At 72.4% G+C, this 50,157-nt stretch carries 42 protein-coding genes and 1 tRNA gene (1 of these 43 running past the window's edge); 24 read left to right on the forward strand and 19 right to left on the reverse strand.

The features are described 5' to 3' along the window. Positions 1 to 1,290, reverse strand: partial view of a DNRLRE domain-containing protein gene (locus ACK8GG_RS11910; protein ID WP_440356302.1) — the 5' portion only. The gene continues 1,107 nt to the left of window position 1, outside the view; the window shows 1,290 of its 2,397 coding nt (coding positions 1-1,290); the start codon lies at positions 1,288 to 1,290; its stop codon lies beyond the left edge, outside the window. Positions 1,291 to 1,495: 205 nt separating this feature from the next. On the opposite strand from ACK8GG_RS11910, the gene ACK8GG_RS11915 reads away from it, so the two are divergent. Continuing rightward, positions 1,496 to 2,905: a class II fumarate hydratase gene (locus ACK8GG_RS11915; RefSeq protein WP_440352369.1), complete on the forward strand. Its 1,410-nt coding sequence runs from the start codon at positions 1,496 to 1,498 to the stop codon at positions 2,903 to 2,905. Positions 2,906 to 2,966: 61 nt separating this feature from the next. Here the strand turns inward: ACK8GG_RS11915 and ACK8GG_RS11920 are convergent, their stop codons facing one another. Next, on the reverse strand, positions 2,967 to 3,668 hold the full coding sequence (locus tag ACK8GG_RS11920; RefSeq protein ID WP_440352370.1) for an IclR family transcriptional regulator: 702 nt from the start codon (positions 3,666 to 3,668) through the stop codon (positions 2,967 to 2,969). A 269-nt stretch (positions 3,669 to 3,937) separates the two neighbouring features. Here ACK8GG_RS11920 and ACK8GG_RS11925 point away from each other — a divergent pair, with 269 nt between their 5' ends. The 5 genes from ACK8GG_RS11925 (at position 3,938) to ACK8GG_RS11945 (ending at position 10,922) form a co-directional block, all read left to right on the forward strand. Then, complete coding sequence (locus ACK8GG_RS11925) at positions 3,938 to 5,260, forward strand: bifunctional o-acetylhomoserine/o-acetylserine sulfhydrylase (protein ID WP_440352371.1); 1,323 nt, start codon at positions 3,938 to 3,940, stop codon at positions 5,258 to 5,260. Between the two features lie 6 nt (positions 5,261 to 5,266). Continuing rightward, positions 5,267 to 6,457 (forward strand): homoserine O-acetyltransferase MetX, encoded by a 1,191-nt coding sequence (metX, locus tag ACK8GG_RS11930; protein ID WP_440356303.1) that lies wholly within the window; start codon positions 5,267 to 5,269, stop codon positions 6,455 to 6,457. Positions 6,458 to 6,564: 107 nt separating this feature from the next. Next, positions 6,565 to 7,980, forward strand: a complete 1,416-nt coding sequence (gene cysS, locus ACK8GG_RS11935) for a cysteine--tRNA ligase (RefSeq protein WP_440356304.1) — start codon at positions 6,565 to 6,567, stop codon at positions 7,978 to 7,980. Then, positions 7,980 to 9,104, forward strand: coding sequence for a 23S rRNA (guanosine(2251)-2'-O)-methyltransferase RlmB (gene rlmB, locus ACK8GG_RS11940; protein WP_440356305.1), 1,125 nt, complete (start codon positions 7,980 to 7,982; stop codon positions 9,102 to 9,104). The genes cysS and rlmB overlap by 1 nt, the downstream gene beginning before the upstream one ends. A 126-nt stretch (positions 9,105 to 9,230) precedes the next feature. Then, a complete protein-coding gene (locus ACK8GG_RS11945) occupies positions 9,231 to 10,922 on the forward strand; it encodes an outer membrane protein assembly factor BamB family protein (RefSeq protein WP_440356306.1) in 1,692 nt (563 codons plus the stop codon). A 146-nt stretch (positions 10,923 to 11,068) separates the two neighbouring features. Here ACK8GG_RS11945 and ACK8GG_RS11950 read toward each other — a convergent pair whose 3' ends face one another. Further along, positions 11,069 to 12,160, reverse strand: a complete 1,092-nt coding sequence (locus ACK8GG_RS11950; protein WP_440349375.1) for an ABC transporter ATP-binding protein — start codon at positions 12,158 to 12,160, stop codon at positions 11,069 to 11,071. Between the two features lie 355 nt (positions 12,161 to 12,515). Between ACK8GG_RS11950 and ACK8GG_RS11955 the strand changes: the two genes are divergently transcribed. After that, positions 12,516 to 12,592 (forward strand) — tRNA-Thr (locus ACK8GG_RS11955). 91 nt (positions 12,593 to 12,683) lie between these two features. Here ACK8GG_RS11955 and ACK8GG_RS11960 read toward each other — a convergent pair. The 3 genes from ACK8GG_RS11960 to ACK8GG_RS11970 form a co-directional block, all read right to left on the reverse strand. Further along, entirely contained in the window at positions 12,684 to 13,085 is a 402-nt protein-coding gene (locus ACK8GG_RS11960; protein WP_440349376.1) for a VOC family protein, read from the reverse strand. A 141-nt stretch (positions 13,086 to 13,226) separates the two neighbouring features. After that, positions 13,227 to 13,721 carry an SMI1/KNR4 family protein gene (locus tag ACK8GG_RS11965; RefSeq protein WP_440356307.1) on the reverse strand — a complete coding sequence of 165 codons (495 nt, stop codon included), beginning with the start codon at positions 13,719 to 13,721 and terminating at the stop codon, positions 13,227 to 13,229. A gap of 49 nt (positions 13,722 to 13,770) precedes the next feature. Next, positions 13,771 to 14,319 carry a class I SAM-dependent methyltransferase gene (locus ACK8GG_RS11970; protein ID WP_440356424.1) on the reverse strand — a complete coding sequence of 183 codons (549 nt, stop codon included), beginning with the start codon at positions 14,317 to 14,319 and terminating at the stop codon, positions 13,771 to 13,773. 137 nt (positions 14,320 to 14,456) lie between these two features. On the opposite strand from ACK8GG_RS11970, the gene ACK8GG_RS11975 reads away from it, so the two are divergent. Further along, positions 14,457 to 14,942 carry an ASCH domain-containing protein gene (locus ACK8GG_RS11975; RefSeq protein WP_440349378.1) on the forward strand — a complete coding sequence of 162 codons (486 nt, stop codon included), beginning with the start codon at positions 14,457 to 14,459 and terminating at the stop codon, positions 14,940 to 14,942. Positions 14,943 to 15,024: 82 nt separating this feature from the next. Beyond that, complete coding sequence (locus tag ACK8GG_RS11980) at positions 15,025 to 15,675, forward strand: hypothetical protein (protein WP_440356308.1); 651 nt, start codon at positions 15,025 to 15,027, stop codon at positions 15,673 to 15,675. On the opposite strand, the gene ACK8GG_RS11985 is transcribed toward ACK8GG_RS11980, so the two are convergent. Beyond that, positions 15,657 to 16,625 (reverse strand): helix-turn-helix domain-containing protein, encoded by a 969-nt coding sequence (locus ACK8GG_RS11985; RefSeq protein ID WP_440356309.1) that lies wholly within the window; start codon positions 16,623 to 16,625, stop codon positions 15,657 to 15,659. The genes ACK8GG_RS11980 and ACK8GG_RS11985 overlap by 19 nt on opposite strands. 94 nt (positions 16,626 to 16,719) lie before the next feature. Here ACK8GG_RS11985 and ACK8GG_RS11990 point away from each other — a divergent pair, with 94 nt between their 5' ends. Together ACK8GG_RS11990 and ACK8GG_RS11995 are read left to right on the forward strand one after the other, a co-directional pair. Next, positions 16,720 to 17,766 carry a saccharopine dehydrogenase family protein gene (locus tag ACK8GG_RS11990; RefSeq protein WP_440356310.1) on the forward strand — a complete coding sequence of 349 codons (1,047 nt, stop codon included), beginning with the start codon at positions 16,720 to 16,722 and terminating at the stop codon, positions 17,764 to 17,766. A gap of 118 nt (positions 17,767 to 17,884) precedes the next feature. After that, positions 17,885 to 18,457 carry a hypothetical protein gene (locus tag ACK8GG_RS11995; RefSeq protein ID WP_440356311.1) on the forward strand — a complete coding sequence of 191 codons (573 nt, stop codon included), beginning with the start codon at positions 17,885 to 17,887 and terminating at the stop codon, positions 18,455 to 18,457. A 56-nt stretch (positions 18,458 to 18,513) separates the two neighbouring features. Here the strand turns inward: ACK8GG_RS11995 and ACK8GG_RS12000 are convergent, their stop codons facing one another. The 4 genes from ACK8GG_RS12000 to ACK8GG_RS12015 form a co-directional block, all read right to left on the reverse strand. After that, positions 18,514 to 20,133, reverse strand: coding sequence for a succinic semialdehyde dehydrogenase (locus tag ACK8GG_RS12000; protein ID WP_440356312.1), 1,620 nt, complete (start codon positions 20,131 to 20,133; stop codon positions 18,514 to 18,516). Between the two features lie 82 nt (positions 20,134 to 20,215). After that, a complete protein-coding gene (locus tag ACK8GG_RS12005; protein ID WP_440356313.1) occupies positions 20,216 to 21,238 on the reverse strand; it encodes an MsnO8 family LLM class oxidoreductase in 1,023 nt (340 codons plus the stop codon). Positions 21,239 to 21,336: 98 nt separating this feature from the next. After that, on the reverse strand, positions 21,337 to 22,251 hold the full coding sequence (locus ACK8GG_RS12010; protein WP_440356314.1) for an alpha/beta fold hydrolase: 915 nt from the start codon (positions 22,249 to 22,251) through the stop codon (positions 21,337 to 21,339). Between the two features lie 38 nt (positions 22,252 to 22,289). Beyond that, positions 22,290 to 22,811, reverse strand: a complete 522-nt coding sequence (locus tag ACK8GG_RS12015; RefSeq protein ID WP_440356315.1) for a hypothetical protein — start codon at positions 22,809 to 22,811, stop codon at positions 22,290 to 22,292. Between the two features lie 190 nt (positions 22,812 to 23,001). Here ACK8GG_RS12015 and ACK8GG_RS12020 point away from each other — a divergent pair, with 190 nt between their 5' ends. Together ACK8GG_RS12020 and ACK8GG_RS12025 are read left to right on the forward strand one after the other, a co-directional pair. Further along, positions 23,002 to 25,386 carry a M4 family metallopeptidase gene (locus ACK8GG_RS12020; RefSeq protein WP_440356316.1) on the forward strand — a complete coding sequence of 795 codons (2,385 nt, stop codon included), beginning with the start codon at positions 23,002 to 23,004 and terminating at the stop codon, positions 25,384 to 25,386. Between the two features lie 247 nt (positions 25,387 to 25,633). Then, complete coding sequence (locus ACK8GG_RS12025) at positions 25,634 to 26,440, forward strand: enoyl-CoA hydratase/isomerase family protein (protein ID WP_440356317.1); 807 nt, start codon at positions 25,634 to 25,636, stop codon at positions 26,438 to 26,440. A gap of 8 nt (positions 26,441 to 26,448) precedes the next feature. Here ACK8GG_RS12025 and ACK8GG_RS12030 read toward each other — a convergent pair whose 3' ends face one another. Continuing rightward, positions 26,449 to 27,633: a hypothetical protein gene (locus ACK8GG_RS12030; protein ID WP_440356318.1), complete on the reverse strand. Its 1,185-nt coding sequence runs from the start codon at positions 27,631 to 27,633 to the stop codon at positions 26,449 to 26,451. Positions 27,634 to 27,793: 160 nt separating this feature from the next. Between ACK8GG_RS12030 and ACK8GG_RS12035 the strand changes: the two genes are divergently transcribed. Further along, a complete protein-coding gene (locus ACK8GG_RS12035; protein WP_440356319.1) occupies positions 27,794 to 29,521 on the forward strand; it encodes a glycosyltransferase family protein in 1,728 nt (575 codons plus the stop codon). A 41-nt stretch (positions 29,522 to 29,562) separates the two neighbouring features. Here ACK8GG_RS12035 and ACK8GG_RS12040 read toward each other — a convergent pair whose 3' ends face one another. Beyond that, on the reverse strand, positions 29,563 to 31,110 hold the full coding sequence (locus ACK8GG_RS12040; RefSeq protein ID WP_440352388.1) for a hydroxysqualene dehydroxylase: 1,548 nt from the start codon (positions 31,108 to 31,110) through the stop codon (positions 29,563 to 29,565). A 58-nt stretch (positions 31,111 to 31,168) separates the two neighbouring features. Next, a complete protein-coding gene (locus ACK8GG_RS12045; protein ID WP_440349392.1) occupies positions 31,169 to 31,657 on the reverse strand; it encodes an MSMEG_6728 family protein in 489 nt (162 codons plus the stop codon). Positions 31,658 to 31,734: 77 nt separating this feature from the next. Here ACK8GG_RS12045 and ACK8GG_RS12050 point away from each other — a divergent pair, with 77 nt between their 5' ends. Further along, a complete protein-coding gene (locus tag ACK8GG_RS12050; RefSeq protein ID WP_440352390.1) occupies positions 31,735 to 33,543 on the forward strand; it encodes an NAD-binding protein in 1,809 nt (602 codons plus the stop codon). Between the two features lie 84 nt (positions 33,544 to 33,627). On the opposite strand, the gene ACK8GG_RS12055 is transcribed toward ACK8GG_RS12050, so the two are convergent. Beyond that, positions 33,628 to 34,392 (reverse strand): phosphatase PAP2 family protein, encoded by a 765-nt coding sequence (locus ACK8GG_RS12055; protein ID WP_440356320.1) that lies wholly within the window; start codon positions 34,390 to 34,392, stop codon positions 33,628 to 33,630. 189 nt (positions 34,393 to 34,581) lie between these two features. On the opposite strand from ACK8GG_RS12055, the gene ACK8GG_RS12060 reads away from it, so the two are divergent. Beyond that, positions 34,582 to 35,790, forward strand: a complete 1,209-nt coding sequence (locus ACK8GG_RS12060) for a DUF4032 domain-containing protein (protein WP_440356321.1) — start codon at positions 34,582 to 34,584, stop codon at positions 35,788 to 35,790. Between the two features lie 13 nt (positions 35,791 to 35,803). On the opposite strand, the gene nagA is transcribed toward ACK8GG_RS12060, so the two are convergent. Both nagA and ACK8GG_RS12070 read right to left on the reverse strand, forming a co-directional pair. Then, on the reverse strand, positions 35,804 to 36,910 hold the full coding sequence (gene nagA / locus ACK8GG_RS12065) for an N-acetylglucosamine-6-phosphate deacetylase (RefSeq protein ID WP_440356322.1): 1,107 nt from the start codon (positions 36,908 to 36,910) through the stop codon (positions 35,804 to 35,806). Then, entirely contained in the window at positions 36,907 to 37,890 is a 984-nt protein-coding gene (locus ACK8GG_RS12070) for an ROK family protein (RefSeq protein WP_440353323.1), read from the reverse strand. Before ACK8GG_RS12070 ends, nagA begins: the two co-directional genes overlap by 4 nt. Before the next feature lie 157 nt (positions 37,891 to 38,047). Between ACK8GG_RS12070 and ACK8GG_RS12075 the strand changes: the two genes are divergently transcribed. From ACK8GG_RS12075 to ACK8GG_RS12090, 4 genes are all read left to right on the forward strand, one after another. Next, positions 38,048 to 38,833, forward strand: a complete 786-nt coding sequence (locus tag ACK8GG_RS12075) for a DeoR/GlpR family DNA-binding transcription regulator (RefSeq protein WP_440349398.1) — start codon at positions 38,048 to 38,050, stop codon at positions 38,831 to 38,833. A 209-nt stretch (positions 38,834 to 39,042) separates the two neighbouring features. Next, positions 39,043 to 40,059 (forward strand): ABC transporter ATP-binding protein, encoded by a 1,017-nt coding sequence (locus ACK8GG_RS12080; protein ID WP_440356323.1) that lies wholly within the window; start codon positions 39,043 to 39,045, stop codon positions 40,057 to 40,059. Continuing rightward, positions 40,056 to 41,060 (forward strand): ABC transporter permease subunit, encoded by a 1,005-nt coding sequence (locus tag ACK8GG_RS12085; RefSeq protein ID WP_440356324.1) that lies wholly within the window; start codon positions 40,056 to 40,058, stop codon positions 41,058 to 41,060. Before ACK8GG_RS12080 ends, ACK8GG_RS12085 begins: the two co-directional genes overlap by 4 nt. 200 nt (positions 41,061 to 41,260) lie before the next feature. Then, positions 41,261 to 41,698 carry a DUF3263 domain-containing protein gene (locus tag ACK8GG_RS12090; RefSeq protein WP_440356325.1) on the forward strand — a complete coding sequence of 146 codons (438 nt, stop codon included), beginning with the start codon at positions 41,261 to 41,263 and terminating at the stop codon, positions 41,696 to 41,698. Between the two features lie 53 nt (positions 41,699 to 41,751). On the opposite strand, the gene ACK8GG_RS12095 is transcribed toward ACK8GG_RS12090, so the two are convergent. Next, on the reverse strand, positions 41,752 to 41,967 hold the full coding sequence (locus tag ACK8GG_RS12095) for a hypothetical protein (RefSeq protein WP_440356326.1): 216 nt from the start codon (positions 41,965 to 41,967) through the stop codon (positions 41,752 to 41,754). Between the two features lie 214 nt (positions 41,968 to 42,181). Between ACK8GG_RS12095 and ACK8GG_RS12100 the strand changes: the two genes are divergently transcribed. Continuing rightward, positions 42,182 to 42,676, forward strand: coding sequence for a GNAT family N-acetyltransferase (locus ACK8GG_RS12100; RefSeq protein WP_440356327.1), 495 nt, complete (start codon positions 42,182 to 42,184; stop codon positions 42,674 to 42,676). Between the two features lie 4 nt (positions 42,677 to 42,680). Here the strand turns inward: ACK8GG_RS12100 and ACK8GG_RS12105 are convergent, their stop codons facing one another. Continuing rightward, positions 42,681 to 44,993 carry an AAA family ATPase gene (locus tag ACK8GG_RS12105; protein WP_440356328.1) on the reverse strand — a complete coding sequence of 771 codons (2,313 nt, stop codon included), beginning with the start codon at positions 44,991 to 44,993 and terminating at the stop codon, positions 42,681 to 42,683. Positions 44,994 to 45,056: 63 nt separating this feature from the next. On the opposite strand from ACK8GG_RS12105, the gene ACK8GG_RS12110 reads away from it, so the two are divergent. The 3 genes from ACK8GG_RS12110 to ACK8GG_RS12120 all read left to right on the forward strand — a co-directional run bounded on the left by ACK8GG_RS12110 (position 45,057) and on the right by ACK8GG_RS12120 (position 50,035). After that, positions 45,057 to 47,864, forward strand: coding sequence for an alpha/beta fold hydrolase (locus tag ACK8GG_RS12110; RefSeq protein ID WP_440356329.1), 2,808 nt, complete (start codon positions 45,057 to 45,059; stop codon positions 47,862 to 47,864). Beyond that, the gene (locus ACK8GG_RS12115) at positions 47,861 to 48,739 is read left to right on the forward strand and encodes an ABC transporter permease (RefSeq protein ID WP_440349406.1); all 879 of its coding nucleotides are present in this window, start codon (positions 47,861 to 47,863) and stop codon (positions 48,737 to 48,739) included. Before ACK8GG_RS12110 ends, ACK8GG_RS12115 begins: the two co-directional genes overlap by 4 nt. Before the next feature lie 249 nt (positions 48,740 to 48,988). Then, positions 48,989 to 50,035: a DUF4352 domain-containing protein gene (locus ACK8GG_RS12120; RefSeq protein ID WP_440356330.1), complete on the forward strand. Its 1,047-nt coding sequence runs from the start codon at positions 48,989 to 48,991 to the stop codon at positions 50,033 to 50,035. Positions 50,036 to 50,157 lie beyond the last annotated feature (122 nt).

The following is a 50,157-nucleotide window of genomic DNA, read 5'->3' on the forward strand; positions in this document are numbered from 1 at the left end:
GAACGGCGCCGTGGGACGTACCAGGAACCGGTAGTACGTCTGGCCCGAGCGGTTGCCAGCCTTGTCCACACTCCACACGTACAGCGTCCCGGGGCCGTCCGAGGTCGGCGCGATGGTGACGTCCACCGAGCGGCTGCCCTCGTCAACGGCGACGAAGTCCGTCGGCCCGATCTCGCCGTACCGGAAGCCCGCCAAGTCGTCGGAGTCGGCGGTGAAGGTAAAGGTGCCGGGAATGAACGGTCCGCCCTGCCAGCTGCCCTCCGGGTAGTCGGTGGAGGTCACGGTCGGAATCGCCGGCGGGGTGGCGTCCAGCGTGAACTCACACGCGGGCGACCAGTCGGAAGCCGCGTGCTCGTCCGCAGCCTTGACCGCGAAGGCGTACCGGCCGTCGGGGAGGGACTGCGGGACCCGGTACTGCAGGGGCGTCGGCGCGTAGTAACGGCTGGACTCCCACTCCGTGCGCTCGTCCGGCCGGTCCGCCGGCCAGTACGCGAACGTCGCGGTGACGAGGTCGCCGGCCCAGCCGTCCCGGCTGTCCGGATCGGTGATCCGCGCGGAGAGCGTTGGGGTGCGGCTGGTGGTGAAGAGGCCCTCGGCGCAGTCGCGGTTGTCGACCCGGAGTTGCGTGGGGGCGTGCGGAGCCGCGTTGGCCTTGATCGAGACTCCGATCGGCTTCAGGCGGCGGCCGTGCTGCGGGTTGTCCTGGTGGTCGCCCTTGATGCGCAGCAGGAAGGTGACCTGCTCCTTGCCCTCATCGAGGGCATCCTGGAGGGCGTCGGCGAGGTCGATTTCCAGGCGGGGAGCGGGGCAGATGGCGTAACCGGCCCCCACGTCACCGACCTTCGCTTCCGTGGCGGGGGCGTCGTTCCAGGTCGGTGCCGACGAGGGGTCGGCGGTACGCCAGATCTCCACCTCGCGCGGCCGCTCGCAGTCGGTGACCGCGGTCTCGCCCGTGTCCGCGCCGGCCTCGATGATTGTCTTGCCCTGGTACGGGGCGAGATCGAAAGTCAGGTAGGCCTGGGACGTGTGCATTCCCGTGTCCGACTGCCATTTGCCGACCGGAAAGTCGTTGTCGGCCGGGAAGCTCGTGTCGGGCTGACGGGAATCGGTGTAGTTGACGCTGACCGGCCGGACGTACTCCCAGACTCCGGCGGCGGCGGGGGAAGCGGCCACGACCACGGCGGCGGTGGCGGTGAGGGTGCCGGCGAGCAGTGCGGCGAACGACTCACGGGGCCGACGAGATGGAGCCTGTGTAGATCCGGGCAGTGCGGGATAGCGGCTGGGGGGCAACTCAACTCCGTTTCCGAACGGGCAAGAGGTCGAAGAGTTTACCTATAAAAGATCATTAGGAGAGCGATATAAAAGCGCTCACATCTGCCAGAGGTGGATCAATCGCCATTGCTCCCGGCCAACGTGCCCGGCGATCATGCCGACCGCGTGCGACACCTGTGATGCGTACACGATCGCCCGGCGCGGACCCGGCAGCCGGGGCAGGATGGATGTCGTGACGACTCCTGAGGAAACCGGCTACCGGATCGAACGTGACTCCATGGGCGAGGTCGAGGTACCCGCCGAGGCCCTCTGGCGGGCCCAGACCCAGCGCGCCGTGCAGAACTTCCCGATCTCCGGGCGGGGTATCGAACCGGCGCAGATCCGCGCGCTCGCCCAGATCAAGGGCGCCGCCGCGCAGGTCAACGCCGACCTGGGCGTACTGGATCCGAATGTCGCCGCCGCGATTGCCGCGGCGGCCGCGCACGTAGCCGCCGGCGGCTATGACGACCAGTTCCCGATCGACGTCTTCCAGACCGGCTCGGGCACCTCGTCCAACATGAACACCAACGAGGTCATCGCCACCCTGGCGAGCCGTGAACTCGGCGCCGACGTGCACCCCAACGACCACGTCAACGCCTCGCAGTCCAGCAACGACGTCTTTCCCTCCTCGATCCACCTCGCCGCGACCGAGGCCGTGATGAGCGGCCTGGTGCCGGCGCTGGCGCATCTGGCGCAGGCGCTGGAGGCGAAGTCGGCCCAGTTCGAAACCGTGGTCAAGTCCGGGCGTACGCATCTGATGGACGCCACCCCGGTCACCCTCGGCCAGGAGTTCGGCGGGTACGCCGCCCAGGTCCGCTACGGCATCGAGCGGCTGGAGAGCGCCCTGCCGCGCCTTGCCGAACTGCCGCTGGGCGGCACCGCGGTCGGCACCGGCATCAACACCCCGCTCGGCTTCGCCGCCGCCGTCATCGAGCGGCTGCGGGAGATGACCGGCCTGCCGCTGGCCGAGGCCCGCAACCACTTCGAGGCGCAGGGTTCCCGGGACGCGCTGGTGGAGACCTCCGGTCAGCTCCGTACCATCGCCGTCGGCCTCTACAAGATCGTCAACGATCTGCGCTGGATGGGCTCCGGTCCGCGCGCCGGACTGCGCGAGCTGCGCCTGCCCGACCTCCAGCCCGGTTCGTCGATCATGCCGGGGAAGGTGAACCCGGTCGTGCCCGAGGCGGTGCGCCAGGTCTGCGCCCAGATCATCGGCAACGACGCCACCATCGGCTTCGCCGGCTCCCAGGGCGACTTCGAGCTGAACGTCATGCTGCCGGTGCTCGCCCGCAACCTGCTGGAGTCGATCCGGTTGCTGGCCGCGTCGAGCCGGCTGCTGGCCGACCGCTGCGTCGCAGGCGTCGAGGCCAACGAGGAGATCTGCCGGGCGTACGCGGAGGGGTCGCCGTCGATCGTCACCCCGCTCAACCGCTACCTCGGGTACGACGAGGCCGCCTCGATCGCCAAGGAGGCGCTCGCCAAGGAGCTCACCATCCGCGAGGTGGTGATCGCCCGCGGCCACGTGCACGACGGCCGGGTCACCGAGGAGCAGCTCGACGAGGCGCTCGATGTGCTCCGCATGACCCACCCCTGATCCGGTGCGGCCGAGACCGCACCGTCGTCGTCGGCGGTGTGGCCGGCGTCGGCCGCGAAGCTCAGGACAGGGCGGTGGCCACGGCTGTGGCGGTGGCGCTGACCTGGGTGATGACCACCGGCAGCTCCAGTGGGCTCATGGCGACGACGCCGACGCTCGCCTCCAGTCCGGGCACGCCGAGCACGGGGGCGGCCACGCCGTAGGCGCCGGCCTGGAGTTCGCCGCGGGTGCTCACCGGCCGGCCGTCGCCGGCCCGCCCGGCAAGAATCGCCTGCCCGGCCGCGCCGCGCGCCAGCGGATGCCGCGAACCCGTCCGGTACGCCACGTGGAAGGCCGTCCAGCTCGGTTCCACCACCGCCAGCGCCACGCCCTCGTCCCCCTCGGCGACGGTGAGGTGGGCGGTGGCGCCGGTCTGTTCGGCGAGCCGGCGCAGGGCCGGCAGTGCGCCGTCGGCGAGCAGCGGCTGTGCCCGCCGGGCGAGCTGAAGCACACCGGCGCCGAGCCGGAGCCGGTTTGCGGTGTCGCGCCGGAGGAGGCCGTGCGCGAGCAGCGGCGAGAGCAGCCGGTAGACGGCCGCCCGGCCCACCCCGAGCGCGGTGGCGGCCTCGGTGACGGTCAGCCCGCCTGTCGCGTCCGCGACGAGGTGCAGCAGCCGCAGGCCGCGGTCGAGGGTCTGCGCCGATTCGCCCGGCCGGTCCGCGTTCTCCACAGCACGCAGCGTACGGCCGATGCGGCCGCCAGGCCCGCCCGAGGCTTCCCACATGCCCCGAGGGATTCCCGAGATCCGGGACAGGCGTTTCACATCGCAGAAGCGCCCGCGTAGCCTGATCGACATGTCCTGCCGAATGTGTTGCTGATCAGCGCACGCTCGGCGGTGCCCGTAGACGGCCAGCGCATTCCTCGTCCATCGACGAAATGCCCTGCTCCGGCCGGGCCACTCCTCGGCACCCGGCAGCGTGCGATTCGCGTACCGAACACCCCAGCCGACGGCGCGCCCGCACAACCGAACGCGCCCACCCCGAGGAGCTTCCCGTGACCGATTCCGCCAACTGGTCCTTCGAGACCCGCCAGATCCACGCCGGCCAGGCACCCGATCCCGCCACCGGCGCCCGCGCCCTGCCGATCTACCAGACCACCTCGTTCGTCTTCCCGGACGCCGGTGTGGCCGCCGACCGGTTCGCCCTGGCCGACCTCGGCCCGATCTACACCCGCATCGGCAACCCGACCCAGCAGGCCGTCGAGGAGCGCATCGCCTCCCTGGAGGGGGGCGTCGGCGCGCTGCTGGTCGCCTCCGGCCAGGCCGCCGAGACCCTCGCGATCCTCAACATCGCCGAGGCCGGTGACCACGTGGTGGCCAGCCCCAGCCTCTACGGCGGCACCTACAACCTGCTCAAGCACACCCTGCCGAAGCTCGGCATCACCACCACCTTCGTCACCGACCCGCACGACCCGCAGGCCTGGCGCGACGCGGTCCAGCCCAACACCAAGCTCTTCTTCGCCGAGACCATCCCCAACCCGCGGGCCGACTTCCTCGACATCCGTACGGTCGCCGACGTCGCGCACGCCGCCGGGGTGCCGCTGCTGGTCGACAACACCGTCGCCACGCCGTTCCTGGTCCGGCCGCTGGAGCACGGCGCCGACGTGGTCATCCACTCCGCCACCAAGTACCTCGGCGGGCACGGCACCGCGATCGCCGGCGTGATCGTCGACGGCGGCAGCTTCGACTACGCCCAGCACCCGGAGCGCTTCCCGAACTACAACACCCCGGACCCCAGCTACCACGGCCTGGTCTACGCCCGCGACCTCGGCGTCGGCAGCGCGTTCGGGGCGAACATGTCGTTCATCCTCAAGGCGCGCGTGCAGCTGCTGCGCGACCTCGGCTCGGCAGTCTCGCCCTTCAACGCCTTCCTGATCAGCCAGGGCCTGGAGACGCTCTCGCTGCGCATGGAGCGCCACGTCGCCAACGCCCAGCGGGTCGCGCAGTGGCTGGAGGCCCGCCCGGAGGTGGGCACCGTCCACTACGCCGGCCTGCCGTCGAGCCCCTACTACGAGCGGGCCAGGCAGTACGCCCCGCGGGGCGCCGGCGCCGTGCTGGCGTTCGAGCTGGAAGGGGGCGCCGAGGCGGGCAAGGCCTTCGTCTCCGCGCTGCAGCTGCACTCGCACGTGGCGAACATCGGTGACGTGCGGTCGCTGGTGATCCACCCGGCCTCCACCACGCACAGCCAGCTCACCCCCGCCGAGCAGGCGCTCTCCGGTGTCACCCCGGGGCTGGTCCGGCTCGCCGTCGGCATCGAGGGAATCGAGGACATCCTCGCCGACCTCGACGCCGGCTTCCGGGCCGCCAAGGGGGCCTGACCGGCCGTGCCCGAGCACTCCGCGGCCGTCCCGCCCCGCCCGGCTCCGGCCGGCGCGGGCCGGGACGGCCGCGCCCTTCCCCCCGCCAGCGGCGCCTGGCGCGAAGGTGACCCGCCGGGGCGGCGGCGCTTCGCCGACCTGGGCGCCCTCGACCTCGTCAGCGGCGACCGGCTGCCGGGCGTACGGCTGGCGTACGAGACGTGGGGGCAGCTCAACGCCGCGCGCGACAACGCGGTGCTGGTGCTGCACGCCCTCACCGGCGACTCGCACGTCACCGGGGCGGCCGGTCCCGGCCACCCCACCCCCGGCTGGTGGGTGTCGCTGGTCGGCCCCGGCGCCCCGATCGACACCGGCCGCTGGTTCGTCGTCGCCCCGAACGTGCTCGGCGGCTGCCAGGGCAGCACCGGCCCCGCCACGAGGGCACCGGACGGCCGTCCCTGGGGCAGCCGCTTCCCACAGCTGACCGTCCGCGACCAGGTAGCCGCCGAGGCCCGGCTCGCCGACGCGCTCGGCCTCGACACGTGGGCGCTGGTCGTCGGCGGGTCGATGGGCGGGCAACGGGCCCTGGAATGGGCGGTGGGCCAACCGCAGCGGGTGCGCGGGCTCGTCGCAGTCGCCACCAACGCCCAGACAACCGGCGACCAGATCGCCGGCCTGCACACCCAGCTCGCGGCGATCGCCGCCGACCCCGGATACGCCGGCGGCGACTACTACGACGCCCCCGACGGGCACGGTCCGCACGCCGGGCTCGGCCTCGCCCGGCAGATCGCCCACCACAGCTACCGCAGCGCCGCCGAACTGGACGCCCGCTTCGGCCGCGCAGCCCAGGGCGCCGAGGAGCCGCTGCGTGGCGGCCGGTACGCCGTGCAGTCCTACCTGGAACACCACGGCGACAAGCTGGTACGCCGCTTCGACGCCAACAGCTACGTCACGCTGACCCGCACGATGATCACGCATGATGTGGGGCGGGACCGCGGTGGCGTCGAGGCGGCCCTGGCCCGGGTGAGCGCCCGGGCGCTGGTCGTCGCCGTCGACTCCGACCGGCTCTTTCCGCCGGCGCAGTCCGCCCGCATCGCCGCCGGAATCCCGGCCGCGGAGCCGCTGCGCATGATCAACTCCGACTTCGGCCACGACGGTTTCCTGGTCGAGGCCGACCAGCTCGGCACGCTCGTCGCCGACTTCACCGCCACCCGGTGAACCGTGCGCCGGTCGTACCCGCGGACCCGGGCAGCCCTCGGCTGACGCCGGGCGCCGAAGTGAACGCTGCGTCGATCGCCGGGCGGCCCGGCCGCTACCCTTGCAGGGTGACGCTACGCCTGTATGACACCGCGACCCGATCGGTGCGGGACTTCGTGCCCCGCCAGGCCGGTGAGGTGAGCGTCTACCTGTGTGGTCTCACCGTCCAGTCCCCGCCGCACATCGGCCACCTCCGTTCCGGCGTCAACTACGACGTGCTGCGCCGCTGGCTGCTGCACCGCGGCTACGCCGTGCGCTTCGTGCGCAACATCACCGACGTCGACGACAAGGTCCTGGAAAAGTCGATCGAACAGGACCGGCCCTTCTGGGCGATCGCCTACGCCAACGAGCTGGTGCTCGCCGCGGCGTACCGGGCGTTGAACGTGCTGCCGCCGACCTACGAGCCTCGCGCCACCGGGCACGTCCCGGAGATGCACGAGCTGATCGCCGAGCTGATCGCCGCCGGACACGCGTACGTCGCCGGCGACGGCTCCGGTGACGTCTACTTCGACGTCGCCTCCTACCCGCAGTACGGCGCCCTCTCCGGCCAGCACCCCGACGCCATGCAGCCGGCCGGCGACTCCCCGGAGCGCGGCAAACGGGACGTGCGCGACTTCGCCCTCTGGAAGGGTGTCAAACCGGGCGAGCCGGCCGACGCGTACTGGCCCTCGCCGTGGGGTCGGGGCCGCCCGGGCTGGCACATCGAGTGCTCGGCGATGGCCCGGCGCTACCTCGGTGACGAGTTCGACATCCACGGCGGCGGGGTGGACCTGACCTTCCCGCACCACGAGAACGAGATCGCCCAGTCCAAGGCGGCCGGGTTGCCGTTCGCCCGCTACTGGGTGCACCACGGCCTGCTCAACCTCGGCGAGGCCAAGATGAGCAAGTCGCTGGGCAACGTCATCGACCTGGCCCACGTCACCAGTCTCGGCGTACGCCCGGTGGAGCTGCGCTACTACTTCGTGGCCGCCCACTACCGCTCCCGCATCGACTACTCCGACGAGGCGCTGCAGGAGACCGCGGTGGCGTACCGGCGGGTCGAGGGCTTCGTCCAGCGGGCGGCCGAGCAGGTCGGGGCGGGTGCCCCGGGTGAGATGCCCGAGGCGTTCGCCGCCGCGATGGACGACGACCTGAACACTTCCGGCGCGCTGGCCGTGCTGCACGACACCGTCCGCGACGGCAACGCCGCGCTCACCGCCGGCGACGACGAGGCGCTGCGGGCCGCCCTGGCGGCGACCCGCGCCATGCTCGGCGTGCTCGGGGTGGACCCGCTCGATCCTGCCTGGCAGGGCAGGGGGGAGACTGGTGAACTGCGGACGGCGGTCGACGCGCTGGTCGCGCTGGCGTTGGAGCAGCGCGCGCAGGCACGTAGCCGTAAGGACTGGGCGGCGGCCGACGCGGTAAGAGACCAGTTGAAGCAGGCCGGCGTGATGGTGGAAGACACCCCGCAGGGCCCGCGTTGGACGATCGGAGAACAACACTGATGGCCGGCAATTCGCAACGCCGTGGCCGGCGAGTCACCCCGAAGGCGACGGCAAAGAAGGGGACCGGCGGCAAGAACCGGGACTCGCTGGCCGGTCGCGGCCGGACGCTCCCCGCCGACGAGCGCCCCTGGCACAAGGGCTACTCGGGTACCGAGAAGCTGCCCCAGCGCACCGCCTGGAAGCAGGACAAGGAGCGCCGCGCGGCGGCCGAGGAGGGGCGCGCCCCCAAGATCGGCACCCCGGGCGCCAAGGACACCACCTGGGGCAAGGGCGGCGGTCGCGGCACGGGCGCTCCCGCTCGCCGCGGCGGCGCCGGCGGCGGCAGGCCGGGCGGCCGCTCCGGCCCCCGGGTCGCCCCCGGACGCAAGTCCAACCCGGCCCGGGACACCCCCGAGCTGCTGGTCGGCCGGAACCCGGTCGTGGAGGCGCTGCGTTCCCAGGTGCCCTCGACCGCGCTCTACGTCGCCCACGGCATCGAGGTCGACGACCGGATCAAGGAGATCATGCGGACCGCGGGTGACCGGGGAATCGCGATCCTGGAGATCAGCCGGGCCGAGCTGGACCGGATGACCGGCGGCGTGCTGCACCAGGGCGTCGGGCTCCAGGTGCCGCCGTTCGCGTACGAGCCGTTCGACGAGATGGTCTCGGCTTCCCTGGAGCAGACGGCGCCGCTGCTGGTGGCGCTGGACGGGGTGACCGACCCGCGCAACCTGGGCGCGGTCATCCGCTCGGCCGCCGCCTTCGGCGCGCAGGGTGTCTTCATCCCGGAACGCCGGGCCTCCGGCATCACCGCGACGGCCTGGCGCACCAGCGCCGGCGCGGCCGCCCGGGTGCCGGTCGCCCAGGTCACCAACCTGACCCGGTCGCTGAAGTACTGCCAGGAGGCGGGTTTCGTGGTGGTCGGCCTGGACGCCGACGGCGAAACCGACCTGTACGACCTGGAGGTCGCCGTCGGCCCGCTGGTGGTCGTCGTCGGCTCCGAAGGGCGCGGCCTGTCCCGCCTGGTCGGGGAGACCTGTGACCTGCGGGCCAGCATCCCGATGGTCTCCGAGGTGGAGTCGCTCAACGCCAGCGTCGCCGCCGCGGTGACGCTCGCCGAGATTTCCCGCCGCCGGGCGGTCTGATCACCGGCTGCTCTCCGCGCACCGATCCTCCGCAGGAACACTGGTCCTGCGGAGGATCACCGGTATGACATCACCTGGGTAAACTGCGGGCCGCAGTTTCCGCCCGGGTGATGGAGGAGCCGGCAGATGCCAGGCCAGCACGACGATGGGTACGCCCCCGGCGGCCCCGCGACACCGCCGCCGGGTGCCACTCCGGTCCCCCCGCCGGGAGTCACCCCGGCCTATCCGACGTCCACGCCGCCGTATCCGGTCTCCACGCCGCCGTATGTGACGTCCACGCCGCCGTACCCGGTCTCCACGCCGCCGTACCCGGCCTCCACCCCGCCGTATCCGACGCCTACGCTGCCGTACCCGATGTCGGGGCCGCCGGGGGGCGGCGGGCCGTACCAGGGGCCGGCCGGGCCGCAGCTCACCGGCGGATTCCCGGCGACCGCCGTCATGCCGCGGGCCAAGCCGCCCGGCTGGCTGGTCATCACCCTGGTGGCCGCGATCGTTGTCGCGGTCGCCGGGGTCGGCACCCTCGCCTGGTCGCGCTTCTGGGGTGGCGGCGGGGTGAACGATCGGGACGTGGCCTTCATCCCCTTCCAGCAGATCGGCAGCCTGCCGGGGCCGGGCAGCAACTACGGCCGGGTCTTCACCACGGTGACCGGCGACCGCGCGTACGTCGCCCACACCCGGGAGGACGACAAGCTGGAGATCCGCGCGGTGCAGGCGTCGACCGCCCGGGAGCTGTGGCGGGCGGAGACAAGCATCGCCGCCCCCAACTGGGAGCAGGTCGCCTCCGTCAGTGTCGGCGTGGCGGCGTTGTCCGACGGCTACTCCAGTTCGACGCCGGAGCAGCTGGTGGTCTTCAATACCGACGGCCGGGAGATCTGGACCTATCCGGTCCGCAGCGAGGATCAGATCTTCTTCCTCGGCGACGCCGTCGTGGTGGTCGACCGGTTCGCCAATCAGCTCGTCGGGTTGCGCGCCGCCGACGGCGTGCAGACCTGGAGACACGACAACCCCGCCACCAGCAGTGGCCGCAAGACCACCGCCGTCTACCCGGTCAACTCGTACGAGCGGTTCACCGGGCCCGGGGACTTCAGCGCCGTTCCCTTCGCGCCCCGTTCCGACGACCACCGCGTGGTGCAGGTGGGGGCGGACCGTTCGGTGCGGATCATCGACGCGGCGACGGGCGCGGTGGCAGCCAGCCGTCCCAACGTGGCCGACCCCACCGACAAGGTCGCGGTGCTCGACGGCACCCTCTACGTCGCCGCCGAGGACTCCCGCTCCGGCTACCGGGCCGTCGCCCATGATCTGGCGACCCTCGGCGAGCCCAAGGTGCTGCACACCGCCGTCGACCCGGCCGCGCGAGTCGAAGAGCTGATCGCCTGCGGCCCGGAACGGGTCTGCCTGCTGGAGACGGTCCGCTACGACGTCAAGACCGCCACGGTGCTCGTGCTGGGCGGGGAGAAGCCGGTGCACTGGGCCGTCCCGGGCGCCAAACAGCTCTCCGCGGCCGGCGAGCACGTCTTCGTCAACCACACCGGTTCGCCGTACACGACGAAGGTCTACGCCCTCGACGGCAGAACCGTCCTCGACGCGCAGGGCTCCGCCGTGCGGCTCAACGGACGCAGCATGCTGCTCTTCGCCAACAGTCCGTCGGCGTCCCTCGGTGACGAGAGTGTCGCCGGGGTCAACCTCGCCGACGGGGTGCAGACGCCGCTGGGGCTGCTGCGTGGCGTACGGCTGTCGAGCTGCTCGTGGAACACCGAGCTGATCGTCTGCGCGGGGGACAAGAGCTTCGTCTTCCACCGTTTCGCCGCCGCCGACTGAACCCGCCGCCGCGGTCGCCGGCCCTACCGTTCAGGTTCGGCGGCCCGGCCGGGTGGCGTGGAAACGGCGGATCCGCGTGGCCCTCCGGGTGATGCCCGCCTGACGGCGGCTCCGGAGGGCCACGCGGATCCAGTGGTGCCTTCGGGTCAGATACGCCGGCCGGTGACGGCGTGGAAGACGTGGCTCTGACCGGTACGCGGCTTGACGAAGATCGTCTCGCCCATGGTCGGCATGCTGCGCCGGTCGGTGCGGACCACGAACCGCTCCGAGGCGCCCTCGATCGCGGCGTGACCGTAGACGTTGGCGTCCGAGCCGAGGTCCTCGACCAGCTCGACGACGAGCGGCAGGCCGCCCTCTTCGGCGCTGACGATGTCGCAGTCCTCCGGCCGGAAACCGACGGTGACGGTGTCGCTGCCGCCCTCGGTACGCGCCTCGGCGACCTGCTCGCGGGTCAGCGGCACGATCAGCTCGGCGAAGTTCGCGCCGTCGTCGTGCAGCGGCACCGTCTTGATGTTCATGGCGGGGGAGCCCATGAAGCCGGCCACGAAGACGTTCGCCGGGGTGTCGTAGAGCGCCCGCGGCGTGTCGACCTGCTGGAGCACACCGTCGAGCATGACCGCCACCCGGTGACCCATGGTCATCGCCTCGACCTGGTCGTGGGTGACGTAGACGGTGGTGATGCCGAGCTTGGCCTGGAGCGAGGCGATCTGCGTACGGGTCTGCACGCGCAGCTTCGCGTCGAGGTTCGACAGCGGCTCGTCCATCAGGAAGACCTGCGGCTCCCGGACGATCGCCCGGCCCATCGCGACCCGCTGGCGCTGACCGCCGGAGAGCGCCTTGGGCTTGCGGCCGAGGTACTCCTCGAGCTGGAGCAGCGCCGCCGCCTCCTTGACCCGCCGGTCGATCTCGTCCTTGGAGGTCTTGCGGAGCTTCAGCGCGAACGCCATGTTCTCGTAGACCGTCATGTGCGGGTAGAGCGCGTAGTTCTGGAAGACCATCGCGATGTCACGGGCCTTGGGCGGCAGGTGGGTGACGTCGCGGTCGTCGATGCGGATGGCCCCCTCGTCGACGTCCTCGAGGCCGGCGAGCATGCGCAGGCTGGTGGACTTGCCGCAGCCGGAGGGGCCGACGAGGACGAGGAACTCGCCGTCGTTGATCTCCAGGTCGAGGTGGTCGACGGCGGGGCTTTCGTTGCCCGGGTAGATCCGGGTCGCCTTGTCGAAGGTGACGGTCGCCATGATGGGTGCTTCCTTTCACCGGCAGGAACGTGCCGGACGATCCGAGTGGAAGGAGCGACCGGCGCCATGCGGCACCGGCCAGAACGGGGGGTGACGTCGGCGCGGGTACGCCGGTGTGGTGACCATCCGTTCCCTGAACCGTAATCTGCGCTTCACGTGCTGCCAAGACGTGGCGCACCCGGGTCACCGCCGATTCGGTCAGGTGGGCACGGACGGTCATCAATCGCCAAGCTGCGTGACTGAGTGTGACCGGCCGGCAGCGTCCCGGTCGGATTCGCGACGTTACCGCTGCTCCGGGGGTCCGCCTGACGCGCTGCCCCGGGTGGCAGTCGCTATGCTGACGAGCTAGTAACACGCCCCTGTAGCTCAGCTGGCCAGAGCACTCGCCTTGTAAGCGAGATGTCGCCGGTTCGATCCCGGCCGGGGGCTCCATATCCGCAAGGCAAGTCGGCGGGACGGCCGCGACGACGGCTTCCCGTGTCGACGGCAGCGCTGACGGTGGCGGGGTCACGACAGGCGCCGACTAGGTGGCGTTGGACCAGGCTCGGCTGGAGAGCACGAGGCGATAACCGTCCGGATCTTCAACCGTGACACCCCACCGATCCCAGTACGCGCCCTGCGGGACGCGCCTGCCGCCGGCCTGTTCGAGGCGGGCCACGAGCGCGTTGTCGATCGGCTCGGCCAGGTAGAGCACGAGCAGGTCTTCCGCCGTCGGGGTCGGCTCCACGGGAAAGTCCGGGCCCCCGACGAGTTCCAGATGCCATGACGCTTCGCGCCAGCCCAGCATCGTCAGGTCATGCTCTCCGTCGACAGCCGCAGTCCGGTAGAGCACCTCCAGCCCCAGTCCCTGCACGTAGAACCGTTCGGTCGCCGCAAGATTCCGGCTGGGCCGGGCGAGACGAATACTTGCCGTTGCGTTGAGCATTCGGATGGCTCCGTCCATACGAGTGACCATCAGCCTGCAAGTTGAAGCCTGGTGCAGGTCAAGCTTGGGTAGGTGCAGGCGCGAGCCCTCCCGCTATCGAGCGGGTCAGAGCCGCTGAGCCTGCTGTGCCGTGGGGAACGGTCACCCGTTGACGTCGTACGCGGATCCCTCGACGAGACCTGTCACGAAGGTTTCGAAGTCGGGGGCGAGGAGTGTGATCCGGTAGTTCCACTCCTGGTCGACATGTACGACGGCCGGCCCACCGCGCGAGCGGTAGTCGAGAGCGATCATGTCGTGGCCGTCCGACGGGCATTCGGCGATGTAGATGCCGATGTCCGGGTAGCCCCATTCCGCCACCCAGAAGGCGCTGCCGCGTTCGCCGCAGAGGCTGAAGCCAGCAGTTCGGCCGATCGCCGCCAGCGCGGACACGCCGACGTGGTCCTCGCTCCAGGAGGTCTGACTGGGGGCGGGATGGGCATCCCGGGCGAGCCAGCCGCCGTTGTGTTGACGAGCCAGGTCGACGTACGCGGTGGGGAGCCGGTATCCGAGCTCTGCTTCCACTGCCCGAAGAGTCTGGTCGGTGAGGGGATCCTCCAGCGGACCGGATCCTTCGAAGATCGTCGCGGGGTCGAGCACAGGATGACGGTAGTCCCCCGAGTCAGTTTCGGCGCTTGCCAGATCGCGATCACGCAGGCAGTTGCGCGGCTATCGCGGCCTGCGGGCGCTGAGTGTCGTCACCAGGCCGTCGTAGCCGCTCCACCTCGGTAAAGCCCGCTCGTCGCAGCCGCCGCGAGAACGCGTCAGGGGGCCAGCGGTAGGCGGTGGTGACCTTGTGGTCGAAGGCGTCCACCTCGTCGCCGTCGAAAAACCCGACCACCAGGGTCCCGCCGGAAACCATCGCTCGCCGGAATTCGGCCAGCACACCGTCAAGGTCCTGCGGCGGCAGGTGGATCAGGGAGTACCAGGCCAGGATGCCGGCGACCGAGCCGTCCGCGACGTCGAGTTTCGCCATCGCACCGAGCCGGAAGTCGACGGTCGGGTGGGTGGCCGTGGCGTGCGCGACGAATTCGGGGACGACGTCGATTCCCGTTACGTCCGCGCCCAGGGAACTGAGGTAACCGGTGAGGTGGCCGGGCCCGCACCCCAGGTCGAGCACCTTGCCGGGGCGGTTCGACAGATGGCGCGCGATGAAGGCGAGGTCGTCGGGGTGTGACTGCCCGACCGAGCCGAACAGTTCAAATTAGAGGTCCGCGACGGCGCCGTACGCCTGCCGGACCCGCTCCACGTCCATCGCGTGACTGTAACGGTGGGGGAAAAGCGAGTGGGCGCGGAAGCCGTGCCGCTTGCAATCCTGCGGATACGGTGTTCCGCATGACCGGAATCCCCGAATCCGACCGGACCACTGCGGACCTTGCCCGGGCCGACGTCGACGTCGCACCCTCCTGGTCGGCCCTGCCTCGCGCGGAGTTCGCCTTCCCCGGGCCGCTGCGCGACGCCCTGGTGGCGGCGATCCTGGACGGCACGAAGACCTCCACCAGCGCCCTGGTCCTGGAGTACGAGCGCGAGGGCGACCCGCTGCCGCAGCCCGGCGAGCGCAGCCTCGTGGTCGACTCCGCCGAGCAGCCTGTGGCGGTGATCGAGACGACGGAGGTGCGGATCGTGCCGCTGGCCGAGATCGACCTGGCGCACGCGGTCGACGAGGGGGAGGGCTACACGACTGTTGCGCAGTGGCGGGCCGGGCATGAGAGGTTCTGGCACGGCGCCGACTACCGCGGCTGGCTCGGTGACCCCGACTTCGTCGTCACCGACGAGACGCTGGTAATGGCCGAGCGGTTCCGGCTGGTCGAGCGGCTCTGACCGGTCCGGCGGGGCGGCGGCCTGACCATTCGTGGCGGCCATCGATCAACTCGCGGTTGCCTGGTGCTGCCACAATCCGCGCATGAGTGATCGCCCGGCGATACGCGTTCGGAGCCGAAGTGCGGGTCGCGTCCGGTGGGGAGGGCTCGTTTCGCTGGCGGCCGTTGCCGTGCTCCTCGCTGTGGCCGGCTGCACCGGCCAAACCGACGCGTCGGCTCCGCTCGCGAACCCGACGACGGCAGCGCCGGCGTGTGCGCCCCAACAGGCTGAGTTGGCGCTCGATCCGATGACCCGGCAGGACATGCTGACCCGGGTCGAGGTGTTTGACATCGAGAAACCGAGCAGGAGCGGCCCGCACGGCAGCATCATCCTGCTCGACGATCAGGAGCGGTGGCTGACCGTCGAAGGCCTTCCCGAGGGTCCCGAGTGGACGCCGTGGCTGTTGACCCGGGCCAAGGCCCAGTACCCGGACCTCGCGCTCGACGAGGGCTACCATATCGGCCCGCAGGAGTCCTCCGAATTCCCGGACGGGTTCGACAAGGTCGACCGGTACGTCTCCTTCCGGGGTCTGCGCGAGGTCCGGCTGCCCTTCCACCTCACCTGCGCCACCGATCGGCATGACGGCACGATCCGTACCTGGGACAGCATGCTGTCGGGCCTCATCGCCTGTAGCGCGCCGCAGGACCAGTCGGAAGTGGTGAAACTGGCGGGTGCCTACTGCGACCGTTCCTGAGCGTGTGGCGGCCCGGCGCTGCGGAAGGTGCGCCGGTACGCGTCCGGCGGCACGCCCACCACGCGGCTGAAGTGCCGGCGCAGCGTCGTGGCCGTCCCCATGCCGGCCGCCCGCGCGACCACCTCGATGCTGTCGTCGGTTCTTTCCAGCAGCTCCTGCGCCCGCCGGATGCGCTGCGTCGCCAGCCACTGCAGCGGCGTGGTGCCGGTCGCCGAGCGGAAGTGGCGGGCCAGGTGGCGTGAGCTCATCTTTGCCTGTCGCGCCAGGTCCTCCACGGTCAGCGGCCGGTCCAGAAGTTGCAGCGCCCAGGGGAGCAGGTCGGCGAGGGGATGGTCGTCGCGGGCCGGGACCGGGGTGGTGACGAACTGGGCCTGCCCGCCGGCGCGGTGCGGCGGCACCACCAGGCGGCGGGCGACGGCGTTGGCGACGGTCGGTCCGTGGTCGCGGCGGATCAGGTGCAGGCAGAGGTCGATCGCCGCGGCCTTGCCGGCGGAGACGAGCACGTTGCCGTTGTCGACGTAGAGCACGTCCGGGTCGACCTGCACCCGCGGGTAGCGGGCGGCGAGTACGTCGGTGTGCGCCCAGTGCGTCGTCGCGCGCAGCCCGTCCAGCACCCCGGCGGCGGCAAGGACGAACGCGCCGGTGCAGAGCGCCACCAGCCGGGCGCCCGCCTCGTGCGCGGCCCGGACGGCGTCGATCAGCTCGGCCGGCACCTCCGCGTCAACGTCCTCGATCGCCGGGATGATCACGGTGTCGGCGCGGGCGAGCCGCTCCAGCCCGTCGTCGGGTTCCATCAGGAACCGGCCGATCCGGACCGGCCCCGGGCCGCAGACCACGAGGTCGTACCAGGGGTCCGCGAGGCCGGAGGGGTCGCGGACGAAGATCTCGCAGGCCGCCGCGAGTTCGAAGTGGAGCATCCCGTCGGTGGCGGCGATCGCGAGCGTGGCCATGTCCGAAACTGTACGGCTCAAGGCGTTCCGGACACTGGCCCGAGCCTGTCGCCGCCGGGAGACTGGTCCCAGTCGATCTTTCACGGGGGTAGAGATGGGTTCCAGCCAGACCGTCGCGGTCTTCGGCGCGTACGGGCACACCGGGCGTTTCGTGGTGGCCGAGCTGCGCGAGCGCGGCTTCTCCCCGCTGCTGCTCGGGCGCGACCCGGACAAGCTCCGGGCGCTCGCGACGGGCCTTGAGTACCGGGTGGCGTCCGCCGACGACCCGGCCTCGCTCGACGCGGGGCTCACGGGCGCGGCCGCCGTCGTCAACTGCGCCGGCCCGTTCGCCTCCACCGGGGCGCCCGTGATCGAGGCAGCCCTGCGCGCCGGGATCCCGTACGTCGACGTGGCGGCCGAGATCGAGGCGAATGCCGACACCTTCGCGCACTTCGCCGAGCGGGCGCGGAACGCCGGCGTGGCGGTCGTGCCGGCGATGGCCTTCTTCGGCGGCCTCGGTGACCTGCTGGTCACCACGGCGATGGGGGACTGGGACACGGCGGACGAGGTGCAGGTCGCGTACGGGCTGAGCAGCTGGCACCCGACGGCCGGGACCCTCGCCGCCGGCGCGGTCTCCCGGGACCGGCGCGACGGCCGGCGGGTCCGCTACACGGGCGGCCGGCTGGAGTACTACGCGGCCGAGGGCGACCTGCCGGTGCTGGAGTGGGAGTTCCCGGCGGGCACCAGGGAGGTCTTCGGCGATTTCACGATGGCCGACGTCGTCACCGTCCCCAGCCACCTCGCGATCCCCGAGGTCCGCACCTACATGAGCACCGAGGCGGCCCGGGACCTCGCCGCCCCCGGCGCCGCCGCGCCGACCGCGGCCGACGAGAGTGGCCGCTCCGACCAGACGTTCACCGTCGACGTCGTGGTGCGCTCCGGTGGCGTACGGCGACGGGTCGCCGCGCACGGCCGCGACATCTACGCCGTCAGCGCGCCGCTGGCGGCCGAGGCGGTTCAGCGCCTCCTCGACGGCCGGACGAGGACCAGCGGTGTCGCCTCCGCCGGGCGGATCTTCGACGCGCCCGACTTTCTCCGCGCGCTTGCCGCGTACATCTCGATCGAACCGGTCGAGGAGTCGCACGCGCCCACTGATCAGTGAGCGCAAGGCGGAAATCACCACGCTCTTGCGAGTTGCGCGATCTTGCCACACTCCGCGCATGACGTATCAGCCAGGGAACCGCCTCCGGAGCCGGCGCGGAGTGCGCTCTCCATGGCGGTTGCTCTCATTGCCGGCGGTCGCGGTGGCGTTCACCGCGGGCGGCTGCACCAGCCCTGCCGACCCGCCGGCTCCGGCGGCCGAGGCCAGCACGGCAGCGCCGGCGTGCGGTCCCGACCGGGCCGAGGCGTCGTTCGAGTCTGCTCTCCCCCAGGAGGTGCTCACCCGCGTCGAGGTCTTCACCGTCCAGGCGCGGAACAAGGACTCGGCGGTCGTGCCGCTCGACGACCAGGAGCGGGTGCTGACCGTCGCGGGCCTTCCGGAGGGGCCGGGCTGGACGCCCTGGCTGCTGACGAAGGCGCGGGAGCGTCATCCGGATCTGCCGCTCGACGAGGGCCGCCGCACCGATCCGCAAGGCTCGACCGACTGGCAAACCCTCGGGACAGACGGCCGGTACGTCGAGTACCTCGGCCTGCGGGAGGTCCGGGTTGACTTCCGCGTCACCTGCGCCACCGAGCGGTACGACGGCACGATCCGGACCTGGGACCTCGACCTCTCGGGCATCATCCTCTGTGGCCTTGACCAGTCGGACATGTTGGCGAGGCAGGCGGAGGACTACTGCGACTGGTCCTGACGGCCGTCGGCGTCAACGGCTGACAACCGTCAGGTCCAGGTGGCGGCCACCGTGTTTCAGAGGCCGCTGCGGCGCAGCAGTCGCAGGGCGAACGTCATCCGCTTCAGCCAGGCCGCGCTCTCCGCGCCCGGCCGCTGGTAGCGCGGCGCCAGGTCCATGCCGCGCTGCAGCGCCACGGTCTTGACGCGGGTGAAGCGCAGCAGCCCGTCGACGCCGTGCCGGCCGCCGAGGCCGGAGGACTTCCAGCCACCGCTGGGTGCGTCGATGCTGCCCCAGGCGGCGGCGTAGCCGTCGTTGACGTTCACCGCGCCCGCCTCGATGCGCGCCGCGACCGCCTCACCGCGCCGGTTGTCGCCGCTGAAGACGGCGGCGTTGAGGCCGTACGCGCTGTCGTTGGCGAGCCGGACGGCCTCCTCGACGTCGGCGTACGGGTAGACGGCGACCACCGGCCCGAAGGTCTCCTCGGCGAACATCCGCATCCCGGGGGTGACGCCGGTGACGATGGTCGGCTCGAAGACGAAGGGGCCGATGTCGGGGCGGTGCCGTCCGCCGGTCTGCACGGTGGCGCCGGCGGCGACCGCCTCGGTCAGGTGGGCGGTGACGGTGTCGAGCTGGCGGGCCGAGGCGAGCGAACCCATGTCGGCGTCGAAGTCGCCGCCGATGCCGAGCCGCAGCGCGGCGGTCCGCTCCACGAAACGGGCGAGGAACTCGTCGTAGCGCGACTGCGGCACGTAGATCCGCTCGATCGACATGCAGAGCTGGCCGGCGCTGGCGAAACAGCCGCGGATCGCGCCCTCCACCGCTTTCTCCAGGTCGGTGTCGTCGAGCACGACCAGCGGGTTCTTGCCGCCGAGTTCCAGCGAGGCCGGGACCAGGCGGCGCGCGGCCTCGGCGGCGACCTCCCGGCCCACGCGGGTGGAGCCGGTGAAGCTCACCTGGTCGGCCAGGCCGGTGATCAGCGGCCCGATCAGGGCGCCCTCACCGCAGACGACCTGCCAGGTCTCGGCGGGCAGCCCGGCCTCGATCGCCAGCGACCGGACCCAGAGGGCGCTGAGCATGCCCGCCGGGTCGGGGCGGTGCACGACCGCGTTGCCGGCCATCAACGCCGGGATGACCTCGGCGGTGGCGAGCGCGAGCGGGTAGTTCCACGGGGAGATCACGCCGACCACGCCGATCGGGAAGCGCAGTTCCCGGGTACGCGTCAGCACCGGCAGCGCCCCACCCCGGCGGTGCGCACGCAGCGCTTTCGCGGCCGTACGGGCGTAGTAGCGGGCGTTGATCGCGCAGTCCAGGACCTCTTCGACGGCGTGCCGGCGGGCCTTGCCGGCTTCGAGCTGCACCAGGTCCAGGCCTTCGGCCTGGCGGTCGAGGATCAGGTCGTGCAGGCGCAGCATGATCGCCGCACGCCGGGAGACGGGGGTGTCGGCCCAGTCGCGCTGGGCGGCCTTCGCGGCGGTGAAGGCGGCCTCGACGTCGGACGCGTTGCTGCCGGGCATCAGCACGGTGGGTTCGCCGGTCAGCGGCGAGGTCGGGTGCAGGGGCGCGGCGGTCCCGCATACGCCGGTGGCCAGGTCGGCCGCGAAGGCGGGCAGGGCGGGCGGGGTGCCGGGGGCGGCGGGGTTGCCGGTGGGCGGCGCCTCGGCTTCCGGGGCGGCGGTGGCGGTGGCGGGGGTCATCATTCGAGGCTAACGCGAGAAGCGATCCGGTTGGCAGGTCGCGCGCCTGTCCTTTCACCTGGCACGAACAACTGCTCGGCGTTCAGTGCCGTGGTGACAGGCCGAACATCTCGGCCAGCAGCGTGTGGGAGTGCCGCCGGTCGTCCGGGTCGGCGATCAGGTTCTGGACCATCAGCTCGTCCGCGCCGCTCAGCTCGATCATCTGCTCCAGGGTGGCGCGGACCTCGTCGGGGCTGCCGGCGACGAACTGCGGCCACTGCCCGTCGACGATCGAGGTCGGCTGTTCCCGTTCGGTGGTCGTCAGCTCCCGCTCGGCCTCGTCCGCGGCCGGGAGTTGCGCGCCGCCGCCGCTGCGGCGCAGCCGGGCGTAGAAGGCCTTCGCCGAGCCGACCAGCCGCTGCGCCTGCGCGGAGGTCTCCGCGACGGTGACGTTCACGGCGAGGATCGCCCGGGGCGAGGTGAGCCCGAAGCCCTGCGGTTGGAACTGCGTCCGGTAGTGGCGCAGCGCCGGCGCCGCACCGGCCGGGTTGATGAACCCCGCGAAGGTGTATCCGATGCCGAGGCCGGCGGCCAGGTTCGAGCCGTTCGGGCTGGACCCGAGCAGCCAGGTCTGCGGTAGTCCGGCCAGCGACGGGATCAGCGGGTTGCCGGCGAACGGGTGGTCGGCCGGGAAGGCGCCGTAGAGCCAGGCGAGGGTCTCCAGCACCTGCTGCTGATGGTCGGCCTGGGCCGGGTGCTGCCGGTCCCGTTGCAGCGCCATGTCGATCACCGGTCCGGCGGTCGCCCGTCCCATCCCGAGGTCCACCCGGCCGGGGAACATCGCCTCCAGCTGGGCGAACATCTCGGCGACCTTGAACGGGCTGTAGTGGTTCATCAGCACCGCACCCGAGCCGATGCGGATGCCGCGGGTCTGCATTCCCGCCGCGGCGATCAGCAGCTCCGGGTGGTGCGAGGCGCCCATCCGGCTCAGGTGGTGCTCGGCGAACCAGACCCGGTGGAAGCCGGCCGCGTCGGCGTGCCGGGCCGTCTCGAGCGCATCCGCCAGCCCCTGGGGTTCGGTGCTGCCGGGAGCGACCGTCCCCAGCTCGATGATGGAGAGCTTCACGGCGGGCTCCTGGGTTCGGGGGCTGACGGGCCGCCGGAAAGCAGGCGGTGAGCAACTCACTGTAGAGGGCGGGCCGGCCGGGGCAGCGGGCCGCGGGTTCAACTGCCGGGCGGCCCTGCGGGCGCCGCGTTCCGGGCACCGGCCAGGAAGGGCAGCAGTTCGGCGGCGAGCTCGGCCGGCACCTCCTCGGCGAGGTGATGGCCGCCCGGCAACTCGACGCCGCGTACGTCGTCGCTCCACTCGCGCCAGACGGCGGCCACGTCGCCGTAGAGACCCGGCAGGTCGTCGCCTTCGGCCCAGACGGCGAGCACCGGGCAGGCGAGGCGGCGTCCGGCGCGCTGGTCCGCGTCGTCGTCGGTGCGGTCGACGGTGAGTCCGGCCCGGTAGTCCTCGCACATCGCGTGCACGGTCTCCGGGTCGGAGATCGCCCGCTGCCAGTCCCGCCACGCCTCCTCGCCCATCAGTTCCCGCCGGTTGCCGGGGCGGGCGGCGTACCAGGCCTGCGGGTCGGCGTTGATCACCCGCTCGGGGGTCGGGGTCGGCTGGCCCATGAAGAACCAGTGCCACCAGGCGGCGGCGAACCGGGCGTCGCAGCGCGCCAGAGCCGAGCCGATCGGCACCACGTCCAGGGCAGCGAGGTGGGTGACCCGCTCCGGGTGGTCCATCGCCGCGCGGAACGCGACATAGCCGCCCCGGTCGTGCCCCACCACCGCGAAGCGCTGATGGCCGAGTGCCTTCATCAGGCGTACGCAGGCCTGCGCCATCGCCCGCTTGGAGTGCGGCCGGTGGTCTGGGCGGCTGGCGGGCTTGCCGGACCCGCCGTAGCCGGGCAGATCGGGGCAGACGACCGTGTGCCCGGCGGCGGCGAGCAGCGGCGCGAGGCGGTGCCAGGTGGCGTGGGTACGCGGGTGGCCGTGCAGGAGCAGCACGGGCGTGCCGTCGCCGCCGTGCCGGACCCGCAACCGTGTCTCGCCGACGTCGATGTGTTCCAGCCGGAATCCGTCGAAGAACATGACTGCCCTGATGCCCGCCGGCGCCGGCGGCAAACGGCTCAGCCGGTGGCGCGTACCAGCAGTTCGGCGATCTTGCCGGCGGCTTCCGGCGCCTGGGGGGCGGTCGGGCAGTCGGTGAAGACGTAGACCTCGCCGGCGGCGGTCAGCGTGTAGGTGAAGGCGTCGGCGCACTGGCCGCCGATCGCCAGCGCGCCCTGGTCGGGGAGCCGGTCGGCGAGGGTACGCAGTTCGGTGAGGTCGGCGGCGGTGAGCCGTCCGTCGCCGGTCTGGGTTCCCTTGCCGGTGGAGGTCCAGGCGCCGTCGGGCCGGACGGTGATGATCTGGCTGACCCCGGCGAGGCCGCCGGTGCGGACCAGTTGGATCTCGTCGGCGGCCGGCGGCGGGATGGTGATAGCCGGGTCGCCGCTGCCGGGCGCCGGGGCGGTCGGGGCGGGCGAGGCCGCAGCGGTGGGCGGGACGCTCGCCGCTGCGCTCGGGTCGCCGCTGTTGACCGGATCCGGGGTGTCGTCGGTGCAGCCGGCGGCGCCGAGGAGCGCGAGGAGGGCGACGGCGGCGCTCAATCGAAGTCGATGCATGCCGGTTGGACGGATCCGGCGGCCGTTCCGTTCCCCCGCCGCGGTGGACGCGTATACCACTTTGATCGACCTCCATCCATCGATAGAACGCCCCATTACCGGTGGGCCCTCCGTATCGCTATATCTACATGCGTGACAGTACGGCTGTCACGTGAAGGATCCCCCAGGAGGGCAAGTGAGAAGACCCCTCGCCGCTGTCGGCGCCGTGCTGCTGGCCGGCACCATGCTGACCGGCATCGTCGGTACCGCCCAGGCGGCCCCCGCCGTCACCCCCGACCCCGCCCCGCGCGCCACCGAGGTACTCAAGTCCGGCCGGGCCGCCGTCCGCGGCACCGCCCACGACGCGTACGCCGTCTACAAGACCGCGGTGGACGCCTCCGGCGCGAAGCACACCCGCTATACCCGCAGCTACAAGGGACTGCGGGTCTACGGCGGCGACTTCGTCGTCCACGCCGCCCCCGACGGCAGCTACACCGGATCGTCGGTGGGGCTGACCGCGCCGCTGGCCGTCGACACCACCGCCAAGATCCCGGCCGCGAAGGCGGCGAAGGTGGCCGAGGCGCGTTTCGAGGGCAAGCGCACCGGCACCGGCGCCCCCGAACTCTTCGTCGACGCCAGCAGCGGGACCGGGCGTCTCGCCTGGGAGACCGTCGTCGAGGGCTGGGCCCCCGACGGGCAGACCCCCTCGAAGCTGCACGTCATCACCGACGCGGTCAGCGGCGAGTTCATCGGCTCCTATGACGAGATCGAGACCGTGGCCGGCACCGGGCACAGCATCTACTCCGGCACCGTCACCGTCGACACCACGCTCTCCGGCAGCACCTACCAGATGATCGACCCGACGCGGGGCAACGGCCGCACCTGCGACATGAACAACGGCACCTCCAGCTGCACCACCATCACCGACGCCGACAACACGTGGGGCACCGGCGCCACCAGCAACCGGCAGTCGGCGGCCGTCGACGCGCACTACGGCGCGGCGAAGACGTACGACTACTTCAAGAACGTCCACGGCCGCAACGGCATCTTCGGCAACGGCAACGGCGTGCCGAGCCGGGTGCACTACGGCAACAACTACGTCAACGCCTTCTGGGACGGTTCCCAGATGACCTACGGCGACGGGTCGGGCAACGCCAAGCCGCTGGTCGCGATCGACGTGGCCGGACACGAGATGGCCCACGGCGTGACCTCCTCGGTCGTCTCCGGCGGGCTGACCTACTCCGGTGAGTCCGGTGGCCTCAACGAGGCGACCAGCGACATCTTCGGCAACATGGTCGAGTTCTACGCCGGCAACAGCGCCGACCCCGGCGACTACCAGGTCGGCGAGAAGATCGACATCAACGGCAACGGCACGCCGCTGCGCTACATGTACAACCCGTCGCTGGACGGCAGCTCGCACTCCTGCTGGTCGACCACGACCAAGAACGTCAACGTGCACTACTCCTCCGGCCCGGCGAACCACTTCTTCTTCAACCTCGCCGAGGGCACCGGGGCCACCCCGTACGGCACCTCGCCGATCTGTGGCTCCGCCCCCGCGGTGACCCCGATCGGCCGCGACAAGGCCGCCAAGATCTGGTACCGGGCGCTGGACGTGTACTTCACCTCCAACACCTCCTACGTCAACACCAGCAACCCGGCCAACACCTCGCGGGCGTACACCCTGCGGGCGGCGACCGACCTGTACGGCGCGTGCAGCACCGAGTACAAGGCCGTCCAGGCGGCCTGGACCGCGGTGAACGTGGCGGGCAACGACGCCACCTGCTCCACCGGCAACGACTTCTCCGTGGCGGCCTCGCCGACCTCGGGCAGCGTCACCGCCGGCGGCTCGGCCTCCACCACCATCTCCACGGCCGTCACCGGCGGCGCCGCGCAGACCGTCACCTTCTCGGCCAGCGGACTGCCGGCCGGCGCGAGCGTGGCCTTCAGCCCGGCCTCGGTGACCGCGGGCGCCTCGTCCACCGCGACGATCAGCACCTCGTCGAGCACCCCGGCCGGCACCTACAGCGTCACCATCAGCGGTGCCGCGACCTCCGGCACGAAGAGCACCACCTACACCCTGACCGTGGGTTCGGGTGGCGGCGGCTGCACCGGCGCGGGTCAGAAGCTCGGCAACCCGGGCTTCGAGTCGGGCACCAGCCCGTGGACCGGCACCACCGCGGCGATCGGCTCGTACAGCGCGCAGCCGGCCCGCAGCGGCACCCGGGTCGCCTGGCTCAACGGCAACGGCACCACCAACACCGAGAACATCGCCCAGTCGGTGACCCTGCCGGCGGGCTGCACGACGTACAACTTCACCTTCTGGTTGCACATCGACTCGGCGGAGACCACCAGCAGCACCCAGTACGACAAGCTCCAGGTGCAGGTGCTCAACTCCGCAGGGACCGTGCTGTCCACGCTGGCGACGTACTCGAACCTGAACAAGGCGACCGGTTACACGCAGCGCTCCTTCTCGCTGGCGTCCTACGCCGGCCAGACGGTCACCCTGCGGTTCCTCGGCTCCGAGGACTACTCGCTGCAGACGTCCTTCGTCGTCGACGACACGGCGGTGAACGTCTCCTGACCCGTACGTCCGCGTTGCTCACGCGGGCGCCGGCCACGGCTGTGGTGACGGCGTCCGCGTGACCGCCCGGCAGGTGGCCGGCAGTCGCACCCCGTGCGGTTGCCGGCCACTGCCGCGTGCGGTGCGACCGTCGGCCACTGCCGTTTGCGGTCGGACTGTCAGCCGCTGCCGACGGCGGCCGGGCCGACGGAACTGTCGGGGCGCGCGAGCAGGCCGGTAGGGTCGGCGCGCAACGGGAGGTGCAGACATGTCGACGCAGCAGAACGGTCCGGGCCTGCAAGTGGCGATCGAGGGCGCGGTCGCCACCGTGGAGATCCGCAACCCGGCCCGGCGCAACGCCATGACGCCGGACATGTGGCGGGCGCTGCCGCCGTTGCTGGACCGGATAGAGGCCGACCCGGCCGTACGGGTCCTGGTGCTCACCGGCGCGAACGGCAGCTTCTGCGCCGGCGCCGACATCGGCGACCTGGACGAGCTGCTCGACGCCGGGGATGCCAGCGTCGCCGTCGCGGCCGAGGAGCGCCTCGCTGCGTTCGCCAAGCCCACCGTCGCCGCGATCGAGGGGCCCTGCATCGGCGGTGGCTGTCAGCTCGCCGTCGCCTGCGACCTGCGGATCGCCTCCGCCGAGGCGCGTTTCGGGGTGCCCCCGGCCAAGCTGGGGCTGGTCTATCCGACCCCGACCACCCGCCGGCTGGTGCAGCTCATCGGTCCCGCCGCGACCAAGTTCCTGATCTTCACCGGCGAGCTGATCGGCGCCGAGCGGGCCGCGGCGATGGGGCTGGTCGACGAGGTGGTGGCCGCCGACGGCTTCGCCGAGCGGGTCGCCGCGCTGACCGCGACCATCGCGTCCCGCTCCCAGCTCAGCGTGGTCGCCACCAAGGACGTGGTGCGGATGGTCGCCGCCGGCGAGGTCGATCCGGCCCGGCTGGCGCAGTGGCACGGCCTGGTGCGCGCCAGTGGTGACGCCGCCGAGGGGGTCGCCGCCTTCGGTGAGCGCCGTACGCCGGACTTCGGCTGGGTCCTGCGCGCCGACCGGCCCACCACAGCGGACTGAGAGCGGTTTCAGCCGGGGCTGGCGGCCGGGGCGGACTGGGCCGGGCGTACCGGCTCCGGGGTGTCGGCGGGCAGAGCCGGTGTGCGCAGGGGGCGGGTGACGCAGCGGGCCATCTCGGTGATCAGCTCGATGGCGAGCAGCGGCCGGTTGACCTCCCGGGCCAGGGCCAGCGCGGGACGGGAGACGGTGCGCCAGAGCCCGGCCAGGCCGGCGCCGATGCCGGCCAGGGCGATAGCGGTCCGGGTCAGTGGTGATCCGGCGGCCGTGACGGCGCCGATCGTCACGATCCCGCCGAGGAACAACAGCAGCGGCACCAGGACCGGCAGGAAGACGCCCCGGGTCGCCTGGCGGACCAGCCGGCGGTCCCGGGAGAGCAGGTTGCGGGCGATCGCGGCGTAGTTCGCCTCGTCCAGCAGGTCACGGGGGTCGAGGCCGCCGGTGAGCACGTCCTGCCAGAGCGCACCCTGCTCCCGCAACCGCCCGGCGAGGGCGGTCAGCTCCGCCTGCCGGTCCGGGTCATGGTGGGCCTGGCGCACCCGGGTGGCCCAGGCCTGCACGGAGCGGCCCACCACCGGGGCGGCGAACGGGGGCAGGACGCTCGCCAGCTCGTCCAGCCAGCGGCAGATCTCCTGGTGCCGCCCGCCGAAGCGCCACACCAGCTGCTCCGGGCCGCAGTCGCGGGCGGTGTCGGCGAGCGAGCGGCCGAGCCGGTACGCAAGCCCCAGGCGGTAGTTGCTCGCCATCGTCCAGCGCAGGACTTCGACGTTGAGGGCGTCCAGTGCCAGCAGGACCGCCTCGGTGGCGCTGCCGTCGCGGTCGAGGGCGTCGGCCAGCTCGCGGGCGGCGGCCGTGGCCGGTGCGGCGGCAGGGGTGCGGATCTGCGCGCCGATCTCCCGCAGCGCGGTGTCGACCCCGTCGAGGTACATGCGCAGCCGTAGCCGCGGCGCCATCTCGGTGAGGTTGCTCAGCTTGCGGGGAGCGGTGGTCTCGCGGCCGCCCGGGACGCGGTGCTGGTGCTGGGTGTAGTGGTACGTGTCGGCCATCCACCAGCCCAGCCGCAGCGCTGTGGTGACGGCGGCGCGCTCGCCGTCGGAGACCGCCGCAGGCGGGTCGCCGTCGGCTGCGGCACGTGCCTCGTCGACCCGTTGCCTGATCGTGGCGCCTCTGCTCCACCGGTTTCTGCGCAACTGCACGACTGTCTCCTGTGGCTGCTGGATCCGCCGCACCCCTCGGCCGGGCCGGTCGCCTCGGTAGCAGCCGGTCACGGCCAAGAGCGTAAGCGGCGCAAATCGCCTTTCAGCCATATTTCCGATTTCTCCGGATCACAGGTATTTGTGTGGTAACCATCGATCCATGCAGCTGCAGACCGACGTTGCCGGCGAGAGAGCCGTCGAGGGGGAGCACCGCCGGACGCGCAGGCGCCAGGCAGCGCTGACCGCACTCCTGCTCGGCGTGGCCGGCGTCGGCTACCGGGTGGTGCTGCTCGCCGCCGGAGTGCCGCCGGCGAACTCCGACGAGGCGACGATGGGCCTCGCCGCGCTGCACATCAGCCAGGGCCGCGAGCTGCCCGTCTACTTCTACGGGCAGCACTACATGGGCACGCTGGAGGCGTACCTGGCCGCGCCCGTGGTGGCCCTGGCCGGGCCGGACATCTGGGCGCTGCGACTGCCGCTGCTGATGCTCTACGCGGTCTTCCTGCTCGCGATGTGGCAGCTGACCCGCCGCCTCTACACGCCGTGGTTCGCCACCGCGATCGTCGGGCTGCTCGCCTTCGGCTCGCACCGGGTGATCCAGAACCAGTTCGTCGCCGGCGGCGGCTATCCGGAGATCAACCCGGGTGCCGCCCTGCTCCTGCTGATCGCGGTGGCCCTCGGCTTCCGCGGTGCGGCGGCCCGCCACGCGTACGGGCTCTATCTGGCCTTCGGGTTCATCGCCGGACTGCTGATCTGGAACGACTGGCTCGTCGCCCCCTACGTCGCCGTCGCCGCGCTGCTCCTGCTGCTGCCCGGCGCCCGGCCCCTCCTCGGCCGGCCCGGCCTCGCCCTGCTCGGCGGCCTGCTGCTCGGCATCGCGCCGCTGCTCTGGCACGACCTGACCCAGCCCGTCGGCAATGGCGCCATCGCCACCTTCCTGAACATGAGCGACGGGGCCGCGGAGACCGGCTGGGCGCAGCGCCTCCACGGCGGGGTGCTGCTCGGCGTGCCGCTGGCCCAGGGCTTCTGCGGCTACGGCCGGTGCGAACCCTGGCAGGTCGCCTGGGCGCCGCTCTGGGGGCTGCTGCTGATCGCCGCCACAGTGGCCGCGGCGCGCGGCCTGTGGCGCCGACGCGCCGCGGCCGGCCCGCGGCTGGCGCAGGCCGACCCGACGCTGGCGCAGGCCAGCCCGCCGATGGCACAGGCCGACCCGACGCTGGCGCAGGCCGGGCCAGAGCGGACCGCCGCACAGGACCGGGAGCGGACCCGGCAGGCCGGCCGCCTCGCGCTGCTTGTCGCGGCGGCGATCACGGTGCTGATGTACGTCCGCGACGACGCGGCGGCAGTGACGCCCTGGGAGAGCGCCCGCTACCTGCACGGCCTGCTGATCGCCACTCCGGCGGTCTGCTGGCCGCTCTGGTGGGCGGCGCGCCGGGCCGTCGGCCGGCCGGTGCGGGTGGCCGGCATCGCCGGGCTCGCCTTCGTCGCCGCCCTGGGGCTGACCGCCAGCGGCACCGTCCTGATGCGGCGGCAGGAGATCAGCGCGATCGACGACGGTCAGCGGCTGCTCGCCACCGAACTGCCACGGGCCGGCACCACCGCCCTCTACAGCGACTACTGGACCTGCAACCTGGTCACCTATCTCGCCGGGGAACGGGTGCGCTGCGCCGTTCTCGACGAGCGGCTGCATCCCGGCTACGACCGCTACGCCGCCTATGCGCCGCAGGTGGCGGCGGTGCCGGAGCAGACGTTCGCCTTCGTCACCGGCTCACCGGGCGACGCCGCGCTGGCGCAGTGGTTCGCCGCCGACGGCACCCCGGTGGAGATCACCACGATGGGCGGCTACACCCTCTACCGGCCGCTGCGCCCGGTGCCCCTGCCTCGCTGAGCGCGGCCGGCAGCCACCGGCCACGGCGCGGACGGCCCCGATCAGCGGGTCCGCTGGGCGGCCCGGCCGGCCAGCAGGCCGCGCGGCCGGATCGAGTGGACCGGCTCGGTGGCGGCGCCGGCGGTGCGCAGGATGTGGTTGGCGGCGAGGATGCCCGTTGCCGCCGCCCGCTCCATCAGTGCGCTTGGAAAGTCGGTACGGATGCCGTCCCCGGCCAGGAAGAGCCCGGGCAGTTCGGTCACCACCCCCGGCCGGTCGGCGTACGCACCGGGGGTGAAGGCCGGGGCCTGCGCCTCCACCCGCGCCCGCACCTCCCGCACCGCCAGCCCGGTCACCTCCGGCCAGAGCAGAGCCAGCTCGGCCCGCATCCGCTCACCCAGCTCCTCGGCGGCCACCCCGGGCTCACAGGCGTACGCGTGCAGCTCGACCACCGAACCGCCGGTGCGGGTGGCCCACTGCCGCGACGGCCGCTCCAGCCGGTGGTAGAGGGTCACCGAGTCCAGGGTGGGCTGGCGGGACACCCCGCTGAAGACGGCGCGCCGGGCCGCCACGTCCCCGTCGAGCCAGTACCGGGCGACCGCGTACGGCGGTCCGGGGCGACCGAAGGTGGCCAGTTGCCGGGTCAGCGCGGGAGCCGCCGCGGCGACCTGCGGGGAGGAGGCGAACAGGGCCGCCAGCGCGGGCGGGTCGAGCGCGAGCACCACCTGGTCGCCCCGGTACGTCCGCCCGTCGCCGGTGTGCACCTGCCAGCCGTCGCCGTTGTGGTGCAGCCGCGTGGCGCGGCTGCCGGTGACCACCTCGCCCGAGTGCCGTTCGAGATGGGCGCGCAGCGGCCGCCAGATCGCCTCGGCGTAGTCCTCGTCGGGGGCGTCGAAGGCCAGCCCTTCGCCGTTGCCGAGCAGATAGAAGTGGAAGTTCGCCACCAGTTCGGCCGCCGACATCTCCCGCTCGTGGTTGAAGAACGAGTGCGAGAAGACCTCGAAGAGCATCGCCCGGGCCCGGTCCGGCAGCCGCAGCGAGTCCAGCAGTTCGGCGGCGGTGGTGCCGTCCAGCTCCGCGTAGGTGCGCTGCGGGTCGTAGGTCAGCAGCGGCAGGGCGGCGTCCCGGTCCATGCCGCGCAGCTCGGGCAGGCGCAGGCTCGGGCTGCGCAGCAGCAGCGCCAGCAGGTTGAGCGGCGGTGCCGGCGGCAGGTTGCCGAACTCCTCCGCCGGCCACTGGCGCGACAGGATCGGATAACCGGCGACGGGCTTGAGCATCGCCAGCGCGGGGTCGGCGCGGCGCAGGATCGACCGCCAGTTGTAGTACTGCCGGAAGAAGGCGTGGAAGCCGTGTTCGACGGTCTGCGTGGTGCCGTCGGCCAGCCGCTCCGGCCAGGCGCCGAGCCGGCCGCCGAGGGTGTGCGCGGCCTCCAGCACCGTCACGCGCACATCCCGTTCGGCGAGCACCACCGCCGCCGACATGCCGGCGATGCCGCCGCCGACGACCAGCACCTCGACCGGCCGGGTGACCCGGCTCGGGCCACCGCCGCCGGGCTCGACCACGTGCGGGCGTACGCCGATGAGCCGGCCCAGCGGCCGTGACAGCTCCATGAGTGCCTTTCCCCATGAATCGGTGCTTCTGTGGCGAAAACGGATCCAGCCTGCCCGATCAGTGCGGCGGCGGCAACGGACACGGCCGGTCCCGGTCCGACAACGGCCAGACGTACGGGACGTCCGGCAGGTCGCCGAAGATCGGGAAGTAGTGCCCGGGATCCTTGCGCAGCAGCGACGCGCGGTGGCTCAGGTGCAGCTCCGGCATGCCGAGCCAGGGCGGCAGCTCACCGGCGACGGCGAGTTCCTCCTCGGTGCGTACCCGGGTGATGCCGCAACCGGCGGCCAGGTCGGCGGTCAGGGTGGTGGCGCAGGTGTCCGCGCGGCCCCCGGCCGTCCACACCGCACAGATGTCCAGCCCGTACCGGACGAGTGCCTCCTCGTAGCCGGTCCACATTTTGACCGCGGGGTGGTGCCGCCAGCCGTATCCGGGGCGGACGAGGCCGCGGAGCACCTGGATGGCCTCGACCCGCTGCTTGCCGAGTCGGCGCTGGTCGAGGACCTGCGCGGTGCGGCCGAAGTCCGGATAGGGCAGGAATGTCTGCACGGGCGGTGTGGTACCCGTCGCGCTGCGCGACATGCGCGGGCTGTGGCGGGTACCCGTCGATGACTACGATCCCGCACATGGCAGACCCTTGGCGGTTCCGGATGCGGCGGGTGGGGGAGTCCGGTCCGAAGGTGCGCCTGCGCGGGCCCGACCCTCGCCCGCACTTCGTGGTGTGCGGGCACGACGCGCTCGTCTTCCACGTCCTCAACGGTCTGCTGGAAGCCGAGATCGACGGCTCGCCCCTGCGGATAACCCTGCTCATGCTGCCCGGGCGGCAGGCCGACGCCGCGCAGCTGCGGCGCCTGCAGGGCGTCCGGGTGATCCGCGCCGACCGGCTCGACGAGGCGACCTTCCGCGCCGCCGGACTGGTCGGCGCAAAGGGCCTGGCGCTGCTGGACCAGGACGACGTCGGCAATATCCACGCCGCGCTCTGCGCCCAGGAGGTCGAGCCGAGCCTGCGGGTGGTGATGCGGATGTTCAACACCAACCTCGCCACCGGCGTACGGCGGCTCTTCCCCGACCTGGCGATGCTCTCCGACGCCTCGATGGCCGCGCCCGCCTTCGTCGCCGCCGCGCTGGGCGAGGTCGCGCCGACGCACTTCCGCCGCGACGGCCGTACGCTGCACGTCGCCCGCCGCAGTGACGTCCGGCCCGAGGACGTCGTCTGCGGGCTGGCCGACACCCGCGACGAGCACCGGCTCCGGCTCCTGCCGGACGCCGACGCCGACCTGGTGCTCGCCGAGGCCACCGGGCAGGCCCCCGGCACGGAGATCGCGGCCCGCCGGCTGGTGCAGGCCCGGCGCAGGAACCGGCTGCGGCACTGGCGGAAGTGGCCGGTGACCCACGCGCTGCGCTCCTTCGCCACCCGCAAGATCGGCATGGCGACGATCGCGGTGCTGGCGCTGATCGCGATCCTCGGCTACGTCACCTCGCAGGCCGAGCACGTCTCCATCTGGGAGGCGATCTATCTGACCCTGGTGACCACGCTCAGCGGCGCCGACCCCGACGTCGAAAAGGAAGCCAGCGGCCAGATCATGCAGGTGGTGCTGAGCCTCGCCGGGCTCGCACTGGTTCCGTTGATCACCGCGGCGGTGGTCGAGGGGGTCGTCAACGCCCGGCTGGCGCTCACCGCCGGCCGGGAGCAGGGCGAGCGCCGCGGACACGTCGTGGTGGTCGGCCTCGGCAACGTCGGCACGCGGGTGATGGCCCAGCTCAACGACTTCGGCATCGAGGTCGTCGCGATCGACAAGGCCCCCGAGCCGCGGGGCGCGGTGCTGGCCCGCCGGCTCGGCATCACGCTGATCGTCGGCGACGCGGCGCTGGAGGAGACCCTGCGCGCCGCCTCGGTGCACAGCTGCGCGGCCCTGGTGGTCCTCTCCACCGACGATGTCGCCAACCTGCAGGCCGCGCTGAACGGCCGGGCGATCCAGCCGGACCTGCGGGTGGTGCTGCGCCTCTTCGACGGTGACTTCGCCGAACGCATCCAGACCGCCTTCGGCATCGACATCTCCCGCAGCGTCTCCTACCTGGCCGCGCCTTCCTTCACCGCGGCGCTGCTGCACCGTTCGGTGATAGCGACCATCCCCGTCGGTCGGCACGCGCTGGTCGTCGCCGAGGTACGGGTGCAGGAGGGGTCGAGCCTCGACGGCACGACGCTCGCCGACGCCGGGAAAGCCGGGTCGGTGCGGGTCATCGCCCATTCCCGCCCCGGGCAGGTACGCCCCGACTGGTCACCCGGCGCCGGCGATCCGCTCGCCGCCGGCGACCAGCTGATGGTCGTCGCCCGGCAGTCCGGGCTCACCTGGCTGCTGCATCAGGCCAGCACCGCGGCGGCACCGGCCGGCGAGACGGCAACGTTGCCGGCGCCGCGGGACGGGCAACGCTGAAGGCCGACGGGGCGCACGGCCGTCCCGTACGACCGGGGGGTCACCTCGCCGCCGGCGCGGCGCGGCGCTTGCCGGTCTGTCCGCTTACACCGAGCGGTAGAGGGCCGGCCGGCCCCAGGCGCGCAGCCGGCCGGGCAGCGGCAGGTCGTCCCAGGGGATCCGGTGCAGCAGCCGGTCCAGCAGGAGGCCCAGCAGCAGCCCGGCGACCGAGTCGGTGAACCAGTGCCACCCCAGGTACGTCGTCGTTACCAGCACGATCGCCGGCGGCAGCACCCGCAGCGCCAGCACTGCCGGATGTGGCAGCGGCCGTCCGGCGTGGCGCAGCAGCGCCGCCAGCAGCAGCGCGAGGACGCCGTACCAGACGATGGTGTTGACGACGTGCCCCGACGGGTACGAGCGGCCGTACACCCCGGCGGTGTGGAAGAGCTCCACCGCGTCGGCCTGGGACAGGAACGGCTCCTTGTACGTCGCGCTCGGCGCCGCACGGTCGGTGGTGAGCTTCAACGGCCCGACGACGCCGTAGATCAGCAACCAGGCGGCGGCCGGCGGCAGCAGCGGGCGTACCGAACGGGTCCGCCATGCCAGCAGCGCGCCCAGCAGTACGGCGATCACCATCAGCGGGGTGCCCTGGCCGAGGTAGTTGAAAATCCGCGCGGTCCAGTACGCCCAGTCCGGCCGGTGGGTGTCGGCCCAGTCGACCACCGCGATGTCCAGCCCCAGCAGGTACCCCGACGCCAGCGCCACGGTCAGCGCCACGAACGCGGCCAGCAGTACGGTGTCGAAGCACCAGCAGGCCGGGCGTACCGGATGCAGCCGCAGCCTGCGGGGGGCGGTGGTGGTCTCCTGCACGCGCCCACGCTACCGGCCCTGCGGGTGGCGCCCCACCGGCGCGCCGCCGACACCGTTCGCCGATCGGCCGGTGTGCCGCCGACGCCGTGGAGCGTCGTCGTAGCGATGCCGCGCTGCCGCCGGAGGCGACGCTGTGGGCCGGGCCACCTCGGGGAGCGGAACCGGTCCCGGCGCGGCATTCTGGAGATCGTGCGTATCACTTCGGCCCTGGTGGATCCGGCCCTGCTGGACCTGCCCTGGTCGACCCCGCTGGAGCAGTGGCCGGCCGACCAGCTCGTCGCGCTGCCCCGGGGCATCTCCCGGCACGTCGTGCGCTTCGTGCGCCTCGCCGGCACCGTCTACGCGGTCAAGGAGACCGGCGAGCGGGTCGCCGAACGCGAGTACGGCCTGCTGCGTTCCCTGGAACGTCTTGACTTCCCGGCCGTGCGCGCGGTCGCGGTGGTCGACGGGCGGCACACCGACGACGGCGAGCCCCTGGACCCGGTACTGGTCACCCGGCACCTGCAGTTCTCGCTGCCGTACCGGGCGGTCTTCTCCCGCATGCTGCGCCCGGAGACGATGGAGCGGCTCCTCGACGCGCTCGCCGCGCTGATCGTGCGGATGCACCTGACCGGCTTCTTCTGGGGCGACTGTTCGCTGTCGAACACCCTTTTCCGCCGCGACGCGGGGGCTTTCGCCGCCTATCTGGTGGACGCCGAGACCAGTGCGCTGCACCGCAGCCTCTCCAACGGCCAGCGCAACGAGGACGTCGAACTCGCCCGGCTCAACATCTTCGGCGAGGCGCTGGACCTGCAGGCTGCCGGGCTGCTGCACGAGTCGATCGACCCGGAGCAGGTCAGCAGCGAGGTGGTGCAGCGCTACGAGCGGCTCTGGCACGAGATCACCTATGAGCAGGCGGTGGAGCGCAGCGCCCGGCACGACATCGAGGGCCGGATCCGGCGCCTCAACGAGCTGGGCTTCGACGTCGCCGAGGTGGCGATGTCGCTGGTGGACGACGGTCGGTACCTGGTCCGGCCGAAGGTCGTCGACGCCGGGCACCACTGCCGGCGGCTGATGCGGCTGACCGGGCTGGACGCGGAGAACAACCAGGCCCGGCGGCTCCTCAACGACCTCGACACCTACCGCGCGGAGAGCGATCTGACCGACGAGCAGCAGGCGGCGCACCGCTGGTTGACGGAGGTCTTCGAGCCGGTCGTCCGGGCCGTGCCGGCGCACCTGCGCCAGAAGCTGGAGCCGGCGGAGCTCTTCACCCAGGTCGTCGAGCACCGCTGGCGGCTGGCGGAGGCGGCGGGGCGCGATGTCGGACTCGCCGCCGCGGTCCAGTCCTTCCTCGCCGACGTGCTGGTGCACCGCCCGGACGAGCAGGCCGTGCTCGGGGCGGAGCCGGGCGAGCGTTGAGCGGCCGGGCGCGTCAGCTCACCCAGGTGCCGGCCCGCATCACCTTGACGACGTTGAACTCCTCGTCGAGGACGACCAGGTCGGCCCGGTAGCCGGGGACCAGCGCTCCCCGGCCGCTGAGCCTGATCGCCCGCGCCGGGGTGGTCGCCACCATCAGGGCGGCGTCGACGATGTCGATGCCGGCGGCGACGGCCCGGCGCAGCGCGGCGTCGAGGGTGAGGGTGCTGCCGGCGATCGCCCCGCTGTCGGTCAGCCGGGCCACGCCGTCGGTGACCGTCACGGCCTGCCCGCCCAGCTCGTACGCCCCGTCGCTCATGCCGGCCGCCGCCATCGCGTCGGTGATCAACGCGCACCGGTCGGGGCCGGCCACGGCGGTGGCGAAGGTGAGGGTGCCGTCGTGCAGGTGCACGCCGTCGGCGATGAGCTCGCAGATCACGCCCGGGGAGGCCAGCAGCGCCAGCACCGGCCCCGGCTCGCGGTGGTGTACGGCCGGCATGGCGTTGAAGAGGTGCGTCGCGACGGTGGCGCCGGCCTCGACGGCTGCCAGGGTCTGCTCGTAGCCGGCGTCGCTGTGCCCGATCGCGGCCACCACACCGTTGGCGGTGAGCATTTCGATCGCGGCGAGGGCGCCGGGGCGTTCGGGGGCGAGGGTGACCATCCGTACGGCGCCGCCGCCGAGGGCGATCAGCTCGCCGAGTTCGTCGAGGGAGGCGTCGCGCAGATGGGCCGGGTTCTGCGCGCCGCAGCGCCGCTGTGACAGGTACGGCCCTTCGAAGTGCAGCCCGTCGACAACCCCGTCGGCGACGAGCGGGGCGAAGGCCGCGGTGGCGTCGCGCATCAGCTCGAAGGGGGCGCTGACCAGGCTCGCCAGCAGACTGGTGGTGCCGTGCCCGAGGTGGAACTCGGCCGCGCCCCGGGCCTGTGCGGGGTCGCCGGTGGTGAAGGTGTGCCCGCCGCCGCCGTGGGTGTGCATGTCGACGAAACCGGGCAGCACCCAGTGCCCGGTACGGGCCGTCGGGTATTCGGCCACGGCCGTGATCATCGAGTCGCGGATCTCCACGCAGCCTTCCGGCAGGACACCGGCGGGGGTCACGACCCGGCCGCTCACCCGTACGGTCATCGCCTTGTCTCCAGTGCTCGTCGTGCCATCAGCGCCGCGCCGAGGCAGCCGGCCGCGTCGCCGAGCGCGGCCGGCACGACCAGGGGTTCCTTGTGGAAGGTGAGCCGGTGGTGCAGCCCGGCCCGCAGCGGTTCGAGCAGCTGCTGACCGGCCAGGGCCAGGCCGCCGCCGACCACCATCGTCTCCACGTCGAGCATGGACTGGGCGGTTGCCAGCCCGTCGGCGAGAGCGTCGACCGTCTCGCGCCAGATCTGGCAGGCCAGCCGGTCGCCGCTCCTGGCGAGCCGGGCGACGTCGGCGGCGGTGGCGGTGCGTCCGGCGCGTTCGCTGTAGTGCCGGCCCACGGCCGAGGCGGAGGCTACGGCCTCCAGGCAGCCGTGCCGGCTGCAGCTGCAGCGGGGTCCGCCGGGGCGCACGACGATGTGGCCGAGTTCCCCGGCGGTGCCGTTGGCGCCGACGATGGCCCGTCCGCTCATCACGTGGGTGGCGGCGATCCCGGTGCCGATGGCGAGGAAGAGGACGTGGCTGCTGAGCCGGGCCGCGCCGATGCGGGCCTCGGCGAGTCCGCCGGCGCGTACGTCGTGGCCGATGGTCGTGGGGACGCCGAGCCGCTCGTTGAGCAGCCGTCCCAGCGGTACGTTGCGGAAGCCGACGTTGGCGGACCAGACGGCGATGCCGTTCGCCTCGTCGACGACGCCGGGGACGACGATGCCGGCGGCGATCGGGGTCAGGCCGTCGGTGCGGGCCTTTTCGGCGAGGGCGGCGGCGATGTCGCCGATGTCGCGGGTGACGGCGTCGGCGCCGCGTTCCGGGCGGGTGGGGTGCCGCTCGGTGTGCAGCATCCGGCCGTGCGGGTGTACCAGGGCGCACTTCATGGTGGTGCCGCCCACGTCGATGGCGACGATCACTTCGCCGGTCATGTCGGGCCCATCGGGAAGGACGACATGTGACCTCCTCGCGATTGGCGCACCCTGCGCGATGCCGCTCGGTTCGCCGACCTTTCGCGCGCCATTCTGCGCGTGTTGATAGATGGTGGCAACTGACCCGAGGGCCCCGCCCGGGTGTTTTTTGCTTGAGGCCGGTTTTGCGCACTACTGTGCACGCAATCAATCACCGTATGTGCAGTGGAGGCCTTGAGTGGACCGGTATGCGCGATGGAACGCGTTGCTCGAGTTGCTGACCGACAGCGGCCGGGTCAGCGTCGAGGACGCCGCCGCGCGGCTCGGGGTCTCCCAGGCCACCATCCGTCGTGACTTCGACCAGCTCGCCCAACAGCAGATGATCACGCGGACGCGGGGCGGCGCCGTTGCCAACGGCGTCTCCTACGACCTCCCACTGCGCTACAAGACCGCCAAGCACTCCGCTGAGAAGCAGCGTATCGGTGCTGCGGCCGCCGCGCTGGTTTCGCCGGGCATGGTGGTCGGACTCAATGGCGGCACCACCACCACCGAGGTCGCCCGGGCGCTGGCGGTCCGCCCGGACCTGAACGCCAGCGCCGACGGCGCGCAACTGACCGTCGTCACCAATGCTCTCAACATCGCCAACGAACTGCTGGTGCGCTCCAAGATGAAGGTGGTCGTCGCCGGCGGAGTCGTGCGGCCGCAGTCCTTCGAGCTGGTCGGCCCGCTCGGCGGGGCGCTGCTGCGCGAGGTCACCCTGGACATCGCTCTGCTCGGTGTGGACGCTATCGACCCGCAGCTGGGTGCCGCCGCGCACCATGAGGGCGAGGCGTCGATGAACAACCTGATGGTCGCCCGGGCCAAGCGCCTGGTCATCATCGCCGACTCCTCCAAACTGGGTGGTCACGCCTTCGCCCGGATCTGCCCGATCGAGCGGGTGGAGACCCTGGTGACCGACTCCGGCGCCGATCCGGACCTGGTGGCGGCGTTCCGCGGCGTCGGAGTGCAGGTCGTTACCGCCTGACGGTGATGGATCTTCCGGGCGTCGCTGCGCCCCTGGCCGATGCGAGTTGCCCGACCGGCGCGGATGGGCTCCGTGGTGGTCGCCGAAGGGCCATACTCGACGGCGGCAGCCGTGCGGCGGGCCGGGATCGATGTGGTCCGCGCGTCGGGGTACCGCTATTGCGCATAACGCAGTAGTGTCTGGGCCGTCATAGAAGGAAGGTGGGCGGCGTGACCGCTGTGTTGGAAATAGCAGGACTACGCAAGACGTACCGGAGCCGCCGACGCGGCGTCCGGCACGCGCTCGACGGCTTCGACATGACCGTCGGCGCCGGGCAGGTGCACGGCTTCCTCGGGCCCAACGGCTCCGGCAAGACCACCACTCTGCGTACGCTGCTCGGTCTGATCGAGCCGGACGGCGGCCGGATGGCGCTCTTCGGCCAGGAGGTGCCGGCCGCTCTGCCCCAGGTGATCGGCCAGGTCGGCGCGGTGGTGGAGAGCCCGCACTTCTTCGGCAACTTCAGCGCCCGGGACACCCTCTCGCTGCTCGCCGGCGCCGGCGACGTGCCGCAGCGGCGGGTAACCGAGGTGCTGGAACTGGTCGGGTTGCGGGACCGGTCCAAGGACCGGGTCAAGACCTTCTCCCTCGGCATGAAGCAGCGGCTGGCGGTCGCCTCCGCGCTGCTCAAGGAGCCGAAGTTGATGATCCTCGACGAACCGGCCAACGGCCTGGACCCCAGCGGGATCCGGGAGATGCGCTCGCTGATGCGCGACCTCGCCGACAGCGGCATGACCGTGCTCTTCTCCAGCCACATCCTCGGCGAGGTGCAGCTGATCTGCGACGAGGTCACCATCATCTCGCTGGGGCGGCGGGTCGCCGCCGGCCCCGTCCACGAGGTGCTCGCCGCGCACTCCGGCAACGCCCTGCGGGTCCGGCTGGAGGCGGTCACCGACCTCCCGCTCGCGGCCGAGACGCTCACCGGCGCCGGCCTGCAGGTCACCGCCCACCCCGACCACCTGCTGATCAACGGCGTCGACAAGCCGGCCGTGGTGACCCGGGCGCTGGCCGAACGCCGGCTCTGGATCAGCGAGCTGACACCGCTCGAGGCCGACCTGGAGAGCGTCTTCCTGGAGCTGACCGGCACCATGCCGGTGCCCGGCCAGCATCGCCAGGTCGACCAGTCCGCGGTCGTCGCGGACGCGCCGGCGGGCAGTACCGGCACCCGTGAGGAAGGCAGCGGCGCATGAGCTTCTTCAACACCGAACTGCGGCGGCTCTTCAAGCGCCGGCTGACCCGGGTGACCCTGGCGCTGGTGGCGCTGCTGCTCGGCGGGATGGCCGCCTCCACGGCCTTCACCAGCCACCAGTCCACCCCTGAAGGGCGGGCAGCGGCCGAAGCCGCCGCCCAGCCGCAGTACCAGCAGGCGGTGCGCGACCACGAAAGGTCGATCGCCGATTGCGAGGCCGCCGAGGCCCGTGGCGAGAACACCGAGATGAACTACGGCCCGGACTGCGGCCGGGAGTGGGGGCCGCAGCTGGAGTGGTACGTCCAGCAGCCGTACGAGTTCAACTTCGCCGGTGAATTCGGTGGACGCCTGATGGGTCTCGGCCTGCTCCTCGTGCTGGCGGCGGTGCTCATCGGCGCCTCCTTCGTCGGGGCGGAGTGGACCAGCGGCGGCATGATGAACCTGCTGCTCTGGCAGCCGGGACGGCTGAAGGTGCTGCTCACCAAGCTGGCTGCGCTGGTGACCGGACTGTTCGGCGTCAGTGTGCTGCTCGGCGTCTGCTGGACCGTCGCGTACTGGTTGATCGGCACCTATCGCGGCACGATGGGCGAGATGACCGCCGGCGCGTGGACGTCGACCGGCCTGACCGGGCTGCGGACGGTCGGACTGATCCTCGCCGCGGCCGTCGTGGCGTTCGGGCTGGCCTCCCTCGGTCGGCACACCGCGCTCGCGCTCGGCGGGCTCGTCGGGATCTTCGTGATCAACGAGGTGGCGGTCCTGCCACTGCTGCGTGTGCTCGGGACGAGCTTCCCCGACCGCTTCACGTTCACCGCACACCTGATGGCGTGGTTCGAACGGGAACTCCCGCTCTTCGACTACGTCAACTGCACAATGGTGCAGGGCGAGTGCGTGCCCGCGGAGATGGTGCTCACCTGGCAGGACTCCGGGCTGGTCTTCGCTATCGGCACGCTGCTGGTGCTCGGCGCGGCCCTCTGGGCGATGCGCCGGCGTGACATCGCCTGAGCCGATTCACGGGCACGTGCGCGGGGTGGCGCCGGAAGGTGCCACCCCGCGCGTGTCGTGCGCCCCGTCGGGGGTGTCGTTACGCTGATAGCCGGCGGCCCGGGCCGGTTCCCGCTGGTGGCAGCCGCCGGCCGGCCTTGCGCCGGTGAGCCCCGCTCGTACGTCCCACCGGCGCCGCCGGTCGTCCCGTGAGGAGCCCGATGGAGCCGAGCGCGAACACCGCCGCCACCGATACCGGGCCCACCGTCCCGGCTCCCCGGCCGGCCGTGGACGCGCCGGTCGTCACCCCGGCCGACGCGACCGATCCCGCCGTGGAGGAGGCGCCGGACGGGTCTGCGCCGGCGGTCGATGAGGACCCGGACGTGCAGCCGTCGCCGGTCCCGTCCGCTCGCGCCGGCGCCGCGCCCGTGGGCGACCTGGCCGAACGGGAGCAGGCGATTCTCGCCTTCGAGCAGCGCTGGTGGCGCTACGCCGGGGCGAAGGAACAGGCGATCCGCGACACCTTCGGCATCTCGGCGACCCGCTACTACCAGTTGCTCAACGCCCTGCTGGACAACCCGGCGGCACTGGCCGCCGAGCCGATGCTGATCGGCCGGCTGCGCCGGCTGCGCGCCTCACGGACCCGCCGCCGCCGCTGACCTGTCCGCCTGTCGCGCCGCCCGCATCGGGGTGGCCGGCCGCCGTCGGCACGTCAGCGCTTCTCGTACAGCGCCAGGCCGTTGCCGATGGCGAAGAAGGTCGGGGCCCACTCGCCGATGAAGATGCCCCACCGGTCGGCCCGGTCGATCTCGGCCTTCTCCAGGTTCTTCGAGATCAGCCAGCTGAGGTACGCCGCCCCGATGCTGGCGAAGCCCGCCATGTAGCAGTGCTCGGATTTCAGGCCCGACTCGTGCAGCTTCTTCAACATGCTCGATCCCCCTGTCGCGTAGCTGTCTCACCTTCGCCCGACGCTAACGGTCCGTGACGTCTCCCGTACGCGAATTGCCCGCAGTGCCCTCCCGGTCGCCATGTCAGCCTGTTGTGATCAGGTGATCACCGTGAGGTCATATCGGGTGGGCCGAACGGTGCGCGCGGGGCGAATTGGCTGGACGCCGTCGCACCGCCGGGGAAAACTCCGCCTTGTGACCGCACGGGTGCAGCTCGCGCCGCTGGACGAGGAGAGCCTGGAGCCGCTCCTCTCGGTGGCGGCTGCCGAGGCGCAGCCCGAGGAGGTCATGCCGCCGGTCAGCGCACCGGCCGGCTGGTCGCAGGCGCGCCGGGAGGCGTTCCGGGTGTTCCACCGGCTGCACTTCGGCGGCCTGGGCGGCCCCACCCGCACCCAGATGTACGCCGTCGTCGTCGGCGGAGCCGTCGTCGGCATGATCCGGCTCTGCCACCGCGACGAACCGGGCGACATGGAGACCGGCCTCTGGCTCGGCCGCTCGGCCCGCGGGCAGGGGATCGGCCGCGCCGCGCTGCGGGAGCTGCTCTTCGAAGCCGCCCGGCACGGCGCACACGCTGTCCACGCGACCACCACCAGCGGCAACACCGCCGCGCTGGCGCTGCTGCGGGACTGCGGCGCGCGGCTGCGCAGCGACGACGGTCTGGTCCACGCCGAGATCCGCCTGCCGCACTGAGCTGTCAGCGGTTCTGCTGCTTCTCCGCGTACGCCTCCAGCCAGGCGACCTGCGCCTGGTCCAGTGACGGCCGGACCCGTTCGCGGGCGGTCGCCAGATGCGCGGCGGTGACGGTCGCCGCCGACATCGACTCCCGCATCGCGGTCAGCGCCGCCTCCCGGATCAGCGCGGTGCAGTCCGCCGACGAGAAGCCGTCGAGCTGCGCGGCGAGCGCGTCGAGATCCACGTCGTCGGCGAGCGGCACCGGCTTGGCCGCCGCCCGCAGGATGTCCGCGCGTGCGTCGACGTCCGGCGGCGGCAGGTAGACCATCCGCTCCAGCCGCCCGGGCCGTAGCAGCGCCGGATCGATCAGGTCGGGGCGGTTGGTCGCCCCGATCACCACCACGTTGCGCAGCGCCTCGACCCCGTCGAGCTCGGTGAGCAGGGAGGCGACCACCCGGTCGGTGGTGCCGCCGTCGGTGCCCTGGCCCCGCACCGGGGCGAGGGCGTCCACCTCGTCCAGGAAGATCAGCGTCGGTGCGGCCTCCCGGGCCCGGCGGAAGAGTTCCCGGACGGCCCGTTCGCTCTCGCCGACCCACTTGGTGAGCAGCTCCGCGCCCTTGACCGAGAGCACGTTGGCCTTGCCGGTGCCGGCCAGGGCGGTGACCAGGAAGGTCTTGCCGCAGCCGGGCGGGCCGTAGAGGAGCACCCCGCGCGGGGGCTGCACGCCGAGCCGGGCGAAGGTCTCCGGGTAGTTCAGCGGCCAGAGCACCGCCTCGGTGAGCGTCTGCTTGGCCTCGGCCAGCCCGCCGACGTCGTCCAGCGTCACCGACGACAGCCGCAGGCTCGCATCCCCCATCGAGGTCGGGCGGACCACCTCCAGCGCGGCGTCGAAGTCCGCCATCGTCACCGTCGGCGTCACCGTCTCCTTCTGCCGCAGCGCCGCGCGGACGCCGGCTTCGCGGACCAGCGCGGCCAGGTCGGCCGCGACGAAACCGGGGGTACGCCCGGCCACCTCGTCGAGCCGTACGTCGTCGGCGAGCGGGACCGCACGGGTCAGCACGGTCAGCTGCTCCTGGCGCAGCGCCAGGTCCGGCAGGGGTACGGAGATGGCGGTGGCGAGCAGTTCCGGCCCGCGCAGGATCGGGTCGACCGATTCGGGGCGGCCGGTGGTGGCGACCACGGCGCCGCCGCCGCGGACGGTCTCGGCGACCAGCTGCCGGAAGACCGTGGCGAGCGGCCCGGGATCGTCCGCCGGGGCGATCGCCTCCACGTCGCTGACCAGCAGCACCGCCGGCCCGTCGGTACGCAGCGAGGCGGCGGCCTCGCGCAGCACCCGGGCCGCGGCGTCGTTGGTCAGCGATGCCAGCTCCGGTGCCCAGAGGGCGCGGACCCGCACCCCCAGCTCCCGGGCGACGGCGCGGACCAGGGTGGTCTTGCCGGAGCCGGCCGGACCGCTGATCAGGACACCGAGGTTGAGCGTGGTGCCGAGCCGGCTGAGCACCTCCCGGTGGTTGAGCCCCAGGTCGAGCAGCTCGGTCAGCTCGCGGGCCGGTGCGCGCAGCCCCGGCAGCTCGTCGACGGTCGGCACGTCCGCGTCCGGTGTGTCAGTGGGTTCGTCGTGCCTCGTGCCGGTCCCGGCCGCGGTTCCCGCCGGGTCTGTGGTGCCGACGGTGCCCGCCGCACCGAGGGCGGGCCGTGGGGCCAGGCCCGGCCGGGCCGTCGTGTCGCGCGAGGCGACCCCGCCGGCCGGGCCGTGGGTGACGGCCCCGTGTTCCCAGCCGACCACCGTGTCCATCGTGATCAGCGCGCCGTCGGCCGGTTCGACGGTGACGGCGGTGAGCAGGGTGCTGGTCCAGGCGTACCCGACGGTGTTGGCGAGGCTGCGGCGGGCGGCGTGGATGAGACCTCGCACGGAGGCGTCGGCGAGCACGTCCTGCGGCAGCAGCGAGACGTTGTCACCGGCGGTGACGACCTTGCCGAGCAGCGCCAGCCGCAGCATCTCCGGGGAGACCGCCGCGACGATCTCCACCGGGCCGGTCAGCACCACCCGGGTCGCGGCGGTCAACGGCAGCGGGGTCACCGTCACCTGGCCGCCGTCGCGGATGCCGAGGTTGCCCAGGATCAGGTCGTCGGCCTGCAGCAGCGCGGTGCTCACCGGCGGTTCGGCCCGCGCGGCGATGCAGGCGGTCACCCGGTTCGCGGTCAGCCGGACCGCGTCGCCGGGGCGCAGCCCGAGAGCGGCGAGTGCTTCCGGGTGCAGCCGGACGATGCCGCGGCGCGCGTCGAGAGCGGCCGGGCGCAGGCCGGCGGTGAGCGTCAGGTCGGGTTCGGGCACGCGGCGAGGGTAACGCGCCGACGCTTGCGCGGGCTGCGGCGCGCACCCCGTACGGTGATCCCCATGTCTTTTCCGTTGCCGGCCGCCCTCCGGCGGGCCCTGGCCCCATCGAACGGCTCGGGCGCACGGCGACGCCTGCTGCTCCTCGGTGTGGTCGTCGTGCTGCTGGCCGCCGCCGTGACCTGGGCGGTCTGGCCGAGTTCGCAGCCGTGGCGGGCCGAGTCCGCCCGGGTCACCGTACTGTCCGGACCGGACGGGACCGAGCCGGTGGAGCTGGACACCACGCTCTACCTGCCGGCCGGTGCCTCGGCGGCCGACCCGGTGCCGGCGGTGCTGCTGGCGCACGGCTTCGGCGGCTCGAAGGAGTCGGTCAGCGCCGACGCCGAGAGCTTCGCCGAGCGGGGCTACGCGGTGCTGGCGTACACGGCGCGGGGGTTCGGGCTCAGCGGCGGGCAGATCCACCTCGACCACCCCGAGCACGAGGTGCGCGACGCGCAGCGGCTGCTCGACTGGCTGGCGCAGCGCCCCGAGATCCGCACCGACGGCGCCGGTGACCCGCGGGTCGGCGTGGTCGGCGCCTCGTACGGCGGTGCGCTGGCGCTGCTGCTCGCCGCCGCCGACCAGCGGGTCGACGCCATCGTTCCGATGATCACCTGGAACGACCTCTCCACCGCGCTGCTGCCCGAGTCGAGCGGCCAGGACGCCACCGACGGGGTCTTCAAGAAGGGCTGGGCGGGGGTCTTCTTCGGCAACGGCGGGCTCGCCACCGGCCGTACCGGTGGTGCCGCGCTCCCCGCGACGGCGGGTGGCCCCGGCGTCGCCCTCGATCCGTCCTGCGGCCGGTTCGCCCCGGACATCTGCGCCGCCTACCTGCGGATCGCCGCGGACGGGCAGGCCGACGAGGAGGCCGTCGCGCGGCTCAAGGAGTCGAGCCCGGCGGCGGTGATCGACCGCATCAAGTCCCCGACGCTGCTGATCCAGGGGACCGCGGATTCGCTCTTCACCCTCGCCGAGGCGGAGGCGAACGCCCGTGGCATCGCCGCCAACGGCACGCCGGTCCGCGTCGCCTGGTACAACGGCGGCCACGACGGCGGCGACGGCCCGCAGAGCGACTCGGACCGGGTCCGCCACCTGACGGTGCAGTGGCTGGATCACTACGTCAAGGGCGCGGGGGAGGCGCCGGCGGGCAGCTTCACCTGGTCGCGGGTCGCCGGCTTCAACGCGATGGACCGGGGGCTGGTCGCCACCGGCTTCCAGGCCGACGAGTACCCGGGGCTGGGTGGGGAGTCCACCCTCGCGGTGCCGGTCGCCGGGCCGCCCCAGCCGGTCGCGAACCCGCCCGGCGGCAACCCGGCCGCGGTCTCCTCGCTGCCCGGCGCCGGCGCGCTCACCTCGCTGGCGGCCGGCTTCGGGGGCGACATTCCCGGCCAGCACGCGATCTTCCAGTCCGAGCCGCTGGCCGAGTCGGTGGACGTCGTCGGCGCCCCGACCGTCTCGGTGCGGGCCGCCTCCCCGACCGGTGAGGCGGTGCTCTTCGTCAAGCTCTACGACGTCGGCCCGAACGGCGGCGCGACGCTGCCCGGCGGCCTGGTGGCGCCGGTACGGCTGACCGGGCTGCCCGCGGAACTCTCGGCCGCCGAGCCGGTGCAGGTAACCCTGCCCGCGGTGGTGCACCGCTTCGAGTCCGGCCACCGGCTGCGACTGGTGGTCGCCACCTCCGATCAGGGGTACGCCGGCCCCACCGAGCCGACCGTCTACACGATCGCCGCCGGCGACGGCCCGGTCGTGCTCCCCACTGTCGTCGGCACGCCGATCCCCACCCAGGCGGCGCTCTGGCGCTGGGTGCTGATCGGACTGGTCGCCGCGATCGTTGCCGGGCTGGTCGTGGTGGTCGCGGTGCTGCGCCGCCGCAACCGCCGCCACGACGCCTCGGTCGACCCGCGCTACGCCGGCGTGCCGCTGGTGGTGCGCAACCTGCGCAAGGCCTACGACGACGGGTTCGTCGCCGTCTCCGACGTGGACTTCGAGGTGCACCCCGGTCAGGTGGTCGGCCTGCTCGGCCCCAACGGCGCCGGCAAGACCACCACGCTGCGGGTGCTGATGGGACTGACCCAGCCCAGCGGCGGCGAGATCTTCGTCTTCGGTCATCCGCTGGTGCCCGGTTCGCCGGTGCTCTCCCGCATCGGCGCGCTGGTCGAGGGGCCCGGCTTCCTGCCGCACCTGTCGGGGCTGGAGAACCTCAAGGCGTACTGGCGGGCGACCGGCCGGCCCTGGGACGACGCGCACTTCGACGAGGCGCTGGAGATCGCCGGCCTCGGCGACTCGGTACACCGCAAGATCCGTAACTACAGCCATGGCATGCGGCAGCGGCTGGCGATCGCCCAGGCGATGCTCGGCCTGCCGGAGCTGCTGGTGCTCGACGAGCCGACCGACGGGCTCGACCCGCCGCAGATCGCCGAGATGCGCCGGGTGCTCAAGCGTTACGCCACCGACGGGCGCGCGGTGCTGGTCTCCAGCCACCTGCTCGCCGAGGTCGAGCAGACCTGCACCCACGTGGTCGTCGTGAACAAGGGCGCCATCGTGGCCAACGGGGAGGTCGACGAGATCGTCGGCGAGTCGCCGAGCGTGCTCTTCGACGTCGACGACCCGGTCGCCGCGCGCGCCGTGATCGACAAGATCGACGGCGTACGACTGGTGCCGGAGCCCGGTGGGGCGCTGGTGGTCGACACCGACGGGGTGCCGCGCCGTGAGGTCGTCGCCGAGCTGGTGCGCGCCGGGATCGGCGTGGAGCGGGTGGTGCCGCGACGGCGGCTGGAGGATGCCTTCCTCGCCCTGGTGGGGGAGAGCTCACGTGGAAGCGGGGACCGATGATGTCCAGTCCTGCCCAGTCCGCCGGGGCCGCCCCCGGCTACCGTCCGGCGGCGACGATGCCGCTGTCGGCGGAGTGGCGCCGGCAGGCGTCGCGGCGGCGGACCCAGCTCACCCTCGCCTTCATGGTGCTGCTGCCGCTGGTGGTGCTGATCGCTTTCCAGTTCGACACCGGCGACGACCGGGGCGCGCGGGGCACCAGCGAGGGCTCCAGCTTCGTCTCGCTCGCCACCGCCGGCGGGCTGAACTTCGCGCTCTTCTGTCTCTTCGTCTCCGCCTCGTTCCTGCTGGTCGTGGTGGTGGCGCTCTTCTGCGGCGACACCGTGGCCGGCGAGGCGAGCTGGGGGAGCCTGCGGTACCTGCTCGCCGTCCCGGTGCCGAGGGCGCGGCTGCTGGCGGTGAAGCTGGTGGTGGCGCTCGGCTATTCGGCGCTGGCGTTGCTGCTGCTGGTCGGCACCGCGCTGCTGGCGGGGACGCTGCGCTACGGCTGGGAGCCGTTGCAGAGCACCGTCGCGGCCGAGTTGCCGGCGGGTGAGGGGCTGCTGCGGCTGCTGGCGATCCTCGGGTTCCTCGCGGTGGCGCTGCTGGCCGTCGCCGGGCTGGCGTTCCTGCTGTCGGTGCTGACCGACGCCCCGCTCGGTGCGGTCGGCGGCGCGGCGCTGCTCTGGATCCTGTCGAGCATCCTGGACCAGATCACCCAGCTCGGGGTGGTGCGCAACTTCCTGCCCACGCACTACAGCAACGCCTGGGTGGGGCTGCTCTCCACCGAGGTGCAGACCGACGACCTGATGAAGGGCATGATCTCGGGAATCGCCTACGCCACCATTTTCTGGGCGCTGGCATTCTGGCGTTTCACCCGGAAGGACATCGTTTCCTGACGCCCGCTGAAAGCGCCGCCGGATTGCTGGCTGCGGCCGGCGGTTGCATGCCGGCGGCGGCACGATTGGTCGCGCTCGATGGGTGACGTGCGCGACCTCGGCTGCATGGTGGTAACGAATTGGGGACATCGGTGCGGTGGAACAGGCCCTTCTGTCCGGACCGTCCACTTTCCTGACCGATACGGCCATGGCGTGGGATGCGGCCATTTGCCATCATGCACCTGCTGAATCCGAGCGAGGAGCTGACCCGTGAGTTACGACCCCAATGGACCCGGTTGGTCCGGGCAACCGCCGCAGCAGCCGCCGAACGACCCGGTCAGCGGCGCGCCGCAGCCGCCGTACCCCGGGTACGGCAGCCAGCAGCCGGCTTTCCCCGAGCCGCAGCCGTACGGCCAGCAGCCCGGTTTCCCCGAGCAGCAGCCCTATGGCCAGCCCCAGCCGGGCCAGCCCCAGCCGGGCCAGCCCCAGCCGGGCCAGCCCCAGCCGGGCCAGCCCCCGTACGGGGAGCAGCCGGGTCAGCCGCAGTACGGTCAGCCCCAGTACGGGGAGCAGCCGGGTCAGCCGCAGTACGGTCAGCCCCAGTACGGCGAGCAGCCCGGCCAGCCGCAGTACGGTCAGCCGGGCCAGCCCCCGTACGGCCAGCCTTACGGTCAGCAGCCCTATGGCCAGCAGCCGTACGGTCAGCAGCCGCCCGCGAAGGGCAACAAGACGGTTCTGATCGTCGTCGGTGTGGTGCTCGGCCTGCTGTTGCTGCTCTGCGGTGGTGGTGTTGCCGCGGTCGTCATGTTCGGCGGTGACGAGGAGACGCCTGCGGCTCCCGCCCCGACCACCCCGGCCGTCACCCAGGGTGTGCCCCAGCCGGAGCCGAGCGCCGACACCAGCGCTCCGGCCGCCGGGGACATGTTCCAGGTCGGCCAGTCGGCGGTGCTGGCGGAGCGCGACGGCGAGCTGCGGGTGACCGTGAACAAGGTCAGCACCAGCGACAAGGCGTGTGCCACCTTCATGCCGGATCCGACGGAGGGGACCTACCTGATCTTCGACGTGACCGCCGAGGTCATCAAGGGAACCGCTCCGGTGAACATGATGTACTTCTCCTACGTCGGCAATGACGGCAAGGAGTCCAACAGCTTCAGCGGCCTGATGTCGAGCTGCGGTGAGTCGCTGGAGAGCAGCGCCGGCCTGCCGGCCGGATCGAAGGTCACCGGCAGCGTCGTCTTCGACGTCTCCGACCCCAAGGGCAAGCTGACGTACGGGAACCTCTTCGGCAAGAGCAAGGCGGTCTGGCAGATCTCCTGACCACGGCAACTTGCTGCTTTCGTCCGGCAGCGGGGGCCCCGGGGGGTTGGGCCCCCCGGCCCGCAGCCCGGGAGGGGGGGGTGGGCGGGACAATGAAATGGATGGGGGTTGCGCAGGGGCGT

Source organism: Melissospora conviva, assembly GCF_049523535.1.
Taxonomy (GTDB): Bacteria; Actinomycetota; Actinomycetes; order Mycobacteriales; family Micromonosporaceae; genus Melissospora; species Melissospora conviva.

Bases quoted from the DNA above. Each gene is read 5' to 3' on its own strand.
- ACK8GG_RS11915 (WP_440352369.1), top strand. From the start codon at position 1,496: ATGGATGTCGTGACGACTCCTGAGGAAACCGGCTACCGGATCGAACGT.
- ACK8GG_RS11920 (WP_440352370.1), bottom strand. From the start codon at position 3,668: ATGTGGGAAGCCTCGGGCGGGCCTGGCGGCCGCATCGGCCGTACGCTG.
- rlmB (WP_440356305.1), top strand. From the start codon at position 7,980: ATGGCCGGCAATTCGCAACGCCGTGGCCGGCGAGTCACCCCGAAGGCG.
- ACK8GG_RS11945 (WP_440356306.1), top strand. From the start codon at position 9,231: ATGCCAGGCCAGCACGACGATGGGTACGCCCCCGGCGGCCCCGCGACA.
- ACK8GG_RS11950 (WP_440349375.1), bottom strand. From the start codon at position 12,160: ATGGCGACCGTCACCTTCGACAAGGCGACCCGGATCTACCCGGGCAAC.
- ACK8GG_RS11960 (WP_440349376.1), bottom strand. From the start codon at position 13,085: ATGCTCAACGCAACGGCAAGTATTCGTCTCGCCCGGCCCAGCCGGAAT.
- ACK8GG_RS11975 (WP_440349378.1), top strand. From the start codon at position 14,457: ATGACCGGAATCCCCGAATCCGACCGGACCACTGCGGACCTTGCCCGG.
- ACK8GG_RS11980 (WP_440356308.1), top strand. From the start codon at position 15,025: ATGAGTGATCGCCCGGCGATACGCGTTCGGAGCCGAAGTGCGGGTCGC.
- ACK8GG_RS11985 (WP_440356309.1), bottom strand. From the start codon at position 16,625: ATGGCCACGCTCGCGATCGCCGCCACCGACGGGATGCTCCACTTCGAA.
- ACK8GG_RS11990 (WP_440356310.1), top strand. From the start codon at position 16,720: ATGGGTTCCAGCCAGACCGTCGCGGTCTTCGGCGCGTACGGGCACACC.
- ACK8GG_RS12000 (WP_440356312.1), bottom strand. From the start codon at position 20,133: ATGACCCCCGCCACCGCCACCGCCGCCCCGGAAGCCGAGGCGCCGCCC.
- ACK8GG_RS12010 (WP_440356314.1), bottom strand. From the start codon at position 22,251: ATGTTCTTCGACGGATTCCGGCTGGAACACATCGACGTCGGCGAGACA.
- ACK8GG_RS12025 (WP_440356317.1), top strand. From the start codon at position 25,634: ATGTCGACGCAGCAGAACGGTCCGGGCCTGCAAGTGGCGATCGAGGGC.
- ACK8GG_RS12035 (WP_440356319.1), top strand. From the start codon at position 27,794: ATGCAGCTGCAGACCGACGTTGCCGGCGAGAGAGCCGTCGAGGGGGAG.
- ACK8GG_RS12040 (WP_440352388.1), bottom strand. From the start codon at position 31,110: ATGGAGCTGTCACGGCCGCTGGGCCGGCTCATCGGCGTACGCCCGCAC.
- ACK8GG_RS12050 (WP_440352390.1), top strand. From the start codon at position 31,735: ATGGCAGACCCTTGGCGGTTCCGGATGCGGCGGGTGGGGGAGTCCGGT.
- nagA (WP_440356322.1), bottom strand. From the start codon at position 36,910: ATGACCGTACGGGTGAGCGGCCGGGTCGTGACCCCCGCCGGTGTCCTG.
- ACK8GG_RS12085 (WP_440356324.1), top strand. From the start codon at position 40,056: ATGAGCTTCTTCAACACCGAACTGCGGCGGCTCTTCAAGCGCCGGCTG.
- ACK8GG_RS12090 (WP_440356325.1), top strand. From the start codon at position 41,261: ATGGAGCCGAGCGCGAACACCGCCGCCACCGATACCGGGCCCACCGTC.
- ACK8GG_RS12095 (WP_440356326.1), bottom strand. From the start codon at position 41,967: ATGTTGAAGAAGCTGCACGAGTCGGGCCTGAAATCCGAGCACTGCTAC.
- ACK8GG_RS12110 (WP_440356329.1), top strand. From the start codon at position 45,057: ATGTCTTTTCCGTTGCCGGCCGCCCTCCGGCGGGCCCTGGCCCCATCG.
- ACK8GG_RS12115 (WP_440349406.1), top strand. From the start codon at position 47,861: ATGATGTCCAGTCCTGCCCAGTCCGCCGGGGCCGCCCCCGGCTACCGT.